The 57,671-nt window shown below is 41.1% G+C and carries 52 protein-coding genes (2 of these 52 running past the window's edge); 33 read left to right on the forward strand and 19 right to left on the reverse strand.

Annotated features, from left to right (window positions below):
- The 3 genes from N6H18_RS02820 to N6H18_RS02830 all read right to left on the reverse strand — a co-directional run.
- A protein-coding gene (locus N6H18_RS02820) for a TAT-variant-translocated molybdopterin oxidoreductase (RefSeq protein WP_262310320.1) crosses the window boundary here: on the reverse strand, positions 1-1,272 show its 5' portion. It extends 1,812 nt beyond the left edge of the window; the window shows 1,272 of its 3,084 coding nt (coding positions 1-1,272); the start codon lies at positions 1,270-1,272; its stop codon lies beyond the left edge, outside the window.
- A gap of 36 nt (positions 1,273-1,308) precedes the next feature.
- On the reverse strand, positions 1,309-2,583 hold the full coding sequence (locus tag N6H18_RS02825) for a c-type cytochrome (protein WP_262310321.1): 1,275 nt from the start codon (positions 2,581-2,583) through the stop codon (positions 1,309-1,311).
- Between the two features lie 348 nt (positions 2,584-2,931).
- Positions 2,932-3,603, reverse strand: a complete 672-nt coding sequence (locus N6H18_RS02830; RefSeq protein WP_262310322.1) for a hypothetical protein — start codon at positions 3,601-3,603, stop codon at positions 2,932-2,934.
- Between the two features lie 110 nt (positions 3,604-3,713).
- On the opposite strand from N6H18_RS02830, the gene lysA reads away from it, so the two are divergent.
- The 4 genes from lysA (at position 3,714) to spt (ending at position 8,212) form a co-directional block, all read left to right on the forward strand.
- The gene (gene lysA, locus N6H18_RS02835; protein WP_262310323.1) at positions 3,714-4,886 is read left to right on the forward strand and encodes a diaminopimelate decarboxylase; all 1,173 of its coding nucleotides are present in this window, start codon (positions 3,714-3,716) and stop codon (positions 4,884-4,886) included.
- 158 nt (positions 4,887-5,044) lie between these two features.
- Positions 5,045-5,752 (forward strand): sterol desaturase family protein, encoded by a 708-nt coding sequence (locus tag N6H18_RS02840; RefSeq protein WP_262310324.1) that lies wholly within the window; start codon positions 5,045-5,047, stop codon positions 5,750-5,752.
- A 49-nt stretch (positions 5,753-5,801) separates the two neighbouring features.
- A complete protein-coding gene (locus N6H18_RS02845; protein WP_262310325.1) occupies positions 5,802-6,923 on the forward strand; it encodes a hypothetical protein in 1,122 nt (373 codons plus the stop codon).
- 62 nt (positions 6,924-6,985) lie between these two features.
- On the forward strand, positions 6,986-8,212 hold the full coding sequence (gene spt, locus N6H18_RS02850; RefSeq protein WP_262310326.1) for a serine palmitoyltransferase: 1,227 nt from the start codon (positions 6,986-6,988) through the stop codon (positions 8,210-8,212).
- 82 nt (positions 8,213-8,294) lie between these two features.
- Here spt and N6H18_RS02855 read toward each other — a convergent pair whose 3' ends face one another.
- The 6 genes from N6H18_RS02855 to rsfS form a co-directional block, all read right to left on the reverse strand.
- On the reverse strand, positions 8,295-9,005 hold the full coding sequence (locus tag N6H18_RS02855; protein WP_262310327.1) for a DUF6048 family protein: 711 nt from the start codon (positions 9,003-9,005) through the stop codon (positions 8,295-8,297).
- Positions 8,980-9,435: a DUF6452 family protein gene (locus N6H18_RS02860; RefSeq protein WP_262310328.1), complete on the reverse strand. Its 456-nt coding sequence runs from the start codon at positions 9,433-9,435 to the stop codon at positions 8,980-8,982. The genes N6H18_RS02855 and N6H18_RS02860 overlap by 26 nt, the downstream gene beginning before the upstream one ends.
- 9 nt (positions 9,436-9,444) lie before the next feature.
- Positions 9,445-10,254, reverse strand: a complete 810-nt coding sequence (locus tag N6H18_RS02865; RefSeq protein ID WP_262310329.1) for a hypothetical protein — start codon at positions 10,252-10,254, stop codon at positions 9,445-9,447.
- On the reverse strand, positions 10,251-11,006 hold the full coding sequence (locus tag N6H18_RS02870) for a UDP-2,3-diacylglucosamine diphosphatase (protein ID WP_262310330.1): 756 nt from the start codon (positions 11,004-11,006) through the stop codon (positions 10,251-10,253). Before N6H18_RS02870 ends, N6H18_RS02865 begins: the two co-directional genes overlap by 4 nt.
- Before the next feature lie 67 nt (positions 11,007-11,073).
- Positions 11,074-13,146, reverse strand: coding sequence for an ATP-dependent zinc metalloprotease FtsH (ftsH, locus tag N6H18_RS02875; protein ID WP_262310331.1), 2,073 nt, complete (start codon positions 13,144-13,146; stop codon positions 11,074-11,076).
- Between the two features lie 52 nt (positions 13,147-13,198).
- Positions 13,199-13,570 (reverse strand): ribosome silencing factor, encoded by a 372-nt coding sequence (rsfS, locus tag N6H18_RS02880; protein WP_262310332.1) that lies wholly within the window; start codon positions 13,568-13,570, stop codon positions 13,199-13,201.
- Positions 13,571-13,609: 39 nt separating this feature from the next.
- On the opposite strand from rsfS, the gene N6H18_RS02885 reads away from it, so the two are divergent.
- From N6H18_RS02885 to nadD, 6 genes are all read left to right on the forward strand, one after another.
- The gene (locus N6H18_RS02885; protein ID WP_262310333.1) at positions 13,610-14,362 is read left to right on the forward strand and encodes a biotin--[acetyl-CoA-carboxylase] ligase; all 753 of its coding nucleotides are present in this window, start codon (positions 13,610-13,612) and stop codon (positions 14,360-14,362) included.
- A gap of 89 nt (positions 14,363-14,451) precedes the next feature.
- Entirely contained in the window at positions 14,452-15,753 is a 1,302-nt protein-coding gene (gene ahcY / locus N6H18_RS02890; RefSeq protein ID WP_262310334.1) for an adenosylhomocysteinase, read from the forward strand.
- 155 nt (positions 15,754-15,908) lie between these two features.
- Complete coding sequence (locus N6H18_RS02895; RefSeq protein ID WP_262311578.1) at positions 15,909-16,490, forward strand: sigma-70 family RNA polymerase sigma factor; 582 nt, start codon at positions 15,909-15,911, stop codon at positions 16,488-16,490.
- An 18-nt stretch (positions 16,491-16,508) separates the two neighbouring features.
- Positions 16,509-16,787, forward strand: a complete 279-nt coding sequence (locus N6H18_RS02900; protein ID WP_262310335.1) for a hypothetical protein — start codon at positions 16,509-16,511, stop codon at positions 16,785-16,787.
- Between the two features lie 3 nt (positions 16,788-16,790).
- Positions 16,791-17,363: a guanylate kinase gene (gene gmk / locus N6H18_RS02905; protein WP_262310336.1), complete on the forward strand. Its 573-nt coding sequence runs from the start codon at positions 16,791-16,793 to the stop codon at positions 17,361-17,363.
- Positions 17,360-17,944, forward strand: a complete 585-nt coding sequence (gene nadD / locus N6H18_RS02910) for a nicotinate (nicotinamide) nucleotide adenylyltransferase (RefSeq protein WP_316044828.1) — start codon at positions 17,360-17,362, stop codon at positions 17,942-17,944. The genes gmk and nadD overlap by 4 nt, the downstream gene beginning before the upstream one ends.
- Here nadD and frr read toward each other — a convergent pair.
- The 4 genes from frr to N6H18_RS02930 all read right to left on the reverse strand — a co-directional run bounded on the left by frr (position 17,941) and on the right by N6H18_RS02930 (position 20,325).
- Positions 17,941-18,501 (reverse strand): ribosome recycling factor, encoded by a 561-nt coding sequence (gene frr / locus N6H18_RS02915; RefSeq protein ID WP_262310337.1) that lies wholly within the window; start codon positions 18,499-18,501, stop codon positions 17,941-17,943. The genes nadD and frr overlap by 4 nt on opposite strands.
- A gap of 32 nt (positions 18,502-18,533) precedes the next feature.
- Positions 18,534-19,238, reverse strand: coding sequence for a UMP kinase (pyrH, locus tag N6H18_RS02920; protein WP_262310338.1), 705 nt, complete (start codon positions 19,236-19,238; stop codon positions 18,534-18,536).
- 64 nt (positions 19,239-19,302) lie between these two features.
- Positions 19,303-19,797 (reverse strand): acetyl-CoA carboxylase biotin carboxyl carrier protein subunit, encoded by a 495-nt coding sequence (locus N6H18_RS02925; protein WP_262310339.1) that lies wholly within the window; start codon positions 19,795-19,797, stop codon positions 19,303-19,305.
- Positions 19,798-19,860: 63 nt separating this feature from the next.
- A complete protein-coding gene (locus N6H18_RS02930) occupies positions 19,861-20,325 on the reverse strand; it encodes an Lrp/AsnC ligand binding domain-containing protein (protein WP_262310340.1) in 465 nt (154 codons plus the stop codon).
- 460 nt (positions 20,326-20,785) lie between these two features.
- Here N6H18_RS02930 and N6H18_RS02935 point away from each other — a divergent pair, with 460 nt between their 5' ends.
- The 10 genes from N6H18_RS02935 (at position 20,786) to recQ (ending at position 32,606) form a co-directional block, all read left to right on the forward strand.
- Positions 20,786-22,471, forward strand: a complete 1,686-nt coding sequence (locus N6H18_RS02935; protein WP_262310341.1) for an AMP-binding protein — start codon at positions 20,786-20,788, stop codon at positions 22,469-22,471.
- A 72-nt stretch (positions 22,472-22,543) separates the two neighbouring features.
- Positions 22,544-23,482 (forward strand): DUF3078 domain-containing protein, encoded by a 939-nt coding sequence (locus N6H18_RS02940; RefSeq protein WP_262310342.1) that lies wholly within the window; start codon positions 22,544-22,546, stop codon positions 23,480-23,482.
- 51 nt (positions 23,483-23,533) lie between these two features.
- Entirely contained in the window at positions 23,534-24,412 is an 879-nt protein-coding gene (locus N6H18_RS02945; protein ID WP_262310343.1) for a diacylglycerol/lipid kinase family protein, read from the forward strand.
- Between the two features lie 61 nt (positions 24,413-24,473).
- A complete protein-coding gene (locus N6H18_RS02950) occupies positions 24,474-25,181 on the forward strand; it encodes a hypothetical protein (protein WP_262310344.1) in 708 nt (235 codons plus the stop codon).
- A 29-nt stretch (positions 25,182-25,210) separates the two neighbouring features.
- Positions 25,211-25,786, forward strand: a complete 576-nt coding sequence (locus N6H18_RS02955) for a YqaA family protein (protein WP_262310345.1) — start codon at positions 25,211-25,213, stop codon at positions 25,784-25,786.
- A 77-nt stretch (positions 25,787-25,863) separates the two neighbouring features.
- The gene (gene typA / locus N6H18_RS02960; protein WP_262310346.1) at positions 25,864-27,642 is read left to right on the forward strand and encodes a translational GTPase TypA; all 1,779 of its coding nucleotides are present in this window, start codon (positions 25,864-25,866) and stop codon (positions 27,640-27,642) included.
- 133 nt (positions 27,643-27,775) lie between these two features.
- Positions 27,776-28,471 carry a hypothetical protein gene (locus tag N6H18_RS02965; RefSeq protein WP_262310347.1) on the forward strand — a complete coding sequence of 232 codons (696 nt, stop codon included), beginning with the start codon at positions 27,776-27,778 and terminating at the stop codon, positions 28,469-28,471.
- A 15-nt stretch (positions 28,472-28,486) separates the two neighbouring features.
- Positions 28,487-29,278 (forward strand): transporter substrate-binding domain-containing protein, encoded by a 792-nt coding sequence (locus tag N6H18_RS02970; RefSeq protein WP_262310348.1) that lies wholly within the window; start codon positions 28,487-28,489, stop codon positions 29,276-29,278.
- A 111-nt stretch (positions 29,279-29,389) separates the two neighbouring features.
- A complete protein-coding gene (locus N6H18_RS02975) occupies positions 29,390-30,382 on the forward strand; it encodes a 2-hydroxyacid dehydrogenase (protein WP_262310349.1) in 993 nt (330 codons plus the stop codon).
- 94 nt (positions 30,383-30,476) lie between these two features.
- Positions 30,477-32,606 (forward strand): DNA helicase RecQ, encoded by a 2,130-nt coding sequence (gene recQ, locus N6H18_RS02980; protein ID WP_262310350.1) that lies wholly within the window; start codon positions 30,477-30,479, stop codon positions 32,604-32,606.
- Between the two features lie 305 nt (positions 32,607-32,911).
- Here the strand turns inward: recQ and bshC are convergent, their stop codons facing one another.
- On the reverse strand, positions 32,912-34,468 hold the full coding sequence (gene bshC, locus N6H18_RS02985) for a bacillithiol biosynthesis cysteine-adding enzyme BshC (RefSeq protein ID WP_262310351.1): 1,557 nt from the start codon (positions 34,466-34,468) through the stop codon (positions 32,912-32,914).
- 256 nt (positions 34,469-34,724) lie between these two features.
- Between bshC and N6H18_RS02990 the strand changes: the two genes are divergently transcribed.
- The 3 genes from N6H18_RS02990 (at position 34,725) to N6H18_RS03000 (ending at position 37,022) form a co-directional block, all read left to right on the forward strand.
- Positions 34,725-35,498, forward strand: a complete 774-nt coding sequence (locus N6H18_RS02990) for a helix-turn-helix transcriptional regulator (RefSeq protein WP_262310352.1) — start codon at positions 34,725-34,727, stop codon at positions 35,496-35,498.
- 76 nt (positions 35,499-35,574) lie between these two features.
- On the forward strand, positions 35,575-36,489 hold the full coding sequence (locus tag N6H18_RS02995) for a hypothetical protein (protein ID WP_262310353.1): 915 nt from the start codon (positions 35,575-35,577) through the stop codon (positions 36,487-36,489).
- A 32-nt stretch (positions 36,490-36,521) separates the two neighbouring features.
- Positions 36,522-37,022, forward strand: a complete 501-nt coding sequence (locus N6H18_RS03000) for a hypothetical protein (protein WP_262310354.1) — start codon at positions 36,522-36,524, stop codon at positions 37,020-37,022.
- Positions 37,023-37,056: 34 nt separating this feature from the next.
- On the opposite strand, the gene rimO is transcribed toward N6H18_RS03000, so the two are convergent.
- A complete protein-coding gene (gene rimO, locus N6H18_RS03005; RefSeq protein ID WP_262310355.1) occupies positions 37,057-38,379 on the reverse strand; it encodes a 30S ribosomal protein S12 methylthiotransferase RimO in 1,323 nt (440 codons plus the stop codon).
- A 203-nt stretch (positions 38,380-38,582) separates the two neighbouring features.
- On the opposite strand from rimO, the gene N6H18_RS03010 reads away from it, so the two are divergent.
- Complete coding sequence (locus N6H18_RS03010; protein ID WP_262310356.1) at positions 38,583-39,710, forward strand: tetratricopeptide repeat protein; 1,128 nt, start codon at positions 38,583-38,585, stop codon at positions 39,708-39,710.
- A 113-nt stretch (positions 39,711-39,823) separates the two neighbouring features.
- Here N6H18_RS03010 and N6H18_RS03015 read toward each other — a convergent pair whose 3' ends face one another.
- From N6H18_RS03015 to N6H18_RS03025, 3 genes are read right to left on the reverse strand one after another with little or no spacing between them, the layout of a single operon-like run.
- Complete coding sequence (locus N6H18_RS03015; RefSeq protein WP_262310357.1) at positions 39,824-40,894, reverse strand: glycosyltransferase family 4 protein; 1,071 nt, start codon at positions 40,892-40,894, stop codon at positions 39,824-39,826.
- A gap of 2 nt (positions 40,895-40,896) precedes the next feature.
- The gene (locus N6H18_RS03020; protein ID WP_262310358.1) at positions 40,897-41,892 is read right to left on the reverse strand and encodes an NAD-dependent epimerase/dehydratase family protein; all 996 of its coding nucleotides are present in this window, start codon (positions 41,890-41,892) and stop codon (positions 40,897-40,899) included.
- A 54-nt stretch (positions 41,893-41,946) separates the two neighbouring features.
- Positions 41,947-43,071 carry a DegT/DnrJ/EryC1/StrS family aminotransferase gene (locus tag N6H18_RS03025; protein WP_262310359.1) on the reverse strand — a complete coding sequence of 375 codons (1,125 nt, stop codon included), beginning with the start codon at positions 43,069-43,071 and terminating at the stop codon, positions 41,947-41,949.
- Positions 43,072-43,176: 105 nt separating this feature from the next.
- Here N6H18_RS03025 and N6H18_RS03030 point away from each other — a divergent pair, with 105 nt between their 5' ends.
- The 3 genes from N6H18_RS03030 to N6H18_RS03040 all read left to right on the forward strand — a co-directional run bounded on the left by N6H18_RS03030 (position 43,177) and on the right by N6H18_RS03040 (position 47,801).
- Positions 43,177-45,381 carry a T9SS type A sorting domain-containing protein gene (locus tag N6H18_RS03030; RefSeq protein ID WP_262310360.1) on the forward strand — a complete coding sequence of 735 codons (2,205 nt, stop codon included), beginning with the start codon at positions 43,177-43,179 and terminating at the stop codon, positions 45,379-45,381.
- Positions 45,382-45,606: 225 nt separating this feature from the next.
- Positions 45,607-45,888 carry a hypothetical protein gene (locus tag N6H18_RS03035; protein ID WP_262310361.1) on the forward strand — a complete coding sequence of 94 codons (282 nt, stop codon included), beginning with the start codon at positions 45,607-45,609 and terminating at the stop codon, positions 45,886-45,888.
- A 2-nt stretch (positions 45,889-45,890) separates the two neighbouring features.
- Positions 45,891-47,801 (forward strand): PAS domain-containing sensor histidine kinase, encoded by a 1,911-nt coding sequence (locus N6H18_RS03040; RefSeq protein ID WP_262310362.1) that lies wholly within the window; start codon positions 45,891-45,893, stop codon positions 47,799-47,801.
- A gap of 68 nt (positions 47,802-47,869) precedes the next feature.
- On the opposite strand, the gene N6H18_RS03045 is transcribed toward N6H18_RS03040, so the two are convergent.
- Positions 47,870-50,323 carry a DUF5686 and carboxypeptidase-like regulatory domain-containing protein gene (locus N6H18_RS03045; protein ID WP_262310363.1) on the reverse strand — a complete coding sequence of 818 codons (2,454 nt, stop codon included), beginning with the start codon at positions 50,321-50,323 and terminating at the stop codon, positions 47,870-47,872.
- 349 nt (positions 50,324-50,672) lie between these two features.
- On the opposite strand from N6H18_RS03045, the gene N6H18_RS03050 reads away from it, so the two are divergent.
- The 6 genes from N6H18_RS03050 to rfbF all read left to right on the forward strand — a co-directional run.
- Complete coding sequence (locus N6H18_RS03050) at positions 50,673-51,791, forward strand: sulfotransferase family protein (RefSeq protein WP_262310364.1); 1,119 nt, start codon at positions 50,673-50,675, stop codon at positions 51,789-51,791.
- A 422-nt stretch (positions 51,792-52,213) separates the two neighbouring features.
- Positions 52,214-53,536: a hypothetical protein gene (locus tag N6H18_RS03055; RefSeq protein ID WP_262310365.1), complete on the forward strand. Its 1,323-nt coding sequence runs from the start codon at positions 52,214-52,216 to the stop codon at positions 53,534-53,536.
- A 9-nt stretch (positions 53,537-53,545) separates the two neighbouring features.
- A complete protein-coding gene (locus N6H18_RS03060) occupies positions 53,546-54,919 on the forward strand; it encodes an MBOAT family O-acyltransferase (protein WP_262310366.1) in 1,374 nt (457 codons plus the stop codon).
- 3 nt (positions 54,920-54,922) lie between these two features.
- Entirely contained in the window at positions 54,923-55,831 is a 909-nt protein-coding gene (locus N6H18_RS03065; protein ID WP_262310367.1) for a hypothetical protein, read from the forward strand.
- Positions 55,832-55,999: 168 nt separating this feature from the next.
- Positions 56,000-57,415, forward strand: a complete 1,416-nt coding sequence (locus N6H18_RS03070; RefSeq protein WP_262310368.1) for an oligosaccharide flippase family protein — start codon at positions 56,000-56,002, stop codon at positions 57,413-57,415.
- A protein-coding gene (rfbF, locus tag N6H18_RS03075) for a glucose-1-phosphate cytidylyltransferase (protein ID WP_262310369.1) crosses the window boundary here: on the forward strand, positions 57,416-57,671 show its start. Its footprint extends 521 nt past the window's final position; 256 of the gene's 777 nt are visible here — the first part of the coding sequence; it begins with the start codon at positions 57,416-57,418; its stop codon lies off the right edge, out of view.

Below are 57,671 nucleotides of genomic sequence, written 5' to 3' on the forward strand. Positions count from 1 at the left end.
TCCTTCGGCTAGTTGTGATCCTAAAGCGTGATCATAAACTGGATTGCAATTAAAAAACAAAACTCCATCGTAGTTGCCTGCATTGAGGCTCTTGATGAAGTTTACCATTTCCTTGTCATTTCCCTTTCTGGTGTTTACAGAAACGGATAAATCTATTGTCGTGCCATAACAACCTAATAAATTGTTGATTGCATTGACTATCACTTGTACATTTTCGTCATTCGATCCTGACACGACCAAAGACTTGCCTTTGCTAGCCCAAAGGTCATTGGCTGCCTTGGTCAACACAGCTGTATCGGCCAATTTAGCAGCTTTGATAGCTGTTACACCTGCTTTAGCAGCAAGCAGATTGTAAAGGTTAGCAATGTAACTTGCTTGTTGAGAGGGCTTAATCGCCACTCTATAGTCTGCGTTAGAACCAGTCAAAGAAAGGTTTGATTCGAAAGAATACAACCTCGACATGGTTTTCTTCTTATCACTCAATCTTCTTGTCTGTGCAAACTGTTTGCTGTGCAAAGTATGATTGATCCAGTTTCCTAAGAAGTCCGCATCAAAAGATAAAATGGTATCTGCTTTGCTAAAATCGTATGAAGGAACTGTACGCTTACCAAATGACTTCTCATTGGCAGCCAACATTCCGCTGAATGAAACCTGATCGTATTGGATATGATCTATGCCTGCATACTTCTCCTTCAATTGGTCAATTGCTGCCAAAGTAGATGGAGAGAACACCGAATTGCTAATCAAAGCTATTTTACCCGCAGCAGAAAACTTAGATACAACTGCCTTGTCCAATTCCGCCCATGTGACAGACTTGCCATCCAACTCAGGCCCTTTCAGTCTTTCTTTGTCATATAGAGACAAAACAGATGCCTCTACTTGAGATGAAGTACCGCCTCCACTGACAGTAGAAAGTTTATTTCCAGCCAATTTAATTGGGCGACCTTCTCTGGTCTTCACTACTACACTGCAATAGTCACTACCATTGACATAAGTAGAAGCATAATAATTTGGCACACCTGGATCTACATCGACAGGCTTGTTCAAATAAGGGATTGCCTTTCTTACTGGAGTCTCACAAGCTGCAAGTGATGCCGCAGCAACACCAAAGCCCATCAACTTCAAAAAGTCCCTTCTACTTGCTCCGGCTCCTTCTGATTCACCATTAATTGGCAAATACTCAGGAAATTCTTTTTCAGCATTTTTCTCGAATTCTGGATTTTTGGTCAGTTCCTCTAATCCTTTCCAGTATTGCTTTTTGGTTTCTTTCATTTTATGATATCTATCCCAAATATTCTTTTCAATTAATTAATAGTGACATTTAGCGCATTCCAAGCCGCCATTGTCTTCAACCTTCATAGGCTCCTTGCTATGCTCTGCATGCAATTCTACCAAGTTGTCGTAGTATTCATTGCCTTTGGTATTGACATCTGTCTCTCTGTGGCAGTTGATACACCATCCCATGGTCAACGGTGCATATTGATACACTACATCCATCTCTTCGATAGGACCATGACAGGTCTGACATTCTATTTCACCCACAGCGACGTGTTGCGAGTGGTTGAAATATGCCAAATCTGGAAGATTGTGTATTCTTTCCCATTCGATGGGTTGACCTGTCTCTATCGCCGTATAAATTTTCTGAATCTCAGGAGACTCGGTCTTAATAGCCGAGTGACAGTTCATACATATATTGGGAGAAGGAATGTTAGCATTCTTGCTCTTTCTTACTCCCGTATGGCAATAGTTACAGTCTATTTGATTGTCACCTGCGTGTATCTTGTGTGAGAATGCGATAGGTTGAGTAGGCTGATATCCTTGCTGAACACCAACAGTGAATAGTCCATCGATGACAGATTTCAACACGATAGCTGTAAATATGAAGGCTACCAAACCTAAAAATGCGTTGCTCTTAACCAATGCAACCACATCAAAAGTCTGACCGACAATCTCCTGATCTTCTTCAGCAAGCCCATCCTTCTGTGCTAAGTATTTCTTCAACACCGAGATGATCATTGCGAGGACCACCAAGATCAACACCAGAATGATCAAAATGATGATCATCAAAACATTGACGTAACCTGATGGTTGCTCTGCTGTAGCCTCTACTCCATCAGAAGTTTCGCTAGCTACTGTAGCCTCAGCAACAGGTTCTTTGTTAGATTCAGATTTGAGATAAGCCACGATCGACAAAATCTCCTCATCGTTGAAATCAAAAGAAGTCATCTCGGTTTTATTGTACTGCTCGTACAACTTAACCGCATAATCATCTCCACTTTGGATTACCTTTTGCGAGTTTTGGACAAATGCAGTGATCCACGCAACATCTCGTCTCTTGTGCACGTCCTTTAATGCAGGACCTACAACTTTCTCTTGAACCGCATGACATACCGTACAATTGGCCTTGAATAATTTTTCTCCACTTGAAATTACTGCCTCATCACTCGGAATCCCGTCATCAGCAGCGTCTTGCGCTACTGCTACATTTTGAGTCAATAAAACTGAAAAAATTAGTGAGAGGAACAACACGCATATTACGTTGTTACGCCCCATAATAGAATTGTAACTATATTTTTTGAACATCAGTTTTTGCTTTCCTTTTACTACAAAAAAGTGGATGCAAATGTAGTGACGGGTTTTTCAATTTCAAAGGCAGTTTTCTCCCTAAAAAACCGATCTCTACTTTCAGTAGCACAAAAACACACCTTATTTACTGATTTACAGGCTTTTAATATATAATTCTAAGTAGTAATTAGATGCTATTTAGAACAGTTACAAATAAATCGTTCAGATTCGTTAGGTTTTAGATAGTTCGAGTAAGAAAATTGCCTATAAATGCCCTATTCTTAATATAACTTTTCTCAAAAAATATTGGATTGTCCACTCAAAAGAGTTAACCCTGAGTACTCAGTTCATGATCAACCAAAGTCCTCAAATCTCACTGTCATCTGTTTTGATTTTCATCAAAACAGAAAAGGCTTCATTGATATTTTTGGATTCTACCACGATCGAAAACTCATTGGAAGTAGAAATCACCTCTATGATATTGATACCATACCAAGCGATCATTTTGAAGATATAATAGTAGAGCCCATATGCTCGAATGTTAGATGCTTTGAGCATCACAGTGGCAGAACTCAAATCATGGTTACCTGTGAGATAATTCTCATTCTTAAAAATATGCTCCACCCTATCAATGATGTTTTCACTTACAATCAAGGTACGCTCATACATCCCCTGCGTAAAAGAGCAATAGGTATCTGGTATGTTTTGAATTTCGTGCAAGAGACGAGTTTGATTTTCTGTCAGAGTAGAAGAATTGATGTAGGTAAACGTACAAAGGCCAGATCTAACAAAAATATCTCCAATGTGCTTCCTGAAACTTTTGGGGTTCAAGTTCAGAGAATTGGTACCCATAGTTGATCTACGCTTTAATGCCATCAAGATTGATGCTTCGGTGGCGTCTTTCATGAGTTCTTTGGACACAAAGGGCTGCAACATTCTAGCCAAGGATGAATAATTGATCAAGCCAGCATTCATCGCTTCCTCCACAAATGGCATCTTGCGAATCCCTTCTTCAACAATGTCTGATATTTTTTTCATTTGTTAAATAATTAACATACTGCAAAGTATATGAAAATATTCCACATTTATTTCACATCCGCATCAGTAAAAAATACTTTTGATCTACCTAAAATGAAAATACGAAAATAATGGCAGTACAAACACCCTTTTACCACTACGACATAGAGCTACTAGAAAACACGCTACAGACCCTAACTGCAGCTATTCCTAGTTCAAATTTCAAGGTGCATTACGCCATTAAAGCCAACGCTGAACCTCGCATTCTACAAACCATTCGCAAATATGGACTCGGAGCAGATTGTGTCAGTGGCAATGAAATCACCAGAGCTTTAGAATGTGGTTATGCTCCATCCGAAATTGTATTGGCTGGAGTGGGTAAAAGTGATGCAGAACTCAATACAGCTATTTCTAATGGAATCCACAGCATCAACTGTGAGTCTATCGAAGAACTAGAAGTGATCAATGAGATCGCAGAACAAAACAACCGTGTTGCCCACATCTCATTCAGAATCAACCCGAATGTAGATGCCAAAACACATCACAAAATTACCACAGGACTGAGTGAAAACAAATTTGGGATTCCGATCAGTGAAGTAAGTAGGGCAATCGCTGAAATAAGAAAAATGAACGCTCTAAAATTGACAGGTGTTCATTTCCACATTGGTTCGCAGATTCTATCTATGGATCCGTTTATCAAACTTTGTACGCAGGTCAATACGCTGTTGGACGAAATGGAAGCGGAAGGTGTGGAACTGGAGCATATCAACGTGGGTGGTGGTTTAGGCATTGACTATCTCAACCCTGATGGCAACCCTATTCCCGATTTTGAAAAATATTTCGCGGTATTCCATGAACACCTTCAGGTAAGACCAGGCCAGACTGTTCATTTTGAACTGGGCAGGTCAGTAGTCGCACAATGTGGCTCTTTGATCTCCAAGGTACTGTATGTCAAAAAAGGCGCAACCAAAAACTTCGCCATCATCGATGCAGGCATGACAGAACTCATCAGACCAGCACTGTACGACTCTCATCATGAAATGGAAAATATCACGGCAGACGCTGCGATGGGTATGGATACTTACTCTGTCGTAGGTCCAATCTGCGAAAGTTCAGATGTATTTGGACAACTAGAAATGCCCATTACCAAGAGAGGCGACATTATCAAAATAAAATCTGCTGGAGCTTATGGTCAGGTACTCAGCTCCAATTACAACCTTAGAGATAGTGCCATTGCGTACTATTCGGATGAAATGACACTCAATGCTTGCATTGGCAAAGAGGAACAAGTGGCTATCTCCTAAAAAACTGAATAAGTAGTTTAACGACTCGAAGAGGGCAGAAGAAATTCTGCCCTTTTTCAAAAAGCCAACCTCCTATTAGTTTTTGGTTTTGACAAGGCATTTTTGAGTATAAAAAAAGAATAAAAAATTATATTTGCTTCTTAAAATGTTTTTACTTGATGGCAAAATACTTTGTCTCCGACAAAAATGAAACAGTAAGATTGTTTCAAAATGATTTTTTGGAGTCACTCTCAAGAGTACATTTCACCACTCCTTTATTCATCTACATTCCTGTCATTCTTTATCTTTTGTATCTTTCTTTCTTTGAAAGACACTACACAATTGCAGAAGGTATCCTTATCCTCTTGGCTGGCCTCATTGTTTGGACCTTCGTGGAATACGTGATGCACAGATTTATCTTTCACTACCACGCCAAAACAAAAATTGGGAAGAAAATCATGTTTCTCATCCATGGGGTTCATCATGATTATCCCAGTGATTTGAAACGCCTAGTTTTACCTCCATGTATCAGCATCCCTTTAGCTACTGGTTTTTACTTCCTCTTTGGATATACCTTAGGAGGACAATACTTACCTCTTTTTTTCTCAGCCTTTCTTACGGGATACCTGTTTTATGATATTGGCCATTATGCCATCCATCATTTCAATTTAAAAAGTAACTATTGGAAGACTGTGAAAACCAATCACATGAGACATCACTTCATGACTCCAGACAAAGGTTTTGGTGTAAGTACTGTCATTTGGGATTTTGTTTTCTTTTCCTTAGCCCATAATAAAAAACAAGTAATTTCTCAGGAAGAGAATCAATCTGAGTTCGATAGTGAGCTTAAACATAATTACAGTAGCAAAAGAATAACGGCTGAATAGTATATCTTTGCCGAATGTGCTAATTCCAATTTTCCACCTATTGTAGCTGATGATATCGATCAAACAAGTATCAAATAAAAAGGACCTAAAGAAGTTCATCGATTTTCCTCATGAACTGTATGCAAATGACGAGCATTATGTTCCTGAGCTATATATGGCACAAGCGGACATGCTCAATAAGTCAACTTTCCCTTTCTTTCAACATTCCGAAGCAGAGTTTTTCCTCGCCTATCAAGATGACAAAATAGTAGGTCGAATCGCAGCAATCAAAAACAACAACTATATCGAATACACCAATAAACAAGTAGGACAATTCGGTTTTTTTGATACAATCGATGACTATGAAGTAGCTAAGGCACTCCTAGATACAGTCAAAAATTGGATTGCTCAACACGGTCTTAACCAAATCACAGGTCCATACAACTACTCGACCAACGAGACTTGTGGTACACTAATTGAAGGATTCGACTCACCCCCGACCTTGATGATGACATACAACAAGCCATACTATGCCGACTTTATGGATAGATATGGATTTGAGAAAGACATGGATTTACTATCCTATATCGTCTACACCAAAGATGTCCCAGAAAAACTGACTCGAATGTCCAATCTTCTGTTCGAAAGACTGAACTCCAAAGGTATTACCATTCGTAAAGCCAATTTGAGCAAATTCAAAGAGGAAGTGGATAAACTGTATCAAATCTACAACAGTGCTTGGGAAAAAAATTGGGGTTTTGTCCCTATGACTGAGGCAGAGTTTAAACACTCCGCGAAGGACATGAAAATGATCGTAGACCCAGATTTTCTTTTAATAGCTGAGGCCGAAGGGAAACCAATTGCATTCTCTTTGAGTTTACCTGATTTGAATATGCCATTAAAGCATTTGAAGAGAGGTAGATTATTGCCCTTTGGTCTATTTAAATTACTTTATTATAAAAGAAAGATAAATCGAGTGAGGGTAATCACCCTTGGAATTGTCGAACAGTATAGAAAACTAGGGATAGATGCTTACTTCTATGCCAAAGCATTTGAAGAGGCTAAGAATAAAAAGATGCTTTTTGGTGAAGCGTCATGGATTTTGGAGAATAATGAAATGATGAATAGAGCCATTACAAATATCAATGGCAAAGTTTACAAAAAGCACAGATTGTATAAAAAGGCAATCTAGGAAGATAAAGAAATTAATAATATTAGAAGGCAAAGTCTTCTACACATAAACTAACTTATTGAATGAGTATTTTAAAAGATCGTCTTGCGAAATACACTTATGCTGACGAAGTAAAGGAGGCGGGGTTGTATCCATACTTTAGAGAAATTGGTTCTAACCAAGACACTGAAGTAATCATCAATGGACACAAGGTTTTGATGTTTGGATCTAATAGTTACTTAGGGTTGACCAATCATCCCAAGGTAAAAGAAGCAGCAAAACAAGCAATTGACAAATACGGGACGGGTTGTGCGGGTTCACGCTTTCTAAACGGAACACTCGATCTACATGTGGAGTTGGAAAATAAGTTAGCAGAATTCTTCGAAAAAGAAGCGGCTCTGATTTTTAGTACTGGATTCCAAACGAACCTAGGTGTAATCTCATGTATGACAGGTCGTAATGACTATATCATATTGGACGAGTTTGACCATGCTTCAATCATAGATGGTACAAGATTGTCGTTTTCTAAGGTGATCAAGTACAAACACAACGACATGAAATCGCTAGAAAGTCAACTTGCCAAGTTGGAGCCTAGTGCGGTGAAGATGATTGTTGTGGATGGTATCTTCAGCATGGAAGGTGATATTGTCAAATTACCAGAAATCGTAGCTTTAGCCAAAAAATACCAAGCTGAAATCATCGTAGATGATGCACACGCAGTAGGTGTCATCGGAAAAAATGGAGCAGGCACTGCCTCACACTTTGGATTGACCAATGAGGTCGATTTCATAGTAGGTACCTTTAGTAAATCTCTGGCTTCACTAGGAGGCTTTGTGGCTAGCGACAAGGTTGCCATTGATTATATGAAGCACCACGCAAGGTCTCTTATCTTTAGTGCCAGCATTCCTCCTTCTTCTGCGGCAAGTGCGCTCGCAGCATTGGAACTGATGAAGAACGAACCTCAGCTGATTGACAATCTATGGTCCAATACTAACTATGCTATCAAAGGCTTGAAAGATTTAGGTTTTGAGATTGGCCCCACAGAATCCCCAATCATCCCTATCTATGTGAGAGACAACGAAAAAACATTTAAACTTACCCAATTCTTGATTGAGGAAGGTGTGTTTGTAAACCCTGTGATCTCACCAGCCGTGAAGAGTGGAGACTCGTTGATCAGATTCTCTTTGATGTCTTCTCACACACATGCCCAGATTGATTTTGCACTTGAAAAACTGGTGAAGGCCAGAAAAATCATAGGTTTCGGAGAAGGAACAGAGCTAGTCAATTCACATTCGGTAGTTGCAAAATAACCCTCCATGTAGAAAGTGAAAGCAAAAAGCCCTGATGAATATTCATCAGGGCTTTTTGCTTTCACTCTTCAGCTATTTCGTATTATTCTTCCTCTTCGACTCTTTTCTTTACGATTTTTGGACGAATCGGAATAGGCTTGTCTCTCAAGCCAAATCGATAAGTGATGTAGTAATTGAATCCAAAAACGCTATTCTTGGATGCAGCACCAAATCCTGGTATTTCATATGGAGCAAGCGTACCATCTCCAGTCAATACTTTGGCCATCTTAAACCGTAGTACATAACCCATATATAGGGGGCCTATTATTTTGGCATTCAATCCCATAGTTGCCTCTAGCCAGTTGGCTCGCAAATCCTCATTGCTATATGAGAGATTGGTTTGATTCCATTGTTGATCTACCCCTGCGTAATCAATTTGATCTGAAAAACTCGCGTGTGCATACATTAACCCAAAATATATGCTACTTCTATTTTTGTTATAAGGAGTGAAGTTGACCTGAGGACCTACTCTAAAAAAACTTCCTTTACTGCTGTAATCAAATCCTTCTCCTTTGGAACTCAAATTACTCCTCCCCCAATCTGCGGCGAGATAAAATACATCAAAATCGATTTTACCCTGAAACTCGTTCTGCACATCTCCATTGAGCAAGCGTGTCAACCCCACTACATCTGCGGACAGATAAATCTCTGAAGGTTTCCAATCCTTCTCTCGCTTTTCTAATACCTGCGCAACAGCACTTTGTCCTACGGCCACAATTAGAGAAAGGCTAGTTATATATTTTAATATTTTCATCTACTGATAAGTCTATTAACGGTTGCACCAAACTCACCGAATCAAAAGTATGCTCTACAATTTCCAATCTATCATAACTCATGGTCGGTCCACATTTCTCAGACAACCATTCGAGCTTCCTGCTGTACTTTAATTTGAGGCTATCTATTGTCACCCCTGTTACAAAAAGATAGGTAACAGAATCTACAGAAGGATTGAGATTGAGTTTGAACACAGCCAAAGTATCACTTCTATCATAAAACAAACTATCGCTACCTTCAGTAGCAACCAAATCGAATTTGAGCTCTGTCTTGGTCAAAGAATCATAATCATAAAAGCCTACATGAACAGCGTCATAGGGCAATTCTTGGTCACAATCTGGATCATCCGCACAAGAAATCACCCATAAAAGCGGCATCAATTGGAAGGTCAACAACAACAATTTTCTCATCTAATCACCTTAATTTTCGGGGCTAAGATACTGATATATCTGGAATCCATTTGGCTGAATCAAGTATAGCCTGTCTTCATGCACACGGATTTTTCCAGACAATCCTTCAGGAACATTCCTGACTCTTTCTATCCCTGTGTACAAATTGACAAATACTATTTTATCTCCTTGCAAACTGTAAATTTCATCTTTGTAAAAACCATAATCAAATCCTGGCAACACATCTAGCTTGAATAAATAATTACCCAAATTATCAAACACAAAAACTCCAGCTGATTGATCTATCCAATAAGTTCTATTCTGATGATTGATCAATCGCTGAACATTGTTTGATTTCTGTTTTAATACTTTTGACATGCTCTTTGTTTCGACCACAAGATTACGTCTTGGGTCAAAAAGCTTGAGTGAAAACTCACTAATGTCTAGCACCCAAATATTCTGCTGTAAGTCAGGAGCTATATCCGAGACAAAGCCCAACCCATAGTCTGCAAAAGAATATTGCACAGGGTCTGACAAATACCTATTGAGTATCACCGCCCTTTGAAAATCCTGATAGAATAGATAGACTTTAAACTGATTGTTGACCACCAATTGATGGACTTGGTCATTGATCGTCGGAGAATATTCTAACAATAAATCTCCTGTTGATGTAAATTTTGCCAAGTTTCCATTCTGCTTCGTCACATAGATAGCTCCCTTTCCATCTAGTTCCAATTGGTCAAGATCCTTCCATTCGACTGTTCGTACCACCTTGTACTGTCCCTGACACACGACATGCACAAAAACCAATAATAGCACCGTGAAACTCCAGTTTTTCATCCCTCAAATCGCTTTAATTGGAACTCATCCCCATCAAAAACTGCATAAGAAAATTTATCGATCCAATCGCCCAAGTTACAATACAAACTCGTTTCATTAATCTGCTTTACCCGATCAATATGACAATCGCCATAGACATAATAATCATGGTGTCTATGTTTTTCCAACTTCCTACTGTGAGCCACCAAATGCGCGTCATCATTCTGACCAAGTTGTTGCTCGCGGCTACTGCCAGACCACAAATGAGCCAAAGTAATCCCCAAATCTGGATGAAACCAACCAAAAAGCCATTGACAAACGGAATTGGTGAAGACACGCTTGATTATTCTATATTTCTTATCTTTTGGATTCAGTCCATCGCCATGTGTGATGTAAAAATCCTTGTCTCCTAATCGCAGGCTCTGTCCTTCGTGAACGATAGTGGCACCACATAGATCCTTTAGATAATCTTTCATCCATAGGTCATGATTACCTACAAAAACAACGATATTGACCCCTAGATCAGCTAGCTCAGCCAGTTTGCCAAGAAACCTTACATACCCCTTGGGTACCACATGACGGTATTCAAACCAAAAATCAAAAAGATCTCCAACCAGAAAGATAGTTTGGGCATCCTCAGCAATTGTGTCCAGCCATTGCACAATCTTTTTTTCTCTGACAAAGGATTGATCATGGTTTGGTGCACCGAGATGAAAATCACTAGCAAAGTATATTTTCTTACCAGGAAGTAATAAGGTCAATTGTTCATCCATCAAAAAAAATGGGACTATTACGTCCCAATTTAATTTTTTACTATGACTTATGGTCAATCAGATTCTACTAATTCTTGTCAGAAGAAGTCGAAGTAGTTTCTTCTTGTTCTACTTCTGTCTTGATTGTAGATTTCAAATCTTCCAAATCCTCTTCATTCTTCATTTCTGCAGGTCCCTTATCAGAACTCCCATTGGTGAAAGCTTGATAATTTGTCTCTCTCTCGAAAGGTCTTTTACCAATCAGTTCCTCTAAATCTGATTGGAATATAATCTCCTTCTCTAAGAGTGCTTTGGCAATTTTCTCCAATTCGGCCTTTTTGTCCAAAAGCATTGCCTTGGTTCTGCCATAAGCTTTGTCGATAATGGCTTTGACCTCACGATCTATTTTCTCGGCAGTTGCCTCAGAATAGGGCTTGTTAAAGTTATATTCTGACTGCTTAGAGTCGTGATATGAAATATGACCAATCGCATCGTTCATACCATATACTGTCACTATGCTATAAGCCATCTTCGTGATTCTCTCCAAATCACTCAGTGCACCTGTAGAAATCTTACCAAAAATAATTTCCTCTGCAGCTCTACCTCCGAGAGCCATACACATTTCGTCAAGCAACTGCTCCGTCTGATACAAATACTGCTCCTTTGGCAAATATTGTGCATAACCTAAAGCGGCCAAACCTCTCGGTACGATACTCACTTTGACCAAGGGATCTGCATGCTCCAAGAACCAACCTGCGACCGCATGTCCAGCTTCATGGTAAGCAACTATCTTTTTCTCTTCAGGTGAAATAATCTTGCTTTTCTTCTCCAGTCCGCCTATCACTCTGTCTATCGCATCCTGAAAATCTTTTAAATCCACTGCCTTTTTATCCTTACGCGCAGCTATCAATGCAGCTTCGTTACATACGTTGGCAATCTCGGCACCCGCAAAACCAGGTGTTTGTGCAGCCAATTTCTTCGAATCGACGACATTCTTGTCAATTTTGATAGGAGCCAAGTGCACTTTGAATATAGCATCTCTACCAATAATATCTGGCTTGTCAATTCCCACCTGTCTATCAAATCTCCCAGGTCTCAACAGAGCCGAGTCTAGCACGTCAGGTCGGTTGGTAGCTGCCAAGATAATTACCCCAGAGTCAGTAGAGAAACCATCCATCTCCACAAGCAGCGAGTTCAGCGTATTTTCTCTTTCATCGTTTGATCCAGGCATTTGGCCTTTGCCTCTGGATCTTCCTATCGCGTCTATTTCATCAATAAATACAATGCAAGGCGCCTTTTCTTTTGCTTGCTTAAACAAATCTCTTACTCTCGCAGCACCAACTCCCACAAACATCTCTACAAAATCCGATCCTGAGAGGGTAAAAAATGGTACGCCTGCTTCTCCTGCTACGGCCTTTGCCAACAAGGTTTTACCTGTACCTGGAGGGCCAACTAGCAACGCCCCTTTAGGAATTTTACCTCCCAGTTTGGTGAATTTGGTAGGGTTTTTTAGGAAATCTACTATCTCTTTTACTTCCTCTTTGGCTTCATCCAAGCCAGCCACATTGTCAAAAGTAATCTTCACTTTGTTCTCAGCATCAAACAACGCAGCACGGGACTTACCAATATTGAATATCTGTCCACCAGGACCTCCCCCTCCAGTCATTCGTCTCATCAACAACCAGAAACCTAAGATGATGATAATGAAAAACCCTGAATTCAGGAAGATATTGGTATAATCTGACTTTTCGTCTACGAGGTATTCGTATTCTGCTCCATTCTTTAATCTGGCATTCAACTCATCCTTTTTCTTGACAAAAATGTCTTTGCTCTCAATTTTGAAAAAGTACTGGGGACCAGAAGAAGACACACCAAGGGTGTTTTGCTGATCCAGTTCCATTTTGTACTTGCTATTTTGAAGTGCCTCTTCTTTCAAAGTGACCTCTACTAGATTTTGATTTCCAATCAATGTCACTTTTTTGACATCATTACTGAGAACCATACTCTCGAATCGCTTGAAAGAAATCTCCTTCGCAGAATTGTTGTTTGAAAAATATGATATGCCAAAGATGAACGTCATCAATCCAATGATCACCCATATTTGGTAATTCGGTTTGTTTGGTTGATTGGCTGTATTTTTAATTTTCGGTTTATCCGCCATTATGTTATTTTCTTTATAAAAATCTTTGTTAACGCTTAACAGAAATAATTGTTTAATCAGCTATTTGGGTTACAGTTGCATCTCCCCAAAGCTTTTCGAGAGTATAGAATTCTCTCCTGTCTTTTCTAAAGATGTGTACCACCACGTTTGCATAATCAAGCAAGATCCATTCTTTGTTTTCACGGCCCTCCTTGTGCCAAGGATCTATACGTAATGATTTATATACCGCCTCTTCTACAGAGTCAGCTATTGCGTCTAGTTGGTTATCAGAGTTTCCAGAGCAAATTACAAAATATTCTGCAACTGCGTTAGAGATGCTCCTCAAATCCATGACGACTATATCGAAAGCCTTTTTTTCCTGCATTCCCTGTACTACCAACTCTTCCAGTTTCTCAGATTTCTGGACTTCCTTTATTTCTGTCATCTTTTGTCTCTAATTTTGCACAAAATTAATCAATTAATCTTGCATAAATTCTTTGCCAAAACTCATTTTCTAGGTAAAAAGGTACTCTTTCTGCCACAATGTCACTCCACCAACGAAATTGCCATGTCATTGGTCAATAATGGTCATGCCCCAGAAGGCATCACCATCATAACTGCAGATCAAACACGAGGCAAAGGTCAAAGAGGTAACGTGTGGGAATCTGAAGCGGGCAAGAATCTTACCTTTTCTTTTGTCATAAAACCTACTTTCTTAGCTCTTTCTGTTCAATTTGACCTCCATATAGTAGTTTCTTTAGCCATCTATCAGGCACTTACACCCTACTTAGGTCATGATCTAAAGATCAAATGGCCCAATGACATCTATTATGGCAAAGACAAAATCGGCGGCATATTGATTGAAAACACGGTAAGAGGAACAGCCATAGAAAACTCCATTGTAGGGATTGGGTTAAACATCAACCAACAGCATTTTCAAACTATACATGCCAATAGTATGAAAAATCTGTGTCAACGAGATCTGGATATTGATCAAATTGCGGAAGAGATACTGATTCGGGTAGAAAAAAACTACCTGCAACTCAAAACAGGCAACCATCGGTTAAAAAAACAATATGAACAAGCCCTGTATCAAATCAATCAACTCCATACTTATCAAGATAAAGCCGCAGTGTTCACAGGAACAATTACAGGAATCTCTGAATCAGGTAAATTAATTATTGAATCTCAAAACAAGACTCTTGAATATAATTTCAAGGAAGTTACATTTCTTTAGTCCAAGAATGTATTGAAGAATATTCCTAACACTGATTTTCAATCAATTCCATTAGATTTGCAGTCCTAAATCGAAAAAATACAAGAGTAATGTTAGATACACAGCTAAAAAACAAAGTAAAAGATATCTCTTTGGCTGCCTGGGGCAGAAAAGAAATCAAACTAGCCGAAGCAGAAATGCCTGGCCTCATGTCTCTAAGAGAAGAATATGGTAACAGCAAACCATTGAAAGGTGCTAGGATCGCTGGATGTCTACACATGACTATCCAAACTGCAGTGTTGATAGAAACGTTGATCGCTCTCGGTGCTGAAGTATCATGGTCATCATGCAATATATTTTCTACACAAGATCACGCAGCAGCAGCTATCGCAGCAGCTGACATTCCTGTTTTCGCTTGGAAAGGAATGAATGAACAAGAATTTGATTGGTGTATCGAGCAAACTCTTTTTGCGTTCGAAGGGGGAAAACCATTGAACATGATCTTGGATGACGGTGGAGACTTGACCAACATGGTTTTGGACAGATACCCAGAATTGGTCAAAGACATCAAAGGACTTTCTGAAGAGACCACTACAGGCGTGCATAGACTGCAAGAAAGAGAAGCAAATGGCACTTTGCCAATGCCTGCAATCAATGTCAATGACTCAGTAACCAAATCTAAGTTTGACAACAAATATGGTTGTAAAGAATCACTCGTAGACGCAATCAGAAGAGCTACTGACGTCATGATGGCTGGCAAAGTAGCCGTTGTAGCGGGTTATGGTGATGTTGGAAAAGGATCTGCAGCTTCATTGAGAGGTGCTGGTGCTAGAGTAATCGTGACTGAAATCGATCCAATCTGCGCACTACAAGCTGCAATGGATGGTTTCGCAGTGAAGAAAATGGACGATGCTGTCAAAGAAGGTGACATCATCGTGACTACCACTGGAAACAAAGACATCATCGTAGATCGTCATTTCAAAGCAATGAAGGACAAAGCGATCGTTTGTAACATTGGCCACTTTGACAATGAAATTGACGTAGCTTGGTTGAATAAAAACGCAAACAAGGACGAAATCAAACCTCAAGTCGATCTTTATACCTTAGGAGACAAAGAAATCATCTTGTTGGCAGAAGGTAGATTGGTCAATTTGGGATGTGCTACTGGTCACCCATCATTTGTGATGTCCAATTCATTCACCAACCAGACCTTGGCTCAATTGGAACTATGGACTAATACTGCAGCATATGAAAACAAGGTGTACATGTTGCCTAAGCATCTGGATGAAAAAGTTGCCATGTTGCACTTGTCTAAAATCGGTGTAGAACTAGACGTACTGTCTCCAGAGCAGGCCAAATATATTGGCGTAAAAGTAGAAGGGCCATTCAAGCCTGATTACTACAGATATTAATGATTGATCATAAAATCTAAATTCAAAAGCTTCATCGATGAGATGGAGCTTTTTTTATATCTTGAGGCCGAGAAGAAATCCAGCAACAAGAACTTCTGCATGGCAGACACGTAATTTAGATGTCGAAACATGTAAAAATGCCGCCCTCTATCATCATGGAAGAAGCCATCGAGAAAAACAATTATACAGATCAGGAAAAGCAACAACTTGTAGATATGGAGTTTATGCCACATCTGCGTGCACTGTATAATTTCGCTTACAAACTGACCTATGACGAAGATGACTCCAAAGATTTGGTACAGGATACTTACATGAAAGCCTATCGCTTCATCAATTCATTTCAAAAAGGAACTAATGCCAAAGCGTGGTTGTTTAGAATCCTGAAAAATAGTTTTATCAACGAGTTTAGGAAAAAAAGCAAACAGCCCGCACAAGTAGATTATCAGGAAGTAGAAGGGTATTACAACTCAGAAGGGACAGAAAAACCCTCATCAACAACTGATTTACGCGTAGATTCAGTCAAAAACATGATGGGTGACGAAATCACTTCTGCACTCAATAGTCTCGATGTGGATTTTCGAACAGTGATCATTCTTTGCGATTTGGAGGGGTTCACCTATGATGAAATGGCGAAAATACTGGACATCCCTATCGGTACAGTTAGATCTAGAATTCACAGAGCTAGAAATTTGTTAAAAGAAAAACTAGCTGGTTATGCTGCCAGCATGGGTTATTAAAAGAATAAAATATTAACAGTGGGACTCAAACAATACGTGCAAAACGTAAAATTCCGTACAGGCATGGCCAACTGCAGAGAATACATTGATCTGATATACGATGTGATAGACAATCAATCTTCCCCGTCACAGGAGCAATACCTCAGAAGACACCTAAAATTGTGTTTAAAATGTGTAGATGCCTTAAATTTGGAAAAAGAATTGAAGAAAGCCATCCAACTCAAGTCGGTACATCAGGAAGTACCCAAGGACTTAGCCGATTCAATCAAAAACAAAATTGCAAAGTCTACTCCATAATTCATGAACGAAGGAAAAGCCATTATCTTCTCAGCGCCGTCTGGCTCTGGAAAAACCACCATAGTCAAACATCTACTTGCCGAATTGCCACAATTGTCATTTAGCATCTCTGCCTCCACCAGAGACAAACGCGGCAGAAGTGAAGCCGATGGAAAAGACTACTATTTCCTCTCTCCAGATGAATTTAAAAATAAAATAGACAATCAAGAATTCATCGAATGGGAAGAAGTCTATGAAGGCAACTTCTACGGTACGCTAAAATCAGAAATCGACAGAATATGGGCCATGGGCCAGCATGTCATCTTTGACGTGGACGTCAAAGGTGGCTTGAATCTTAAAAAATATTTTGGAGACAAAGCTCTGGCGATATTTGTCAAGGTTTCCAACATCGAAACCTTGTCTGAAAGACTGAAAGACAGAGGTACAGAAGACGAAAAAAGCCTTTCCAGACGCTTGTTCAAAGCTAAATTTGAGATGTCTTTTGAAAATCAATTTGACCTCACCATTGTCAACGAAGATTTGGAACAGTCCTTTGCTGAGAGTAAAAAAACCGTATCGGACTTCTTGGCTTCATGAACACACAATTGAGAGTAGGATTATTTTTTGGATCTTTCAATCCTATACACATAGGACACATGATCATCGCACAAGCCGTAGTGGATTCGGGTCAAGTGGACGAACTTTGGTTTGTGGTCAGCCCCCAAAACCCATTCAAGCAGAATAAGAACCTCCTGCACGAGTTTGACCGCTACGACATGGTACAAGCTGCGATCCAAGACCAGCCCAAAATGAAAGTGTCAGACATAGAGTTTTCACTCCCCAAACCAAGTTTTACAGTAAAAACACTGGCTGTACTATCAGAAAAGCACTTGGACAAAGAGTTCAAATTGATCATTGGTGAAGACAACCTGTCGAATTTTCACAAGTGGAAAAACTATGAACAAATACTGAAGCACCATCAACTCATCGTGTACCCAAGACCCAACTCTACTCCTCCCAAGATCGATCTGAGTGAGCAGATAGAAATGATCAACGCGCCGATGCTGCATATCTCAGCAACTTTTATCCGAGAAGCCATAGAAAAAGGGCACTCGATCAAATACCTAGTGCCCTCTGAAGTAGACTATTTTATCAAGAGTAAAAACCTCTATCTCTAGATAGTCATTATATCTTTCTCTTTAAGCACCACCAAATCATCTATCTTCAGTACATGAGCGTCGGTCATTTTTTGAACCGATGCCTCAGCATCTTTGATTGAGTCTTCGGATGCACCATCTTTCAGCAACTTTCTAAGAGAATCATTGGTATCCTTTCTGATATTGCGAATACTAATTTTACCATTCTCTGCTTCATTTTTGACCTGCTTGACCAAATCCTTTCTTCTATCTCCTGTCAACGGAGGAATATTGATTCTGATTTGTTCTCCATCATTTTGCGGATTCAAACCCAAGTCACTGTTGATAATTGCTCTTTCGATATTGGCTATCACACCTTTTTCCCAAGGCTTGATAGACAGAGTTCTTGCATCTGGGGTATTGATTGTCGCTACTTGGCTGATGGGAGTCGGTGAACCATAGTACTCTACCATCAATCCATCCAACATATTGGGAGTGGCCTTACCCGCTCTAATTTTGGACAACTCGTGGTTACAATGGTTTACAGATTTATCCATCAATTCTTTGGCTTCTTCCAAAAACATTTCGATCTCTTCCATGTCTCGATTATTATTTGATTCTGTTTATTTAATTAAGAAATCAGGGTTCCGACGTCTTCCCCTTTCACAATTCTGTAAAAATTACCTTCCTTGTTCATATCAAAGACAATGATTGGGAGATTATTTTCTTGACAAAGAGTGAAAGCCGTCATGTCCATGATATTAAGCCCCTTCTCATAGGCTTCTTGAAATGAAAGGTTGGTGTATCGCACAGCATCTGGGTTCTTTTCTGGATCTGCGGTATATACGCCATCCACTCTGGTTCCTTTCAACACCACGTCTGCTTCTACCTCAATCGCTCTCAAGCTTGCCGTAGAATCTGTAGTAAAGTAAGGGTTGCCTATGCCGGCTCCAAAGATCACAATCCTGCCTTTCTCTAGATGGCGAACTGCCCGACGTTTGATGAATGGCTCACAAACCTCTTCGATTTTAATTCCCGACATCAATCGAGTAAAGAGCCCCGCTTTTTCTAAAGCAGATTGCAACGCCATGGCATTGATCACTGTAGCCAACATTCCCATGTAGTCTCCCTGCACTCTGTCTATACCTGAGCTCTCTGCCTGTACTCCTCTAAAAATATTTCCACCGCCGATTACTATCGCAATTTCAATATTTTGCTCGTGTACTTTTTTAATGTCTTGGACATATTTGTCCAATCTTGAAGCATCTATCCCGTACTGCTTATCCCCCATCAGGGCTTCTCCACTTAGCTTCAACAATATTCTTTTGTACTTCATCTGTCAGGTATTATTCCTTTTTGTTTTTCAAACCCTACAAATATAGAATGGATTTCTTCACCATTTAAAATATCAATAGAATTTTGCCCTTTTCTACTGTCTCTCCTTTTGTCACTAGAATAGATGTCAGCACGCCATCACATGGACTCTTGATTATATTTTCCATTTTCATAGCTTCCAAGATCACCAGACTGTCTCCCTTGGCAACAGATTGTCCCTCTTTCACACATATTTCCAAGATAGTTCCAGGCATAGGTGCTTTGATTTCCTGATCAGTCGCTTCTATATCAGATTCTAATCCGATTTTTTCGAGCATCAGATCGAGCTCGTCTTGTACATGGGCTTGTATGGCTCTCCCGTCTATGATCATTGACACTGTCTTGGTCTTGGCATCAACCGAAACAATCTCTACCAAATGGGATTTACAACCATGCTCTATATGAATACTACCATCATGCCTTTGGTACATATCTAGGCTATATGGCTTTGCATTCAAAAAAAAAGCACCTTCGACTTCTTCAAGTTCAAAGGTGCTTTTGTTAATAGTAATTTTTTTCATTTTTGGTCTTTGACCTAAAAATAACAGTACTCTTCCAATAATTACCCAAATGCTGACAATATCTTAACCCAATTGAATCGGGCGACTCATACTTTCATCCAGAGAGATCAAGGTTTCGGTTCTTTCTATTCCATCCACCTTTTGGATTTTATCATGGAGTACCTCTCTGAGATGATTGGTATCTCTACAATGGATTTTGATAAATATATTATAATTACCCGTCGTATAATGAATCCGTACTACTTCTGATATCTTCTTCAGTTCCTCTACTACTTGATCATACAAAGAGCTTCGCTGTAGATATATCCCTAAGAAACACGTGACGTCAAACCCAAGCTTGGAATAATCAAGCTGAAGGGTCGTACCTAAAACCACACCCATCTCTTCCAACTTCTTCATTCTGACATGGACTGTTCCACCAGAAACGTACACCTTTTTTGCTATCTCCGTATAGGGAGTTTTAGCGTCAATCATCAGGTGAGATAGGATTTTCAAATCCACTTCATCAATTTCATAATTTTTCGCCATGATTCACAAGTCATTTTATTAAATACTCAACAATTATAAGTATTTGTTAGATCAAGTCTAAATATTTAAGGTTTTTTATGATAAATTTTTAATATTCCGTCTAGTTGTTATAAATTTGTAATCACAAAGGAACAAAAAAGTAGTTCTTTTCTATAATGTAGGGTGATGAAACAGGCAGCCATGCCCCCCTGTCTCGGGGGTGGAGATAAGGAATAAATCCCGATTTATCGGGCCTAACCGCTCCGTGGAGGTTCGAATCCTTCTCCTACAGCTATCATTTTTGGGTTAATGTTGTTTAATGAAAGAGTCTGGTTCTACCAGACTTTTTTCATTTACAGACAAATCTAAGTTCTTCTCCTCTTTTTGCCTCCCCATTCTTTGACTATTCCATTTTCTATAGGCATATTTAATCTTCCATCTGATCTAATACCGAATTAGAAAGATTAAGCACAACATTACTATGAAAGATTACCCTTGGTTCAAACAATATCCTGAAGGAATTCCACACGAGATCAATCCCGATTGTTATTCCTCTTTAGTTGATCTACTAGATACAGGATTTAAAAAATACGCAGAGTTGCCAGCAATGGAAAACATGGGCAAAGTGTTGACCTATGCTGAATTGGAGGTACAGGTAAACCATATGGCCAGCTATTTCCAACATCACACAACACTACAAAAAGGTGACCGCATCGCCATACAAATGCCCAATCTGCTACAATATCCCGTAGCGATGTTTGCTGCACTCAAGGCCGGGCTAGTCGTAGTGAATGTCAATCCACTATATACTGCCTCAGAAATGAAACATCAGATCAATGATGCTGGAGCAAAAGCCATTGTGATATTAGAAAATTTTGCCAGCAATCTCGAAAAAATACTCCCGGAGACCAAAATAGAGCTCATCATCACAACTGAAATCGGTGACCTGTTTGGTGGATTGAAAAAAATCATCACCAACTTCGTAGTAAAACGGATCAAGAAAATGGTTCCCTCCTTCAGCTTACCCAATGTGGTTCACTTTAATGACGCATTGAAACTTGGAGCAACCAAAACATTTGAAAATATAGAAATCAAAGGGGCTGACTTAGCATTCTTACAATATACTGGTGGCACGACTGGTGTGTCTAAAGGTGCCATGCTGACACACAGAAATCTGGTAGCCAATCTCGAACAAGTCAGTGGTTGGCTAGAAGTACTCCTAAAAGAAGGGAAAGAAATTGTCATTACTGCTCTGCCATTGTACCACATTTTTGCTTTAACCAGCAATTGCTTTACGATGTTCAAATATGGGGCACACAATGTCCTGATCACCAACCCACGTGACATGCCCGCGTTCATCAAAGAGATGGGCAAACATCAATTTACAGTGATTACAGGTGTCAACACGCTATTTAATGGCTTGCTCAACCAAGAGAAATTCAAAAGTCTTGACTTTAGCAAACTCAAGGTAGCCATTGGTGGGGGTATGGCCGTACAAAAACCAGTTGCCGAAAAATGGATGAAGGTTACAGGATCTTGTTTGGCTGAGGGTTACGGACTGACAGAGACCTCACCAGTTTTAACAGTAAACCCACTCAATGGTCATCACAAATTAGGCACCATCGGTGTACCTATGCCTAGTACCGAAATCAAGTTGATGAATGACGATGGCAATGAGGTAGGCTTCAATGAGCCAGGGGAGTTGTACGCAAAGGGACCACAAGTCATGAAGGGATACTGGCAGAAACCTGATGAAACAGCCAATGTAATGGATGGTGAATGGTTCAAAACTGGTGATATTGCCATGCTTGACGAAGATGGGTTTATCAAAATCGTGGATCGAAAGAAGGAAATGATATTAGTTTCTGGATTCAACGTGTACCCCAATGAAATTGAAGAGACCTTAGCTGCACACCCTAAAATATTAGAGGTGGGAGCAATCGGTGTACCTAGTAAAAAATCCACAGAATCTGTCAAAGTTTTCATTGTAAAGAAAGATGACTCTCTCACCGAAGAAGAGGTAATGACCTATGCAAGGGAAAATCTAACTGCCTACAAATGCCCCAAACATGTGGAATTTTGCAAGGAGCTACCTAAATCCAATGTAGGTAAAATATTGAGAAGAATCCTCAAAGAGAATGACGCCAAAGCAAACACCTACGAATAATTAACATTAACAAAACAATCCTTTTGGCATTTTGACCTAATTTAGTGGCCTTAATAACAAAAAAATCAACTTATGAAAAAATTCATACTAGGCTTTCTATTGTTAAGTCCACTATTTTCTCAAGCACAATCAGACACTACATATTGGACTAAAGGTGGTAACGTTGGCATCACCTTTAACCAAGCTACGCTTAAAAACTGGGCAGCTGGCGGAATTAACTCTTACTCTGGAGGTGCCTACTTCGGTCAATTCTTTGACTATAAAAAAGGAGGAATCATTTGGATTAATACCATTGATTTAGGATTTGGTTTTATCAAAGAAGACGAGGCAGACAGAAAAAAAGCAGATGATAGAATCGTATTGACATCTCAATTTGGAAAAAGTATAGGCGAAGGTAAATGGTATTACAGTGCCATGTTAGACTTCAGAACACAGTTTGCTAAAGGCTTTGAGTCGTCAAACCAAGATAACTACATCTCTAGGTTTATGTCTCCTGGCTATTTATTGGCAGCAATTGGTGCCGACTATAAACCTAACGACAATTTCAGTGCATCATTTGGCTTGATCTCAGGTAAAATGACTTTCGTGACAGATCAAGATTTAGCAGACTCAGGTTCTTTTGGAGTAGATGGTGCAGAACTAGACGGCACTGGCGCTATCATAGCTGGTACTGGGAAAAACATGCGAGCGGAGTTTGGTGCTACCATCAAGGTATCTTATAACAAAGAAATATTCAAAAACACTACCTATGCAACCAACCTTCTTTTGTTTACTAACTACATGGAAAACACTGACAAGATCGATGTAAACTGGGAGAACACCTTGACAATGAAGGTCAACGATTTCCTCTCTGCCATGATCTATATCCAAACCATCTATGATTATGACATCAAGTTTTATGATATGGATATCAATGGCGATCCTATTTTATCGACAGAAGAAGATAGATGGCAGTTTAAAAGCATTCTTAGTCTAGGCCTTGCTTACAAATTCGGAGCAACCAGAGGATAAAACAGAAAAGACCAGTTGAACTGGTCTTTTTTTTACCTTTTCGCTAACACCATGTCTCTCAAAAGGAAAGCACTTTTCATCACCAATCCTATTTCGGGAGCAGGTGGAAAAATCAATATCACAGAACTCATACAATCCAACCTCGATTCCAGCAAGTTTGATTGGTCAATCTATGAAACAACGGGCCGAGGGGATGCCACACTACGTGCACAGCAAGCTGTCAAAGAATCCTATGATCTAGTGGTTGCTGTTGGGGGTGATGGTACAATCAACGAAGTAGCCCAAGGGCTCATCAATACCAACGTCTGCATGTCCATACTCCCGAAAGGGTCAGGCAATGGACTAGCCAATCACCTCAACATCTCCACACAGCTCCCTCAGGCTATTTCTCAGCTCAACCATGCCCGTGAGACGTGGATTGATACAGGCTGGTTCAACGAACAACTTTTCCTGAATGTGGCTGGTATTGGTTTTGATGCCCAAGTAGCCTACGCCTTTGACCACCACAACCAAAGAGGCCTTTTCTCATATATTTTTCTTTCGCTGAGAGAATTTTTCAATTTTTCAGCTCCCAACTTCACCATCGAGGCTGACGATCAACGCATCGAAACGAAAGCATTCATTGTGACCATCGCCAATGGCAGTCAGTATGGCAACAATGCCTTCATCGCTCCAAATGCTAACATTAGTGACGGTTTACTAGACTTGGTTATCATACATCCCTTTAAGCCTTGGCAATTGTTTACCTTTCCAGCAAAACTTTTTGCTAGAAAACTAAAATCATCCTCCAACTACCAATTCATCAAAGCAAAAAAAATTTGCATCACCAGTACCTCCTCCAATGCACAACTAGACGGAGAACCCTACCTCACCAGCATGGTAAGTAAAATTGAAATTAAACCCAACTCGCTAAAGATGCTCGTGCCATAAGGCTTCAATCCCACTCAATTGGATATATTTGTTATAGGTCATTTTGATCATGGCCCCTAGTATGAGAATAGAATTCAATGAGATATGGGAATTTATGGAGATGGCTCCTGCACCAAAAAATGCAGAAAAAGGAGCTGTGTGGAACTATAAGTTGGTCGCCGGCAGCATTCTAATCAACAATCTCTACACCCAAGACATCCTTGATCTCAACAAGGAGGAAAACTATGATACCGAACTGCTCCCTTCACTATTTACTTTCAGGGAGATCCTCTGGCAACCCAATGTCTATACGCAGCCTGAGCAATGTATCCCTCAGCTCAACATACTAAAAAGTTTTTGCGATGAATACATTCAAAGCGTAGAGAAAACAAGAACTACTGAGCCGTATATGGCGCTGCTACAAGGACTGAGTACCTATTGTACAGAGGCGATTGAAAAAATAGTTGGTGTACATAGCAGTCAAGAAGTCAAAATTACCGCGATACTTGGCGAGTTGAGAAAAAAAGCATTCCCACTGATCAAATTTTTCATCTTCCACCCGATGAACCGCAAAGATTACCAAACTGACGCCCTCAACCGACTCAACTATGCAGTCAAAATCATGCTTACCCAATACCACAACCACTACTATGATCTCCAAGACCCGTACTGGAAGGTATCAGTAGGTCGACTATCAAAATCACAGTCTCAAACAGAAAAAATGCATGTTGACTCCTTGAACATATCTGCAGATTTACTATCAGATGACGAGGAATTAGAGCAATTTTAGAGGCATACAATAACCCAACAGGGAGGGCTTTGAAAACCAACGAAAACAAATACAAATTCTTGCTAGCTAATCTGACCAAAGGCATGCTTTGGTTGGTAACAATCATTGTGCTTTTTCTCATTGGCAAACACTACTTTCAGAATGGTTACCAAGATTTGATGGATCAGATGGCCGACCAACCTATTTTGGTCTTCTCTACTTTCACCTTATCCGAAATCCTCTTCGGAATTTTCCCTCCCGAACTATTCATGATATGGTCACTGCACCAAGGCCAACTTGACATTTACATATTCTACATCACGACATTGACAGCCATATCCTATTTGGCAGGAATTATTGGCTATTTCATTGGGTCAAAACTCAGTCAATCAATCATTTACTACAAACTGACCCATCAATTTATACAGCCGCTAGAGACCAATGTACAGCGTTTTGGTGGATTCATGATTGTCATAGCTGCAGTGACTCCAATTCCCTTTTCGGCCATCTGTATGCTGACTGGAGCCGCTCATTATCCATTCGGTAGATTCCTGACTTATGCACTCAGTAGAGTGCTCAGATTTGGTGTATATGCCTACATCATCTGGCTGGTAGACAAGATTTAACAGCTATTTAAATCCCACACATCCTAGTTGTCAATTATTCCAGTTAGATTTGCGCCAAATTTCCAAGAAAAGAAAGAATGACTGATATAAGGAATGTAGCAATTATTGCTCACGTTGACCATGGCAAAACTACATTGGTTGACAAAATCATTTATGCAGCACAAGCAAATGATGCAAAAAGATCACAGGACAACAATGATTTGATCCTCGATTCAAATGATCTTGAGAAGGAGCGTGGTATCACCATTCTCTCAAAAAATGTATCTGTACAATACAAAGGAACTAAAATCAACATCATTGATACTCCTGGTCACGCCGATTTCGGAGGTGAAGTAGAAAGAGTATTGAGCATGGCCGATGGTGTAATCTTGCTTGTAGATGCATTCGAAGGCGCTATGCCTCAGACACGATTCGTATTGGGCAAGGCACTTGGCCTTGGATTGAAGCCTATCGTAGTAGTCAACAAAGTGGACAAAGAAAACTGCCGTCCAGATGAAGTACACGAAGAAGTTTTCGACTTGATGTTCAACCTAGAGGCTACAGAAGATCAGTTGGATTTCCCTACGCTATACGGTTCTTCTAAAAACGGCTGGATGAGCCATGATTGGAAAAATGAAACTGACAATCTAGAACCACTTTTGGATACGATTCTTGAGAAAATCCCTGCACCTGAGCAAAAAGAAGGCGTATTGAGATTGAAAATCACCTCATTGGATTTCTCGGCATTTACAGGACGTATCGCCATCGGTAGAATCCACCAAGGATCTATCAAAGTAGGACAAAGCCTAGGTTTGACCAAAATTGACGGTACCGTCAAAAGAGTAAGAATCAAAGAATTGCACGTATTCGAAGGGTTGGGCAAGAGAAGTGTCGAAGAAGTAACCTGTGGAGATATCTGCGCAGTGACTGGTATCGAAAGCTTTGATATCGGCGACACCATCACTGATTTTGACAATCCAGAACCACTAGAAAGAGTAGGTGTAGATGAACCAACCATGAACATGCTCTTCACTATCAACAACTCACCATTCTTTGGGAAGGAAGGGAAATTTGTCACCTCAAGACACTTGAGAGACAGATTGATGAAAGAAATAGAAAAGAATTTGGCATTAAAAGTAGAATCAACAGATAGTGAGGATAAATTCTTGGTTTATGGTAGAGGCGTACTTCACTTGTCTGTTTTGATAGAAACGATGAGAAGAGAAGGGTATGAACTACAAGTGGGTCAGCCACAGGTAATCTACAAGGAAATTGATGGCAAGAAACACGAGCCAATCGAACACCTTGTGATCGACGTGCCAGAAGAAGTGTCTGGAAAAGCCATCGAATTGGTGACCAAAAGAAAAGGTGAAATGACGATCATGGAACCTAAAGGTGATGTACAGCATTTGGAATTCAACATCCCAGCCAGAGGTTTGATTGGATTGAGAAACCAAGTATTGACAGCTACTGCTGGAGAAGCTGTGATGACACACAGATTCAGTGGATATGAGCCATACAAAGGCGACATTCCTGAGCGTATGAATGGTTCGTTGGTATCCATGGAAACAGGACCTGGTACAGCTTATGCTATTGACAAATTGCAAGACAGAGGTATATTCTTCGTCTCTCCAGGTGATGAGTTGTACGTAGGTCAGGTAATCGGTGAGCACTCTCGTGCCAATGATTTGGCTGTCAACATCCAAAAAGGAAAGCAATTGACTAACATGAGAAAATCTGGTACAGACGCAAGTATGAAAATTGCACCTGCCAAAAAATTCTCATTGGAAGAAGCATTGGAATACATCAACAAGGATGAGTATGTAGAGGTGACTCCACTTTCTCTCCGAATGAGAAAAATCAATTTCAAGGCTTAAGTCTAAAAGATAAGGTCAAAAACAAGAAAGGCAACTCCAAAAGGGTTGTCTTTTTTTATTTCATTTGGTCTAGTTTAGGAACTTGTGCCTAAATTCACAAAATATAAACTAAACAAATCATAAAAGTCCATTCATGCTTTTATCCAAAAAATCCAACTCATCTCGAAGCAACTTCTATCTCATAGGATTGATCGTTGCATTGGGAATGCAGGCTTGTAGTCCTGCACTTGTATCATGGACCAATCCAGCATTCAAGCCTCACCAATTCAAAAAAGTCATTGTATTTGGTATGTTTCCTAGACTCGATGCACGATTGGGCTTTGAAGAAGAATTGGTAGATGCCTTGCTCGAAATGGGCTATCCTGCTGCGCACGGCATGACGCTGATTCCTCCGAGCTATGAAATCACGTCTTCCGAGCAAATGGAGCGCATCATCAAAAAAGAGAACTTTGATCTCGTAATCATGGCCAGTGCTGTGGATGAGAAAACCGAAACACAGTACCATTCCAACTACACTGCAGGTGGGTATGGCTATGGCCCATATGGAGGTGGCTATGATATGTACAACTACTACAACTACCGATACGGATACGATATGTACTATGGTGGCTATGGCTATGGATGGCAAAACTCTGGCTACTATACAGAACAAACCAGCATGCTGATCGAGTGCAAAATCTACGATCTGTCCGAAGAAGCTGACCCGAATAATTCAACAATCTACACTGGACAATCATCAGTCATCGAATCATCCAACATGCGAACCTTGGCTCACAGATATGCCAAGATATTATTAAGAGACCTCGAAAAACAAAATATATTAAACTAATCAATCACAATTCCAATGAAGACATTTAAGACATACTTATTGATTGCGGTCGTACTATTAACCTCATGCAATCTTTTGGCGCAAGACAGATTAAACAAAATCATAGAAAGCGGCGAGCTTCGTGTAGGCATGACGGGCACACAGCCTCCTTTCTCTATGAAAACCAAAAAAGGAGAAATCATTGGTTACGACGTAGACTTGGCCAATCTCTTGGCAACATCAATGGAATTGAAACTAAAAATAGTTGAAATGCCGTTTGCGGAGCTAATTCCAAGTCTGAACGAGGGTAAAATTGACTTGGTCATCTCTGGCATGACGATCACTCCTACTAGAAATGCAAAAAATGCCTTTGCTGGTCCGTATATGATCTCTGGCAAATCTATTCTCACCAAATCAAAAGTTCTTGCTAATGCAACCAATCCTCAGGACATCAATACCAACATCAAAGTGGTAACTCTACAAGGTTCAACCAGTCAGCGTTTCGCCGAAAAGCATCTGACCAACGTGAACTTGCTATTGGTGACTGATTACGAAATCGCCATCAACAAAATCATCAACAACGAATCTGATGTAATGGTGGCCGATTACCCAACATGTGCCTATGCGATGCTCAAATATCCAAACAGTGACTTGGTGGTATTGAACAAACCTATGACTATCGAGCCGATAGGAATCGCACTCCCTAGCAACGATGCGCTATTCGTCAATCTCGTAGACAACTATCTGGAGTCATTGATGGCCACAGGTGTATTGGATATGATGGAACAAAAATGGTTTGAAAACCCATACTGGTTGCTCCAACTGTAATCAATACCCATCTTAAAAAATATCTAAAGACCTATACTCTACACAGTATAGGTTTTTTTGAGTCCTTATCTTTACCATTTTTAGATCCCCACGACAAATCCACCCAAACCTATGAAAGTAGCCATATTCAGTACCAAACCTTACGACAAGACTTATCTCGATAAAAGAAACAAAACCTACAACCACCAGTTGACTTATTACGAGCATTCATTAGACTGGACGATCATAGATTTGATCAAAGGTTTCGATGCAGTTTGTGTGTTCGTCAATGACCATATCAATGCGGCAATCGTCCAAAGACTATCGGAGAATGGCATCAAAATCATTGCATTACGTTGTGCAGGATTCAACAACGTAGACCTCAAAGCATGTGCTAAACACCATATAAAAGTAGTCAGAGTACCTGCCTACTCGCCTGAGTCTGTTGCAGAGCATGCGATGGCACTAATCCTTACTTTGAATCGCAAAACGCACAAAGCCTACAACAGAGTCCGAGAGGGCAACTTCTCACTGGATCACCTGATTGGGTTCAATCTCTACAAGCGAACCGTAGGCGTGATCGGTACTGGTAAGATAGGGGCAGCATTCTGTCGGGTTGTTAAAGGTTTTGGCTGTGAAATCGTTGCCTATGACATGTATCCCAATGAAGCACTCAAAGAAATCGGGGTTCGCTATGTGAGTTTGGACGAAGTGTACACAGCATCAGACATCATATCTCTTCATTGTCCTTTGACTCCAGAAACGCGACATCTCATCAGTGCCACGTCCTTGTCCAAAATGAAAAAAGACGTCATGATCATCAATACCAGCCGTGGTGCTTTGATCCATACTCAGGACATCATTCAATCCCTGAAAAAAAGCGAGGTGGGTTATCTAGGACTAGATGTGTATGAGCAAGAGGAACACCTTTTCTTTGAAGACCTCTCTGACACCATCATCGAGGATGACACCCTCATGCGATTGATCAGTTTTCCCAATGTACTGATTACTTCACACCAAGCATTTTTGACCGCAGAGGCATTGGACAGCATTGCCGACACAGTTTTGGGCAACCTAACTACTTTCGAGAGAAATGAAGAACTCGTCAATGAAGTGAAAGCATAGCCAATCCCTTCGACTCACTTTTTCAGTCGATCCTCTACGATCTACTTTTGAGTTCTTTAACTTTGGACTTCATTTTTGAATCCCCCAAAGTCCCATGTCCGAACCACTTCTCGCCAATGCCCATACTATCCTCAAAGATGTCTTTGGCTACAGCAGTTTTAGACCTCTGCAAGAAGATGTCATCACGAGTGCTTTGGACGGAAAAGATTCTTTGGTCATCATGCCAACTGGCGGTGGCAAGTCTATGTGCTTTCAACTCCCTGCACTGGTGCAGGATGGCGCTTGTTTGGTCATTTCACCATTAATCTCACTGATGCGTGATCAAGTGGAAGCCCTCAAACAAAACGGAGTATCCTCTGCCTACCTCAATAGTTCACTCACTGCACCAGAGCAAAGAGAAATCGAAGAAAAGTTTCTGTCAGGAGAGATCAAAATCCTCTACGTTTCTCCAGAAAAACTCCTTACCAGAGACTTTTACAACGTGATCCGGTCTGTGACCCTCAACCTGATTGCAATAGATGAAGCGCATTGTATCTCTCAATGGGGGCACGATTTTCGTCCAGAATACACGCAACTGGACTTCCTCAAAAAGCAGTTTCCCACAGTTCCGATCATGGCACTGACTGCCACTGCGGACAAAGCCACAAGAACCGATATCCTCAATCAGCTAGGGATTCTCCATGCCAAAACCTATCTGGCGTCATTTGACAGACCCAACCTGAACTTGACCGTCCGCGCAGCACAGGGCAGGATAGAATCCATCATTGGACTGATCAAACAAGCTCCCAACGAATCAGGTATCGTCTATTGCTTGAGCAGAAAGAGCTGTGAAACAGTAGCCGCCAAACTCCAAGCCAATGGCATTGATGCGGATTTTTACCATGCGGGTATGCCTGCTGATGTGCGCAACAACACCCAAGAAAGATTCATCAGAGACGATCTCAAGGTGGTCTGTGCGACGATTGCCTTTGGAATGGGGATCGACAAATCCAACGTACGATGGGTCATCCACTACAACTTGCCCAAAAACCTCGAAAGCTACTACCAAGAAATCGGTCGTGCTGGTAGAGATGGTTTAGATTCTAAAACTTTGCTGTTCTTCAGTTATGCAGATGTGGTACAGCTCAAGCAGTTTATGGAAGACAGTCCCCAAAAAGCTCTGCTAGAGGCGAAACTTCAACGGATGCAGCAGTTTGCCGAGGCAACCACCTGTCGCCGGCGTGTCCTCCTCAGCTACTTTGGCGAGCAGATGGAGCGAGACTGTGGTAACTGTGACGTGTGCCGCAATCCACCCGAATTTATGGACGGAACCATATTGGCACAAAAAGCACTGTCAGCCTGCGCCCGCACCAGAGAGCAAGTAGGCATGCGCATGCTCATTGACATCCTGAGAGGATCTCACAGACAGGAAATCGTGCAGTTGGGCTACCACGAGATCAAAACCTATGGAGCCGGCAGAGACCACTCCTATTTCGAATGGCAGCATTTCATCGGACAGTTCCTCAACTTGGGGTTGTTTGAGATCGCATTTGACAACCACAACATTCTGCGCATCACAGAAACAGGCAAAAAAGCCCTGACTGGCAGCATCCCTGTACAAATCACCAAGCCAGAAAGTGAAATCGAGCGCAAGGAAAGAATGAAGGCACCACAGCCTAGCAAGACTGCCCTCCGCTCCAACGAACTCTTTGAGCGTCTGCGCAATCTCAGAAAGAAGATCGCACAGGAACTAGAAATCCCAGCTTATGTAGTATTCAACGACGCAACGTTGGAAGAAATGGCGGCTAAACATCCTACCACCGAAGAGACACTCATGGAAATATCAGGTGTGGGTCAACAAAAGATAACTCGCTTTGGCGATGCATTCTTGACGGAGATTATTGCCTTTGTCAAGGAAAAAGCCACTCAAGGTGAAAAAATCACGGGCGCTACCCACCTGATTACTTTTGACCTGCTCCAAGAAGGTAACAGCCCAGAGCAAATCGCTGAACAAAGAAAACTCAACATCGTCACCATTTATTCGCACCTCGCCACACTCTACGAACAAGGCAAACCCATCGATATCCGATCTTACCTCAGCGAAGAGGAAGAAGTGAAAATCATAGCAGGTATCGAAAAGACAGGTGAAACAGAAAAGTTGAAACCTCTCTTCGATTACTTCAAAGAAGAAATACCCTATTATAAATTGAGGTTGGCGATGGCGGTATATAAGAAGAGACTTTAGACACTAGATGTTAGACATTAGACAAGTATTTGCTTCCATGGCTTGTGACACACAAGCCAATCTACTGCGGTTTGACAGTGGTCTGTGTGTCACAGACCATGGGAAATTTCTTGTCTCTGGGTTCTTGACTCTAGCCTTCCTCAGACCATGGAATGAGACACTAGATGTTAGACTTTAGAAAGTTCTCTGCTTCCATGGCTTGTGACACACAAGCCAATCTACTGCGGCATGATAGTGGTCTGTGTGCAACAGACCACGGGAAGGGGTGTTAGACATTGGTCTAATGTCTAAGCACTAAAATCTAGCTACTCCTTCAATACATGCATCTTGAGATCGAATGGTTCTAGTGCTCCTATTAGTTCTTGGATGAAATTGGGGTTGTTGATGTAGAAGTTGAGGAAGTTGTCGTGACGCTCTTGGAGTCCTCCGCCTGGGAATAGTTTTTCTTTCACTCCCTCTATTTGTTTCAAGGCCACTTCATGTTTCTTTTCTTCGGACTTTTTGAGTCGCTTGCCGATGTTGTCGAGACTCTTGACAGACTTGGCATGTTCGGCAGAGATGAATCCTACTAGAGAGCCATCGATGACTTCAGCCTTGGCAATCAGTTGATCAAATACCTTTTGCAAGTCCTCTACTTCGCCGTTGAGGCTCATGCTGTCATCGGCATGTTGAAGGAGATAGGCTTCCTGTAAGTCTCCCGTGGATTTGAACAATTCCGTGTCGGACCAAGCGAACTTGTCTGCCTTCTTCTGCAAACTTTTGTTGATGTAGAGTGCGAAATTTCTGGGTAAGAGTATAGGGAAAGCTGTCTCATATTTTTCAAACACCTTGCCCAACTGCAACCAATAGATCACCTCTGCAGGGCCACCCACATAGGCAAGATTCGGCAAGATCATTTCCTGATAGAGCGGACGCATCACGACGTTGGGACTGAATTTTTCGGGATTGGAATCAACTAGAGCAAGAATTTCCTCTTCGCTAAATGTAAGGTTAGTGTTGTTGACTTTGTATTGACCGTCTTCTTTGATGATTCTCTCTCGGAGACCTTCATCGAGGTAGAAGAAATTGATCTCGCGAGGAAATATTTGGGTTTTGTATCCCAAATCTAATAGTTCTTGGTTGGTTTGCTCTACAAGCTTATTTGCCGTATGGTGAAGCAAATCATCCTTGATCACTGGTGCAAATAGTGCTTTCAATCGGTCGTCATCTGCGTCTAGGACTACCAAGCCTTCTTCGCCAAATAGGTCATTGACGTAGCAGCGGACGGCATCCGCCAGATTGCCATGATTGCGATAGGCCTGCTCGAACAACTCCACTTTCTCCGGCAACTCGGCCAAGAGCCCTTCCAAAGATGCGGTGGACAGGCGCCCCACTCCTCCCTGATCCTGACAGGCCCATTGGTACTTTTTACCGAATAGGTTGAAATAAGAAATCTCATCAAAATCATGGTCTTCAGAGGCCATCCAATAGACTGGCACAAAGTTGCTGTCAGGATACTTGGCCTTCAGTTCCTTGCAGGCATTGATGACGGTGACAATTTTGTAGATGAAATAGAGCGGACCGGTGAAGATGTTGAGTTGGTGCCCTGTAGTAACTGTATAGGTGTTGTCCAATCCTAAGTCTGATAGATTCCCAGCCAAAGCTGATGCGACTTCATAGCCCTCGTATTGATCCTCCAGTACCTGACAGAGTACCTTGCGGTGGGTCATGCTAAAAGATTTTTTTTTGATCTGCTCTCCAAACGAATCGATCTCTGGTCTCAAACCATAGAAGGCTGCAAGTTCCTTTTTGTCCGACAAATAATCTATGAAAAACTGAGAGAATGAATGAGTGTCTTGGAGATTGACCTTAGTGACTTGCATGTACCTTGATTGAGTTCTAATAAATGATGTTAGCTTGTACGGGACGATCCAAATTTGGATGCTTAAAAATGGACAAAGAAGCTGACAATACCCTGAAATACAAAAGAAGAAATCTCACCAAAAACAAAATGACTCTTGCAAAATTCATCAATTTTAATAGTTTTATATAACCGTATAGCTAAACGCAAATCAGACATATTATCTGGTGTATTCCAACCTGTCTTAGCTGAACATTCAGTTTAAAACATTCGAGTCATTGAAGAATAGCACATTACTCACCAATCTTTTCAACAGTTACGGACACTATTTAGCTCCCCGCTCTGCTGGCATCAAAAAGCTCGATTTTGACAAAATCCTAGCTACTGTTTTTTCTCCTGGCCCTTTCTATCATTATATTTTAGATTCTCCTACATTGACTTTCGAAAGTGCAAGTGAGTCCACGAAACAAATGATGGGTATTTGTATAGTGGATCAGCCTCTAGAAGTCCTAATTAACCTCATTCATCCTGATGATTTTGGATACATGCTCAAATGTGAAGAATATGTAGCTAACTTTCTAACCACCCAAGTGACACCAGATAAAGTGACCCATTACAAAATCAGTTATTGTCTGCGCGAAAAAGTCAAAGATGGCTCATACAGGTTGTTCATGATGCAGAATCTTGCCGTTCAGACCACAGATACTGGATCTCTTCTCAAAGTCCTCGGGATACATACCGACATATCTCACATCACCAATACCAACAACTACAAGCTATCACTAACAGGTCTCAATGGAGAACCGTCTTATTTGGGGATAGACATCATGAATGAGGCTAATGTCTCTGAGTTCAACTCCAACCCCTTTACAAAGCGTGAAATAGAAGTCATCAAATTATTGACTCAAGGCTATACAGCCAAAGAAATGTCTGACATGCTCAACATATCTAAAGAGACAATCATTTCTCACAAAAAGAATGCAATGAGTAAATCAAGTTCCAAAAATTCCAATCAGCTGATAGCCTACTGTATCAGCAGAGGCTTGATATAAATTCCTCATAAATGGGGATGTTTTGACTTTTGTGAATTTCATAAATTTGGGATTATGCTGTTCAATCATTTCTATCATGTATAAATTTCTAATTGCTACCTGCCTTGTGTTGCCTCTCGGATTGTTGTCTTCCTGCTTTGACTTCTTAAAGGAAGATGAAGAAATATTAGAAATATCGCTGGCCTATGACGGGGATTATGCTGGCATTGCTTCTCAATCGGGTATTCAAATAGGCATATGGGAGATGTCCATAGCAGATGGATTGGCCTTTGGATACTACTACGATGGAAGTGAGTGGATAGCATTCAATGGGGTAATCTATGCAGATGGAAAACTGAAATTTGGAATGACTCTGAGCAATGGTGTGCTCGTAGATGTCACACTCGTAATAGACGATAATCTCAATGTAAGTGGCAAATGGTCTGACTCTGATGATGAGAAGGGTACCATAGAAGGAAGTGTAGATTACAACTCTGGAAATGGTGGGCAAGGTGGCTCTACTTCCAATGTATGTGTTTTTAGTAGTTCAACAGGGACGGTAGACGGTGAATTAGGTGATTCAGGAGAAATGACAACAGAATGCACCTATACTTTGGGAGACCTCACAGTAACAAGCCTTACTCTCCGCTATGAACTGGGTATTTTCTTTGGAGAAGTAACAAGAAAAGCAGTCTTCAAATGGGAAGGACTGGGTTCCATAAGTGGTGTTCTATGGGGAGCAGCAGTCATCAATGAAAACGGTGAGCACCTGACCTTGGATGGCAATCCACTTTATATGTCTTGGGAAGAGGGGACTTTTGAAGGTCCTGGAGAGGGTTTTGGCTGGGATGTAACAGGCAGTCCATCTTGGAGTGACGTATTTCTTCTTTTAGATAAAAGTAAGGGAGAATTCTACCAAGGCGTAGATGCTGAAATGGCTAAAGCTATCTACAAAGCTGACTTTACTTTGAGTGATCTAATTATTCTAAATATCAATGGTGAAAAACTTTGATATCATACTGGACAACTGGCGTTGAAAATATCATGAAACATACGACCTACTTACTTTTGCTTGCCTTGCTTTTCACCACTTTATGGTCTGGTTGTGAAGATCCAGAGGGTGCCTGCGAAACCAAGATCTCGGTAGGGGGATCCCAATACATCTACAGTTGTAGAAACAAAAGTTACGATGAAGGCTGCAACTCAGGATCTGCCTCAGAAGCTGTCTTTCATGAAGGAAAGGATTGTCAATCCTTAGGGTATCAGTTTCAAGAAACTACCGATGCTTGGTTCTATTCAGAAGACGAGACTCGAAAGCCTGGAGCAAATGGAGCTTTTAAAAGTGACAAAAACACGAGAAGTGGTGCGGATTGCAATGGTGGATACAACGGCCCAGAATTTGACATCCAAATAGATAGTCAATGTCAAACTGCTTACATCTACACTTGTTCAGGCGCTCAAGAAGGAGTAGATGCAGCCTGTGCTATATACAAAGCATGGCAAAAGGAGAATTCATCAATACCAAATTGTCCCTACTGCAATTAAATACAACCCCTGAATCAACCTAGCGAATCCTTAATCACCCCTTCTTAAACAAAGGTCTGCCGTATAGATCAAATGGCTCTGCATCTGTGATCTCCACATCTACGAAATCACCGATTCTGAGATAATTGTCCTCTGCCAGGACCAAGACTTCATTGTCCACCTCTGGTGAGTCGTATTGGGTACGTCCGACGAAATACTCTCCGTCCTTGCGATCGATCAGTGTCTTGAAGGTCTTTCCAATTTTCTTCTCGTTCTTGGAGAGAGAGATGCCTTCTTGAAGTTCCATCAGCATGTCCACACGTTCGTTTTTGACTTCCTCTGGCACATCATCATTCATCGTGCCTGAGTGGGTGTCTTCCTCATGCGAGTAGGCAAACACACCCAATCGGTCAAACTGACTTCTTTCTACGAACCTCATCATCTCCTCAAAATCCTCCTCAGTCTCTCCAGGATGACCCGCGATCAAAGTTGTACGAATAGCTATGTCTGGAATTTTGTTTCGGATTTCGTCCAGCAGTATTTGTGTTTTTTCTCTGTCGGTACCTCTGCGCATCAGTTTCAGGATCTTGGTCGATCCATGCTGGAGCGGGATGTCTAGGTAGTTACAGATATTAGGCTTGGCCTTCATCACATCTAGTACATCCATTGGGAATCCCGTCGGGAATGCATAGTGCAACCTCATCCAATCCAACCCTTCCACATCAGAAAGCTTGTCCATCAGTTCTGCGAGGTTTCTTTTCTTGTAAAGATCCAATCCGTAGTAGGTAGAATCCTGAGCGATGAGTAGTAGTTCTTTTGCACCGTTTCTTACCAAATTCTGTGCTTCGGATACAAGCTCTTCCATAGGTCTGGAGATGTGTTTTCCTCTCATCAAAGGAATCGCACAAAACGAACAGGGTCTGTCACAACCCTCTGCAATCTTGAGGTGAGCATAGTGGGTATCAGAAGTCGAAATTCGCTCTCCCAGCAATTCGTGCTTGTAGTCTGCCTTAAACTTCGCCAACAGTTCCTTCAAACTCGTCGTGCCGAAATAATCATCTACGTCTGGGATTTCCTTGCGCAAATCATCTTTGTATCTGTGAGAAAGACAACCTGTGACGTAGACTTTTTCGATCAAGCCTTGATTTTTGGCATCCACGAAATTCAAGATTGTATCGATCGATTCTTGTTTGGCATTTTCGATAAAACCACAAGTATTGATGATGACAGTCGTCGCATCGTTCTTTTTGGACTCATGCACCGCATCGATATCGTTGCCTTTGAGTTGTGTCAATATGACCTCCGAATCCACTATATTTTTAGCGCACCCCAACGTCACAATATTCACTTTTTCCTTTCTTCTGCCTTTTGTCTTCACAGTATCTCTTCTTAGATGAGGCGCAAAGGTAGATCATTGGGGATTGATAGTATAAATTTCGCGTTTTAAAGTTGAGGAAGGGAATTCAAAGTTCGAGATTCAAAATTCGTTCGTATAGTAGACAACAATCCGCAAAACGGTATTATTTTTGAATTGGTCGTTTCGTACTTATGAAAAAACTTTTATTCATTTTAACCAGCTGCATGCTTCTATCCCTCTCTGGGAAAGCCCAAAAACTTGACAGCATCCCCGTACTACTCACAGACCTCAACATGCAGATTGAAACCACCGCAGGGATCAACAGTATGTACAATTTTGATTTCAAGCGAGCTGATGCTCAGTTTCGCTCCATCAGAAACAAATACCCTTGGCACCCTCTGCCTTATTTCCTATTGGGACTGAGCCAATGGTGGCGCATCATGCCCAACATCCCAAACGAACAATATGACCATCAATTCTTGATGTACATGGACTCTGCCATCATGACGGCCGAAAACATCTATGCTAAGGGGAGCAAAATAGAAGGCGCATTTGTGCTATCGGCAGCTTATGCATTCAAAGGGAGACTCTATGCAGAACGAAAGTCATGGACGAAAGCAGCCTCCGCAGCAAACAACGCCATGAACTACCTCGAAGAGTGTCGTGGCAAAGAAGAGTTCAGTCCTGAAATTCTTTTTGGGGATGGATTGTACAACTACTACATCGAGTGGATCAGGGAAAATTATCCTATGCTGAAACCCCTCATTATGTTCTTTGACAAAGGGGACAAAGAGCTAGGTGTACAACAGCTAAAGAATGCTGCCAACAACGCGTTTTATACCCGCACCGAGGCACAATACTTCCTCATGAGAATCTATGCCAACGACCTCAATGACAAGGCCAATGCCTTGTTTACCTCAGAGTACCTACACAAGACCTTCCCCAACAATGCCTACTTTGAGCGGTATTATGCCCGCCTCCTCTATACCAATCGTCAGTACATCACCTGCGAGATGATCTGCAAAGACGTCATCAACAAAATAGACAGCGCCTATATGGGCTATGAGGCCAACAGCGGTCGCTACGCTGCTTTCTTCTTGGGAGAAATATATTCTGCGAGAAGGAAAACCGATGAAGCCGAAAAATATTACAAAAAATGCATCGAATACGGTGATCAAATTGATGCGCAAGAAATGGGCTACTATATCTACTCCGTCTTGAACCTAGGTGAGATTGCATTGGACAGAGGCAATAAAAAAGAAGCCAAGGTCTATTTCAAAAGAGTCAAAAAACTAGCCAATCGTGGCGATCGATCCTATAAGACTGCCAGTAATTACCTGAAAGAATTGTAACAGTATTGAGATTTGAGTAGTGAGTATTGAGATTGTTGGAGTGGTTACAAAGTATAAATCAGGATTGGATCAGTTTAAAAAATAGAAGATGAGCAAACCAGTCAACTAGATAACTAACTAAACAACCTCAAGAAATTATCCTTGTTGGAGCAGACTGAAAAATCTGCAACCACTTTCTCTCGTCCTCGGATCCCCATTTGCTGACGGAGTGACTCATCCTGAATCAGTACTTTCAGTTGTTGTTTCCATTCTTCTCGACTTTGACAATGATAGCCTGAGACTCCATGTTCTACAATTTCAGCATTGACTCCAATAGGCGTCACTAACACGGGTCGTTCCAAAGCCATAAATTGCAGTGCTTTGAAACCACATTTTCCTTTGGCCCATTCATCCATTTCGAGTGGCATTACGCCAATATCAATACGATTCAGATCCGCAACTTCACTTTCCTTATCCCAAGGCAAATATTGAAAACCCTGAATCCCAGAGTCAGGACGTTGATCAGCAATAATCAAAAATTCAAAAGGTAACTCTTGTTGCAACTCATTGACAACCTCTTCTATCAAATCAAGATACTTGAGCGTTGAGTGAGTACCCGTCCAACCTACCGTGACATTGGTTTTAGTAGATGAATGATCGGGTAGGTGCAGGTATGCTGTATCGAGTGTCGTTGGATTCACGAAGACATGATCATTGAATTGTCGAGCATAGGTTGCCAAAAACTCGTTGCCTGCACTCACCTTATAACTCCACTTACATATAGAAGCAACCTTACTAGCCCATTTCATCTTGGCTGCTAGAGAATTCGCTCCAGTTGTGTTTTCCTTCCAGATCGCATCGTCAAAATCATAGATCAGCTTCCTACTCAATATTTTGGCCAAGAACCACTCGAAAACGGGAGGCCCAAGAGGAGCTGCTTCTCGATGAACAAAGACATAATCGTATTGTATAGCACGCAAGAGCATCCACTTTCGTCTGGCAAAGCCTTTGATTATCCCTACAAACTTCTGCAACGTATGGCCAGGCAGATAAAGAATCTTCCAAGTCTGCTCATCGATGAAACTCTGGCGATCTACGACAATTCCTTGCTCCTCCAAATAAGCAATGTACTGTTCGAATCGGAATCGCTGAGAACCAGCGGTATCCTGTGGATAAGGTGTGAGAAAAAGTACTCGTTTGGGCATGCTTAGTCTAGTTTCCAATTGGAGGGTAAATTCTTATAAATTTCAATCTCATCAAACTTGTAACTGGCCTTCCTTTCTGCTTTTTTCGCCCACCCTGCCATACGCACAATTCCTTCTTGTAATGATACTGATGAAACGGGTGCAAAATACGCTTTGAGTTTGTCATGAGCACAAAAAGCATGGTGCACCTCTTTCCTTTCATCCAAAAAATGAATTGTGGCTTGAGAATCAAAAGCTACCTGAATCATCTGCGCCAAATCTCGCACGGAGCAAGTATGATCTGAACCAATGTTGAATATCTCACCATATGCGCTAGGATTTTCTACAGACCGAGCGATGACTGGTGCCACCTCATCTATGTAACTAAAAGCACGAGTCTGGCTGCCATCACCATAGATCGTCAAGGGCTCACCATTTAGAATTTGATTCATGAAAATCCCTAGAACGTTTCGATAAGGGTCATTCAGATTTTGATTTTCACCATATACATTGTGAGGTCTGAAAATGATATAATCTTGTCCAAACATCTCCTTTGAAGCTTTCAATTCCATTTCAAAGGCATATTTGGCTATCCCGTACGGATCCTCAGGTTGAGGGATCATATCCTCAGTCATCGGTGTCTGTTGTGAACCATATACTGCAATCGATGATACGAAGACAAAGCATTTAACTTCATGCTTGATGCATTCATTGAGCAAATTGACACTTCCCGTCAGGTTGTTTTGATAATTGAATCGCTTGATAAAATGACTCAATCCCTCCGCAGCATAGGCAGCCAAATGATAGACATAGTCAAATTGATACTTCTCAAACAACTCCGCGAGTAATTGATGATCCAAAATACTCCCTTTGACAAAATCCACTCCTGTGGGTATGTTTTCTAGCAATCCACCACTGAGATCATCTAAAATCACCACATGGTGCTTCATCGCCCACAGTTGTCGAGCCACATGACTCCCAATAAATCCGGCTCCTCCGGTAACTAAAGTTTTATGCATGAATGGCAAAAATACATACTAGATGTCAGATTTGAGAAAGGTATTTGGAAGCGATCATTGGATGGCAGTCAGCACATTGCCTTCCACAAACTTTTTGATCCTATCACAGACATATTGAACCTCCTCATCGCTCAATTCTGGAAATATAGGCAGAGACAGCATCTCTTGACTGGCTAGGTAAGCAACTGGAAACTCCTCTTTCGTATATCCCAAGTCACGCAATATCGGCAAAAAAGGAAGAGCCACAGGGTAGTGCACATCTGTGGAAACACCCTCAGATTGCAGGTACTCACGCAGAGGCTCCCTCCACTTGGATCGGATTACATATTGGTGGTATGTATGATAATTTCCTCCTATCTCTATGGGCAACAGAATCTCGGCCAATTCTGTGAGTTGCTGGTTGTATTGTGTGGCGATGGCTCTGCGACGCTCATTCCACTGATCGAGGTATGGTAGCTTGACCAAAAGCATTGCCGCCTGTAACTCATCCATGCGACTGGTGATTCCCAGCACGCGATGCTCATTGCGGGCTAGGCCTCCTTGATTGGCAAGCATTCTGCACTGCTGCGCCAAGACAGCATTGCGTGTCACTATCACTCCAGCATCTCCAAAAGCACCAAGGTTCTTGGTGGGATAAAAACTAAAAGTCGCTGCATCAGACGTAGTACCAGGATATTTCCCACCAATACTTGACAGATGTGCTTGCGCTGCATCCTCTACCAACAAAAGCTGATGATGGTCACATATTGCTCTCAAAGCAATCATATCTGCCATCTGACCAAACAAATGAACTGGAACAATGGCTTTCGTCCTTGGATTTATTTTTTCTTCCACCTTCTTGACATCTATCAGGCCTTGCTCATCGACATCTACACAGACCACTTTGGCGCCCAATTGCATCACGACCGAAGCAGTCGACACCCAAGAAACAGCAGGAACAATTACCTCGTCACCTGTTTTTACTCCCAGTGCCTTGAGCACGACATACAGCGCATCCGTGCCGTTTCCCAATGCAACACAATGTTCCACTCCCAGTGCCTTTGCCCACTGATCTTCAAAACGTGCTACTTTTTCTCCTCGGATGAAAAGCCCAGAGTCCATGACTTGCTGCATGGCAGATTGTAGTTCCCCACGAAGGGATGCACTTTGTCTTTTGAGATCGAAAAAAGGTATTTTCATAACTTTCGGAAAGTTATAAACTTTCCGAAAGTTTATCGAATTTAGTTGTATCAGGCACTCTCGATTCCATTTTTAAAGTTGAGATCTAGATTTTATCTTCACCCAATGAAAACCAAGCAGTTTTTAGTACTTCTCATTTTTTGCTGCTGTGTCACACCAGTCTTTTCTCAATCCGTCGCTCGTGATTGGAATGAACTCATATTGGAAGCTATCCGCAAAGACAAGGCAAGACCTACTGTCCATGCCAGAAATTTGTTTCACATTTCTGCTGCCATGTACGACGCCTGGGCCTCCTATGAAACTGGGGTTTCTACCTACTTTCTTGGCAAAGACCATCGAGGATACTACGTACCCTTTGAAGGAGCACAAATCCCACAAGGCATGAGTAAGAAAGATGCGCAAGAGATTGCCATCAGTTTTGCTGCTCATCGGTTGCTCACTCATCGGTTCAGAGATTCTCCAGGTTTTAGGGATTTAAAATTTCGATTTGACACACAGCTTGAACACTCGTTTCAGGATACAGAAAATTACAGCACTGCAAATTACCAAACCGACCCAGTGGAATTGGGTAATTACATTGCCGAAGAAATCATTGCCTTTGGCCTCAGCGATGGCTCCAATGAGGCTAATGACTATGCTTGCCGATTTTATCAACCCGTCAATACAGCCATGTACCCTGATGCCTATGGCAGCAATCACATCACAGATCCTAACCGATGGCAACCCTTGAGTTTTGAAGACTTTGTTGGGCAATCTGGCATCAGCGAGGGAGCCAGTACCCCCAAATTCGTAGGGGCAGAATGGGGACAAGTCGTTCCATTCTCCTTGACGAAAGACCAACTAACCATCAAACGCAGGAATGGTCATGATTATCTCGTTTATTTTGATCCGAGCGAGCCTGCCTATATCCATTTGTCTCCCGAAAAGGAAGAGAAGCAAGACTATCAATGGGGGTTTGGTCTGGTAGCACAATGGTCCTCTCATCACGACACTCAGGATGATACCCTTTGGGATATCTCTCCCAATTCGATAGGCAATATCCCCTTTGATGAATTGCCTCGGTCAGTCAAGGATTACCCGTCGTTTTATGATTTTGAAAATGGTGGAGACATCAGTCAGGGCTACACGCTCAATCCGATCACAGGATTACCCTACGAACCACAATGGGTACGACGATCTGATTACACCCGAGTCTTGGCTGAGTTTTGGGCAGATGGGCCAGATTCTGAAACTCCTCCTGGTCATTGGTTTGTCTTGCTCAACTACATCAACGACCACCCAGCATTCGAAAGAAAATACAAAGGACAGGGAGAAAAGATGGATGCACTAGAATGGAATGTCAAATCTTACATGGCACTAGGTGGAGCCATGCATGATGCTGCGATAGCTGCATGGGGGATCAAAGGTTACTATGATTACATACGTCCTGTCTCGGCGATTCGCTCCATGGCCGAAAGAGGTCAAAGCAGCGACTCATCGCTACCCAACTATCACCCAGCAGGACTTCCATTGATTCCTGGTCAAGTAGAAATCATACAAGCTGATGACCCTATCAATGAGTACCAAAATTTTGAAAACCAACTCAAAATCAAAGCCTGGAAAATCCCAAATAGATATTATGAAGGTTCGCTGGAATCCAAAAATGTGGACTGGATATTGGCTACACGCTGGCAACCCTATCAGCGCCCCTCTTTCGTCACTCCCCCCTTTGCAGGTTATGTATCGGGACATTCGACCTTTTCCAGAACTGCAGCAGAGTTGTTCGGTTTACTCACAGGGAGTGAGTATTTCCCCGGAGGCATGGGAGAATTCCATGCGGAGAAAAACAAGTTTTTGGTTTTCGAAACTGGCCCGAGTGAAGACGTCACCCTGCAATGGGCAAAATACCAAGATGCATCAGACCAGTGTAGTCTGTCACGAATATGGGGTGGGATACACCCTCCCGTAGATGACATAGCGGGCAGATTGATCGGGTACCAAATCGGTCACCATGCTTTCGAAACAGTAGAAAAATATTTCAATGGAGAGGTTCAAAATAGCGAACCTAGTAACCTTACCGCACGGTTGCTATATGGCCCCAATCCCGTCAGCACCACAACCCCAGAAATAACCATTACTTTCAGACATCCTGACGATCTAGAGAAAACCATTGCCATGTACGATCTTCAAGGCAATGAAGTCATGAAACAAAAAGAAGGGTACGTCCAAAACGTCACGCTTGATACCCAAGGGTTAAGAAAAGGAGTTTATCTTGTGATGATCAGCACAAAAGAATATTCAGAAAAAATCAAATTGGTGGTTGCTCCCTAAAAACTTGGACACAAAATTCTCTACGACGAGATGCAAACCCTTAACTGTGAGGTGATATTCATAAAAATTCCTAGTAGTGAGTTTTTTTCTTTTCCGTATCGTCAGTTAATGAATAAAAAATTGTCCACGTACCTTGAGTAAAATATTCTATCATTCAATACCGAAAAATCTGCCTTATTGTTATATTTCAAATAATAACAAAACCAACTAATCCAACACAAAGCTATGATCTATCAAAATGAAATCGTAATGCTCTTGATCTGTAGCATCGTACTTGCATTTTCTATTGCCTATGGGAGCAAACTCAACCTCTTTCCATATTGGGTCTATATGTACACCAGTTTTTTGTGCCTTTTGGCGGCATGTATTTGTACTGTGGTTGAAGGCTTTCTATTCCCTACCTTGTTTGACCTACTCGAACACTTATCCTATGCTGCCAGTTCGCTCTCTGTATTGATATGGACATGGAAGATCACCCAACAACCTCTAGTCGAAAAGAGTAAATGAGTATGAAAGAATTGATTGATGGCTTTTCCATAGTCTGCATACTATTTGCCACCATCCTTTTGCTTACCCAGCGCAGAAAAGTCAAGGAAGTACAACTGGTTCTTTTCTTTGGTTTGTTGGCTTTTCTACTGTTATATTATCTTTCGTTGTTCTCAGATTATGAAGAGGTCGAAGATATTTTGGGGGCACTCATTCCAGTGATTTTCGCCTTTGTATTCTACTCCATTATCCAAATCCAAAGCAATGCCCTAATTAAAGAGAACGAAGAACGTTTGCGTTTAGCGATAGATTCGACCAAAGTAGGGCTATGGGAACTGGACCTTATAAATTTAGAGTTTACTGTGAATGATTCTTGGTTTGAAATAATAGGTTATAAGGCTAGTGAACTGATTCCTATCAAAATTGAGGTTTGGGAAAAACTTATCCATCCATATGATCAACGAACCTCTCGAGAAGCTCTTAGAAGGCACACCGAAGGCAAAACACAGGTTTTGGAGGTAGTTCAGCGAATCAAACACAAAAATGGATCATGGGTTTGGGTACAAAACAGAGGGAAAATTGTCGAGTATGACAAAAATGGTCAAGCAATCCGAATGGCAGGTATTTTGATCGACATGACCACTCAAAAGGAATTAGAATTCAACCTCGAGTCTCAAATAGAGCAAAATGTAGATCTCAACAAGAATTTCAAGAAACAAGCCTCCAAATTGGCGGATCATGAAGCTAACTACAAAGTGTTATTTGAGTCCTCCAATGATGCCATCGTGATCTTCAAAGACAGAAAATTCCACGACAGCAACACCATGGCCTTCAAAATGTTCCAATGCCAGCCAGACTATTTGATCGGCAAAGAACCTCATGAGTATAGTCCAGAAATACAACCCGACGGTGTTCCTTCGACTCAAAAGGCACAAGAGATTTTCGCAGAGCTGGAAATGGGCAAATCACAGGTTTTTGACTGGCAGCATCTGCGTCCTACAGGAGAACCCTTTGACGTATCCGTCAGTATCAACCCGATCGTACTAGATGGTGAACAATACATCCAGTGTGTATTGCGTGATATCACAGAAAAAAAGAAAATAGCCAAGGAACTGGCCGACTATCGCCACAACCTAGAAGACTTGGTAGAAAAAAGAACTTCTGAACTGAGTACCTCCAATGCAGAGCTACTGAGCACCATGAAAAACCTCAAAGATGCACAATCTCAGCTGATCCAAAAAGAAAAAATGGCCTCTTTGGGGATTCTGACTGCAGGAGTCGCACATGAAATCAACAACCCTCTCAATTTCATACTAGGAGGCTATCGCGGATTAGAAAAAGTCCTCATGAATTCTGAAGAATTCAAGAATGACGATACGCTCATGAGATTGCTTGAGAGTATCAAAATCGGTGCTGATAGAGCTGTCAATATCGTCAAAGGCTTGAAACACTTTAGCCGTACCAAAGACACCTTTGACGAACCCTGTGAAATTCATGTAATCTTGGAAAACTGCATCCTGTTGCTAAAAAATGAACTAAAAGGAAAAATTGTTATCAAAAAAGAATACTGCGAACAAGATTTTGAACTGCGGGGTAATTCAGGAAAACTCCACCAGATATTTGTCAACATCCTCCACAATGCTATTCATGCCATGGAAAACGAAGGCGTTTTGATCATCAAGACTTCCAAAATAGCTCAGGAACTTTTGATCGAAATTTCAGACAATGGCATTGGGATCAGCAAAGAAAACCTAACAAAAATCACTGTCCCCTTCTTCACCACCAAAGAACAAGGTAAAGGCACTGGCCTTGGTCTTTCTTTGACTTATAATTTCATTGTCGAACACAAAGGAAAATTGGAGTTTGAATCAGAATTAGGCAAAGGCACCAAAGTGAGTGTGCTACTACCCTTGGCAACCAGTGCAAAACATTGAGTAGTTTGTATTGAGACAAAAAACTTCTCCTCTTGCATGCATTATGGCATTTTATAATCGAAAGCAGGTTAAAAGGAAAAACGAAATGAGGGCTTGACAATGAAATTGTAACTATCCGGAAGGGTCGTATCATTCAATCTCCATACAAAATCAATTCGAGCAATTTTGAATATATTTTCCAGACCAAAACCCACTTCATAATAAGGTTGGGTCAGGCGTGAAGTTTGGCTAGGCAATAAGTATTGATCTCCCTTGTTTAGATCAGACAATTGTCCCCAATAACCCTTCGCAAAAACAAAGCTTCGCCATTTGAGTCGATTGACCAAAGGGATACGATCCATGATCAATCCATCAAAATGCTGCTGGACGTTGGCAGTGACATAGCGATCCGCCACATACTCCAAATAATGCATCAGGTTGAATGCCATGTCATCATAGAGTACCAACTGGTTGCTAAATGGTGTATTCATAAACAAGTAAGGAACCGAACCTTCTGTCAACCCTGCTTCTACAGCATATTTGAAATAGCCCCACTTTCTCGTCCTCAGGTATTGACTCATCTGTCCTGTCAACTTATGATAGGTCACATCTGCCCCGAACTCCTGCCCAGAATACTGCCATTGCAGCGCTATATCTGGATAGCGCCTAAAAACCTTCTTGAGATCAGTTCTGGAATAAAAGTCTCCATTGATATCCTTGTTTTGGGAGTTGAATTTCACTGTTAAGTCTATGCCACTGGCAGTATAATTAGACTGTTCAATCAGCTGCCCTTCGTTTCGCTCCCTAAAACTAACTGTGTCGGTAGGGCTCAACTGGACACGAAAGTAGTTGGCTCGAGCGATCAAGCCTGTGCCCAGCACTCGCTCGAAATAGGCATCATATCGCTGCTCGTAAACACGAGACACCGAATTGCCAATCTGCACAAAAGACGTCAATACATGGTCGATCGGTAAGGCATTGATGCTACGGCCGAGTTGTATGATATCATCTTTGACACCAAGGCCCATTCTCATTTTATTGGCTTTGTCAAGACGCAGGGCAGTTTGCAGCCCATATTTCCACTTTTCATCTCTGAAACCATAGGCTCCATAGATGGAAGCAGACAGTGGGAAGCTCCAATTTTGGTGGGTTCTAAACCCAAATTTGAGACGAGAATCTTCTACATAGTTGTTGCTATAAAAAGTATAAAAGTCACCAATCTCAAATTTGTTCCATGGCACATATCCCGTCGCTATCCCCAAAGCGATGTTTTTTCGCAATATAAAATCCGGATCGGTTTCGAGCTGATCCACCATCTGTCGGATACCTTCCTCCTTGACATTGAGTGTATCTTGTCTGATACCTGCCCAGTAATTTTCGTCATGGTTCATTGCACCATCGGACTCCACGACCACAGCAACTCCTTCATAGATGGGTTTAAACGGCGCATCATTGATCACATAATGGCTGAAAGTGGCATTTTTCCTTCCAAAAAAACCTGTCAAATCTGACGAATTTTCAATCACGGTATAGTCCCCCAACACATATGAACTAGTCAACATCCAGTGCTGACCATCTACGTTTTGATACTGCTGCTCTACCAGATAGCTCCTCACAAAGTTGACATTGGCCATGATATCAAAGCGCAGCGAGATGGACTTGACCGCATAACTGGCTGAATCCACCTTCATCTCTCCCACAAAAGCCAGCTCCCGCTTCTGTTTGGGTTGGAAACTCAGCTGATACTCCTTACCGACGGCACTCATCGAGCTATCCAGATAATACTCATAGTGAAACTTGTAGTTGCTGTTGAGAGGACTCGGAAAGTTCTTGTCCAAGATCACGACAAAATCATCGTAGACGTTGGGGGTAAAATACAATTCCTCCACAAATTCCAAGATTTTAGGTCCTGGTAGACCCGTGACATTTTTGGCAAGAACCACACTTTTCTGCTTCTTGGGTGACTGTCGGTAGTAATGCTCAGACTGCTTCTCTACCAACAGTACAGGCAGGTAGCTGACCCCGTCAGAGGTCGTGTCCGTATTGTCCCAGATGTAATCAAAGGGCTTGAGGATGATGTTGTTCTTGACCTTTTCGGTCAGATGATTGAGATCAAAACGAATCTTGGCGTATTCCTCACAACTATAATTATCCAATTGGTCTGGATTATTTTGCTTCTTGCGCCGGACGATCTGATCCATCACTGCATAGGCAGGATTGACACCTGCCTTGACGACCAAATCGTCCATCATGCGTGATTCGGTCACCAATTGCACCTCTACCTCATCTCCATTCCTTACTTTGATCCGTTGAGTTAAAAAACCCAACGAAGTAATTACCAAAGTATCGGATGGCAAAGTATTGGCCTTGATATTCAATGAAAACTCACCGTCCATGTTCGTCGATGTACCGACTTGTGTGCCCTTCAAAAACACATGTGCAAATGGCACAGGCTCCAAACTACCCGCCTCCACAACCTTTCCCGTCAAGCCCATAGATTGACTCATGACAGGCAGAGCAGACCAGCAGATCAAAAGCACCATGACAATCCTACAATTAACGACGAAGTTCAAGCAGTTTATTGATTTTGAGACGCAACAAATGTAGTAGAAAAAGGAGGAAGAAAGAAGTCGGAAGTCTAAGGTCAAAAGTAAGAAGTCTAACCTATGATCACCCATGGTCTGTGTCACACAAACCATCATCATACCACGGAAGATAGACTCAACCATGGTCTGTGGCACACAGACCATCATTCCACAGTAGATAGGCTTGTGAGTCACAAACCTAGGAAGCTAGACTCCCATTACTTCATACTCTTTTTCTTTCAACTTTATACTTTAAACTTTGACCTCCTCCATTCACATCAATTAGTTTTGTCCTAAAACATCTGAAATGCTGATCAAACATCGAGTACAAGACTACTTCAACCTCTTCAAGCATACTGCGCTAGGTGTCAGTTTTCATACATGGATCAAAATCTTGATTCATCACAGGTTGGCCGTAGGTTGGCAGTTCATCCCCAAGGCACTGTTCATCACGATGACTTCTCTGGTCAATGCTCCATTTCAGTTGGTAGAATATTTCGTTTACCACAAGAAAATAAAATCTACTGCGGTAAAACGCCCCATTTTTATCCTTGGTCACCCACGCAGTGGCACTACCTACCTGCACTACCTCATCAGTGCTGACCCCAATTTCGCCTTTTGTACAACTTCCGATGCTTTGATTCCTCATCTGATCTTGACGACAGGCAAGATCACCGCAAAAATTCTAGACGCTTTCATGCCTGGCACCAGGCCGCAAGACAATGTAAAAGCAGGAGCCAAAATGCCCAAAGAAGAAGAGTTTGCCATGGCCAATATCAGTACCTCTTCCTTCATGCACGGTTTTTATTTTCCGCAGCATCTACAGCAGGTATTTGACCGTGACGTAGTTTTCGCATCGGGAGACCCAAAAGTCAAAACAATCTGGAAAAGAGACTTTCACTACTTTGTCCAAAAGCTGACCTACAAAAACAAAGGGAAACAATTGGTACTCAAGAGTCCCGCCAATACCGCTCGACTTCAAGAAATCTACGAACTGTATCCAGATGCATTATTCATTCATATCCATCGCGATCCTTATGAAGTCTTCCAGTCCAATGTCGTACTCTATGCCAAAGTACTACCTATCCTCAACCTACACAAAACCACCACAGAGGCCATCGAGACTTTCATCATTGACTCTTTTGCCCAACTCTACACCAAGTATCTAGAGGATATCAAGTTGATTCCGAACGGCCAAATCATCGAAGTAGATTATGCCAGCTTTGTGGCAAATTCAATGACGCAATTAGAGCTCATCTACCAACACCTAGGATTAGGAGACTTCCAACATGTAAAAGCTGCCTTGCAACAAGAGGTCAAACAATTTGATGGCTATCAGAAGAATAAACATGTCCAATTGCCCGAGGCTATCATCCAGCAAATCCATGACAAGTGGGGATTTTATATGGAGAGGTACGGGTATTGATGAAATGGTATTGAGTAGAGGGTATTGAGATATGAGACACAAATTGGAACGCTTTTACCTATTTTGGCACATTAGGTGGCTGCTTGTCCATCGATTGTCCCTTCACCATGGGCTGTGACACACAGACCACCAAATAAATGGCGCTAAAGCGAATAGAAAAACCTATTGATCACAGTCATTGCTCAACGTGGTGCAACGAGGATGTAGTGACAAGGAATGTTTGCAACGCGAGATTCACAAAGCGCAGCTACCTTGGTATGATTAAGGAGCTTACTTAGCACCGCCTTTTTGGCCCTTATTGTTTTCCTGTCTCACAATCTATTCAGGCTATTTTGAGCACAGGTCTGTGATTAATTATTAGCTTTGGTGTTGCAATGAACTTATCGTTTCTCTGATCATCAACAGCCACAACTGACACAAGCTTGACCGCACAGGACTTTTTCATAACACCCCTTTACCTCTTCTTCCTGCTGAGTCTGGCATATATCATCAGACCCATGGTCACCAATGCTGTCACTAAACGATACTTTCTCCCAGGTCTTCTGGCCAAGTTTGTAGGTGCCATTGCCTTGGGATTGATCTATCAACTGTACTATGGAGGTGGTGATACTTTCACCTACCATACCCATGGCAGCCGATGGATTTGGAAGGCATTCATGGACGATCCCATGGTCGGATTAGATTTGTTCTTTCAAAAAGCTGGCGACTTCAATGGAGAAACATTCCAGTACAGTTCGCGAATATGGATGTTTAGAGACAAGGCATCCATGGTGATTATCCGAATCACTGCCCTATTTGACCTCCTTACCTTCAGCACGTATTCAGCCACCGCTCTCTTTTTTGCCTCATTCGCCTTCAGTGGGCACTGGGCTATATACAGTGTCTTGCAAAAACTATATCCTAGCAAATCCAAACAACTTGCCCTTGCCATTTTATTTATCCCTTCCGTGATTTTTTGGGGGTCTGGGATTCTCAAAGACAGTGTAACATTGGCAGCTCTGTGTTGGATGACCTATTCCTTATTTCAAATCACTGTTTTCCACAGATTCAACTGGAAGAATCTTTTGATTTTGCTACTCATGGCGTGGATCATCTTTGCCATCAAGATTTATATCTTGCTTTGTTTCTTGGTAGGTGCGTCTCTGTTCATGTATATGTATTACATCTCTAAAATAAGGAATAGTCTCGTCAAAGCTATGGTCGCACCTCTACTGCTTACACTGTTCATAGGTGGCGGCTACTTTACAATGAATGAACTTTCTGAGGAAAATGAACGCTACTCTCTGGACAAAATAGGAGAAACTGCAATGATAACCGCCTACGACATTCGCTATGGCTGGGGAGCAAGGCATGGTGACAACTCTGGCTATACACTGGGCGAACTGGACGGCAGCATTGGCAGTTTGATCAAATTGGCACCACAAGGCATTATCGTCACCTTATTTCGTCCATGGCTATGGGAGGTCAAAAATCCACTCATGCTTTTGGCAGCTTTAGAAAGCTTGGGACTGCTCGTGCTTACATTGTATATCATCAAAGAGGTTCGTTGGTTATCTATACTGAGGACTTTACGACGACCTATACCACTATTTTGCCTCTGTTTTGCCTTGATGTTTGCCTTTGCTGTAGGTGTTAGCACTTACAATTTTGGCACATTGATGCGATACAAAATTCCTGTGATGCCTTTTTATACATTGGTATTGGTGCTAGCACAGCCTTCAAAACAAAAAAAAACGAATAGCTAAACCCATAGTATGCTTTTCAATTCTGCTCCATTCATTTTTTTTATCATCATAGTCTTTGGACTATTTGTCATCGTCAAACCCTACAGATGGGCGGTTCTATTAATTTCAAGCTATTTTTTTTATATGTCTTGGAAATGGGAATACGCCATGATCATATTTGTTTCCACCATCATTGATTACTTCTGCGCATTAAAAATCAAAAGTAGCGCAAGCTCCAAAAACAGAAAATTGTTTCTCGGGTTGAGTCTCTTCACCAATCTTTCGATACTATTCTTCTTCAAATATTTTGAATTTTTCATTCATTCTATTTCAGACATCTTTGGAGCACAACAAACTTTTTATGCGACATGGCTCTTGCCAGTTGGTATTTCATTTTACACTTTTCAAACCATGTCTTATACCATTGATGTTTATCATGGCGATGCACAAGAAGAAAGGCACTTTGGAAAATTCGCACTCTTTGTCATCTATTTCCCTCAGCTCGTAGCAGGACCAATCGAAAGAGCAGGGCATCTAATCAATCAACTAAAAAACCGTCTGCAATTCAAGTCCGAAAATCTCCTACCTGCTGCTAGATATTTTATTTTCGGCTTGTTCAAGAAGGTAGTGATTGCCGACCGAGTGGCCTTGTTAATAGATCCTATTTATAATCATCCATCAGAGCATGGTGGCTATCTATTGATAGCAGCTACTGTACTATTTGCATTTCAAATATATTGTGACTTCTCTGGCTATACAGATATGGCGATTGGGATCTCAAGGTTATTCAATGTCGAATTGATGAAAAACTTTGATACTCCCTATTTTGCTACTAGTGTGACAAGATTTTGGCGAAAATGGCACATTTCACTATCCTCTTGGTTCAAAGACTATATATACATTCCACTAGGAGGTAGTAAAGTAGTCAAATGGAGATGGGCTTATAATATCTTCATCACCTTCGTCATCAGTGGATTGTGGCATGGTGCCAATTGGACTTTTATAGTTTGGGGAGCCTATCATGGCCTTTGGCTGATTATCGAAAAATGGGGACCAAAACTCGTCCATACACCGGTTATCAGAATTCCTCTTACTTTTCTCATTGTCAACATTGGTTGGATGATTTTCCGAGCCAACCATATTTCGGATGTAGGACTCATTTTCAATCAGATTGCCTTTCATAGAGAAGACACAGAACAAATCATTGCTGACTTAACAGCCATCAACTTCAGCAAGTTAAACTTGCTCATTACCATCTATGCAATAGGTATTCTTCTCATCAAAGATTTATTTGATTCAAAAATCAAATCATGGAGAGCAGTGTTTTTCTATTTGGTCGTTTGTTTTAGTATTATTTGTTTTGGCATGAACGAGTCTCAGGCCTTTATTTACTTTCAGTTTTAAGGTATGCGAAAAACCTACGTCTTTGTTTTCGGTTTTCTCATTGTCAATCTACTCTTGTCTCAGGCGTATCTTCATATCATGAAGAGTAGCCAACTGCTCCACAGTGATGAGATCATGAAGAGTCTCAGTTCTGATATAGATTATCTAGTGATGGGGACGTCCCATAGTTTAGCTGTCCAAACTACCATATTTCCCAATTCATCGAATGTGGCGAGCTATGGAGAAGGCATTCACAACACTTACTACAAGCTCAACTATATCATCAACGAGCTATCTGTCAAACCATCAAAGGTTATTCTCTCCTGTGACTTAGGCATGTTAAAACATTCGGATATCGATCATCAGAACTACCAATTCTACTGGAATAGATATGAAAACCATGCGGAACTTCTTCATTTCGCCGAGCATCCGACAGAATTTATCATCAATAGAATTACAGACTATCTATTTCCATATAAAAATGGAGAAATTGAGGTCTTTGATTATTTCTTTGCTAAGAAGACCACAGTCAAAAATGCTGCCCTACGAAATCAGAATGAAATAAAAAAACTCTCAGTAGAAGAGAAAAAGGTCTTAGATTCAGCCTGTCAAAATCAGCAAATATCAGAGCTAGGTCAATATTACTTTGAACAGATAATTGAACTCTGTAGGTTACATGATATTGAATTAATCTTGATACGCTTTCCAGTCACTCCCCACTACTACTACCAACATTCAACTTGTTTTGATCCTGAACTGTATTATGACACGCTGACAAAGACTTTTATCAGAAGCGATGATCAGATTAAACTGTATGATTTTCACAATATTTATGATGAATCAGCCTTTGCAGATCCAGATCATCTCAAGGGCGGTAAAATAAGGGATAATTTAACAAGGCTGATTTTGGATGAACTTGAGAAGAAGAATTGACTTGCAATATAATCCTACTGTTAGTCCTGTACGTGATCGTATATTACCAAGCCATGAACTTATATTTGTCATTCATTATTTTAGCATATAGATATCTTCTCTTGCCAATAGGTACTTGTAATACTTAATTCATGTACAAAATCAATCACACATCTGAAGTAATAAACATTGAGTAGCCTAAAAAAAATAGCTCACGGCGTAATTCGCTCTGGCCTATACACTTATATAATCTTTGTTCTCCGCTTTTTGGTGACTCTTGTACTTTCTCGGTTTCTTTCTCCCTCAGAATATGCTGTCATCATCGTTTTACAAATATTTACTGGAATCATTTTAGTGTTTCAGTATGCGGGGATTCCTAGCATCATTGTCAAACAGCAGAACAATGATGATACCTTTAACAATACTTGGCATACCATGAGTTTGTTCATTGGAATTGTTCAATTTGGCATAATAGCATTGATTGCCTTTCCTGCAGCAATGTTCTATTCAGAGATTCCTTTGTTCATACCACTATTACTGAGTTCTGTTAATTTCATCATCACTTCGTTAGGACTCGTCCCACAAGCCATTTTAAGAAAAGAACTCAAGTTCGATCAATTAGGTATATACCAACTATACTCCTTTATTCCCAGTGCTCTTTTGGCAATTTTAATGGCCTATACAGGCTTTTCATTTTGGTCAATTATTTGTCAAGAGATTCTGCTTAATTTAATTATGACATGTATTCTGTTATTCAAGACTCGTGTTAAACTCCTTCCTTTTCGGACGATCAGTATCAGAGAAAATTATAAGAAGCAAAAGAAAACGCTTTCCAATTTGTTTTCATTTAGCATTATAAATTACTTTTCTAGAAACTCCGACAACATCATTATAGGAAAAATATACTCGCAAATGGAACTTGGGCTTTATAACAGGGCATATAGTTTACTATATATGATTATACAGTTAATCCCTGCTATCATAAACAAGGTAGCCTTTCCTAACTTCTCAAAAAGTAATGACATTTATTCGATCAGAAGCAACATCCATCGATTACAAGTATTGGTTGTAGCTATTTGTTTCCCACTAAGTATTCCTTTTATACTGTTCGGAAGGGAAGTTGCATTATTTCTATGGGGAGCTGAATGGTCAGAAGTTGGGATTTACTTACCCTATTTTGGCGTATTAATGCTTAGTCAAGTACAAACTTTCTTCGTAGTAGAATTCCTAATTCTATTCAAAATGCAAAAATTAATTACTCCCTTAGGAGTAACAATTGTAATTTTAAATATAGGTTCGGTTATAATTGGTACATTCTTTAGTGTAGAAATAATTGCCTTTTTACTTACTTTATCAAATACGTTGATACTATGGCCACTGATCATTTACTTCATCTATTACAAAGTATTTAAATTAAAGCCATTTTCTATCCTATTTGATTATTTTACCATGGTGGTTACGTGTGTTTCAATGACTTTTTCGATCCTATTCAACTATGACACACTCCTTTATTCATCATTAATTGGATTAGGCACTTCATTGATATTCTCAAACAGAATAAATTTGGTCTCACTTCTACGTTACTTAACAATAACTAACAAATAAATGCAGGTAGTAATCTTCGCAGGCGGTTTAGGCTCACGTATCTCAGAGGAATCCCACCTCAAACCAAAGCCTATGATTGAGATCGGTGGCAAACCCATTCTCTGGCACATCATGAAAAGTTATGCACATTATGGATTCAATGAATTCATCATTTGTCTGGGCTACAAAGGCTATGTGATCAAAGAGTACTTTATGAATTATTTCATTCACAATGCTGACATCACAGTGGACCTGTCTGACAACAGTACGACCATAC

The organism is Reichenbachiella agarivorans (assembly GCF_025502585.1).
Lineage (GTDB): Bacteria > Bacteroidota > Bacteroidia > Cytophagales > Cyclobacteriaceae > Reichenbachiella > Reichenbachiella agarivorans.

Coding starts and splice junctions, on each gene's coding strand:
- N6H18_RS02825 (WP_262310321.1), bottom strand. CDS start 2,583: ATGTTCAAAAAATATAGTTACAATTCTATTATGGGGCGTAACAACGTA.
- N6H18_RS02830 (WP_262310322.1), bottom strand. CDS start 3,603: ATGAAAAAAATATCAGACATTGTTGAAGAAGGGATTCGCAAGATGCCA.
- lysA (WP_262310323.1), top strand. CDS start 3,714: ATGGCAGTACAAACACCCTTTTACCACTACGACATAGAGCTACTAGAA.
- N6H18_RS02840 (WP_262310324.1), top strand. CDS start 5,045: ATGGCAAAATACTTTGTCTCCGACAAAAATGAAACAGTAAGATTGTTT.
- N6H18_RS02845 (WP_262310325.1), top strand. CDS start 5,802: ATGATATCGATCAAACAAGTATCAAATAAAAAGGACCTAAAGAAGTTC.
- spt (WP_262310326.1), top strand. CDS start 6,986: ATGAGTATTTTAAAAGATCGTCTTGCGAAATACACTTATGCTGACGAA.
- N6H18_RS02855 (WP_262310327.1), bottom strand. CDS start 9,005: ATGAAAATATTAAAATATATAACTAGCCTTTCTCTAATTGTGGCCGTA.
- N6H18_RS02860 (WP_262310328.1), bottom strand. CDS start 9,435: ATGAGAAAATTGTTGTTGTTGACCTTCCAATTGATGCCGCTTTTATGG.
- N6H18_RS02865 (WP_262310329.1), bottom strand. CDS start 10,254: ATGAAAAACTGGAGTTTCACGGTGCTATTATTGGTTTTTGTGCATGTC.
- N6H18_RS02870 (WP_262310330.1), bottom strand. CDS start 11,006: ATGGATGAACAATTGACCTTATTACTTCCTGGTAAGAAAATATACTTT.
- ftsH (WP_262310331.1), bottom strand. CDS start 13,146: ATGGCGGATAAACCGAAAATTAAAAATACAGCCAATCAACCAAACAAA.
- rsfS (WP_262310332.1), bottom strand. CDS start 13,570: ATGACAGAAATAAAGGAAGTCCAGAAATCTGAGAAACTGGAAGAGTTG.
- ahcY (WP_262310334.1), top strand. CDS start 14,452: ATGTTAGATACACAGCTAAAAAACAAAGTAAAAGATATCTCTTTGGCT.
- N6H18_RS02895 (WP_262311578.1), top strand. CDS start 15,909: ATGGAAGAAGCCATCGAGAAAAACAATTATACAGATCAGGAAAAGCAA.
- gmk (WP_262310336.1), top strand. CDS start 16,791: ATGAACGAAGGAAAAGCCATTATCTTCTCAGCGCCGTCTGGCTCTGGA.
- nadD (WP_316044828.1), top strand. CDS start 17,360: ATGAACACACAATTGAGAGTAGGATTATTTTTTGGATCTTTCAATCCT.
- frr (WP_262310337.1), bottom strand. CDS start 18,501: ATGGAAGAGATCGAAATGTTTTTGGAAGAAGCCAAAGAATTGATGGAT.
- pyrH (WP_262310338.1), bottom strand. CDS start 19,238: ATGAAGTACAAAAGAATATTGTTGAAGCTAAGTGGAGAAGCCCTGATG.
- N6H18_RS02925 (WP_262310339.1), bottom strand. CDS start 19,797: ATGAAAAAAATTACTATTAACAAAAGCACCTTTGAACTTGAAGAAGTC.
- N6H18_RS02930 (WP_262310340.1), bottom strand. CDS start 20,325: ATGGCGAAAAATTATGAAATTGATGAAGTGGATTTGAAAATCCTATCT.
- N6H18_RS02935 (WP_262310341.1), top strand. CDS start 20,786: ATGAAAGATTACCCTTGGTTCAAACAATATCCTGAAGGAATTCCACAC.
- N6H18_RS02940 (WP_262310342.1), top strand. CDS start 22,544: ATGAAAAAATTCATACTAGGCTTTCTATTGTTAAGTCCACTATTTTCT.
- N6H18_RS02945 (WP_262310343.1), top strand. CDS start 23,534: ATGTCTCTCAAAAGGAAAGCACTTTTCATCACCAATCCTATTTCGGGA.
- N6H18_RS02950 (WP_262310344.1), top strand. CDS start 24,474: ATGAGAATAGAATTCAATGAGATATGGGAATTTATGGAGATGGCTCCT.
- typA (WP_262310346.1), top strand. CDS start 25,864: ATGACTGATATAAGGAATGTAGCAATTATTGCTCACGTTGACCATGGC.
- N6H18_RS02965 (WP_262310347.1), top strand. CDS start 27,776: ATGCTTTTATCCAAAAAATCCAACTCATCTCGAAGCAACTTCTATCTC.
- N6H18_RS02970 (WP_262310348.1), top strand. CDS start 28,487: ATGAAGACATTTAAGACATACTTATTGATTGCGGTCGTACTATTAACC.
- N6H18_RS02975 (WP_262310349.1), top strand. CDS start 29,390: ATGAAAGTAGCCATATTCAGTACCAAACCTTACGACAAGACTTATCTC.
- recQ (WP_262310350.1), top strand. CDS start 30,477: ATGTCCGAACCACTTCTCGCCAATGCCCATACTATCCTCAAAGATGTC.
- bshC (WP_262310351.1), bottom strand. CDS start 34,468: ATGCAAGTCACTAAGGTCAATCTCCAAGACACTCATTCATTCTCTCAG.
- N6H18_RS02995 (WP_262310353.1), top strand. CDS start 35,575: ATGTATAAATTTCTAATTGCTACCTGCCTTGTGTTGCCTCTCGGATTG.
- N6H18_RS03000 (WP_262310354.1), top strand. CDS start 36,522: ATGAAACATACGACCTACTTACTTTTGCTTGCCTTGCTTTTCACCACT.
- N6H18_RS03010 (WP_262310356.1), top strand. CDS start 38,583: ATGCTTCTATCCCTCTCTGGGAAAGCCCAAAAACTTGACAGCATCCCC.
- N6H18_RS03015 (WP_262310357.1), bottom strand. CDS start 40,894: ATGCCCAAACGAGTACTTTTTCTCACACCTTATCCACAGGATACCGCT.
- N6H18_RS03020 (WP_262310358.1), bottom strand. CDS start 41,892: ATGCATAAAACTTTAGTTACCGGAGGAGCCGGATTTATTGGGAGTCAT.
- N6H18_RS03025 (WP_262310359.1), bottom strand. CDS start 43,071: ATGAAAATACCTTTTTTCGATCTCAAAAGACAAAGTGCATCCCTTCGT.
- N6H18_RS03030 (WP_262310360.1), top strand. CDS start 43,177: ATGAAAACCAAGCAGTTTTTAGTACTTCTCATTTTTTGCTGCTGTGTC.
- N6H18_RS03035 (WP_262310361.1), top strand. CDS start 45,607: ATGATCTATCAAAATGAAATCGTAATGCTCTTGATCTGTAGCATCGTA.
- N6H18_RS03040 (WP_262310362.1), top strand. CDS start 45,891: ATGAAAGAATTGATTGATGGCTTTTCCATAGTCTGCATACTATTTGCC.
- N6H18_RS03045 (WP_262310363.1), bottom strand. CDS start 50,323: ATGGTGCTTTTGATCTGCTGGTCTGCTCTGCCTGTCATGAGTCAATCT.
- N6H18_RS03050 (WP_262310364.1), top strand. CDS start 50,673: ATGCTGATCAAACATCGAGTACAAGACTACTTCAACCTCTTCAAGCAT.
- N6H18_RS03060 (WP_262310366.1), top strand. CDS start 53,546: ATGCTTTTCAATTCTGCTCCATTCATTTTTTTTATCATCATAGTCTTT.
- N6H18_RS03065 (WP_262310367.1), top strand. CDS start 54,923: ATGCGAAAAACCTACGTCTTTGTTTTCGGTTTTCTCATTGTCAATCTA.